The organism is Bradyrhizobium sp. CCGUVB14, assembly GCF_024199935.1.
GTDB lineage: Bacteria > Pseudomonadota > Alphaproteobacteria > Rhizobiales > Xanthobacteraceae > Bradyrhizobium.
Window position 1 is genome coordinate 4,827,722 of the sequence record NZ_JANADS010000001.1, and the last position, 55,034, is coordinate 4,882,755.

Here is a 55,034-nt window from a genome sequence, read left to right on the forward strand (position 1 = left end):
CGATCACGGCCGTGACGATCATGATGTCGCGCGACACCACCAGGATCACGATCCAGCGCGGAATGTCGCCCCAGATGCCGAGCGCGAGGTAGATCGACACCAGCAGCGCCTTGTCGGCCAGCGGGTCGAGCAGGGCGCCGAGTTCGCTGGTCATGTTGAAGCGCTTGGCCAGGAAGCCGTCCACGGCATCGCTGATGCCGGCGACCAGGAAGACGGCGAATGCCACCTCCATTTGGCTCGACACGATGGCCCAGACGATGATCGGGACCAGCATGATGCGGCCCAGGGTAATGATGTTCGGAATACTCACGCGGCGCTTCCCGGCACCCGGTCTGACCTCGAATCCGGCCTCCAAAGAGGCTGAACCGGTTGATATCTCTACATAGTATAGGGCGGGGCGCCACGCTTGCCATTGCGCGTCCCCGGAATTCGACGTAACCAGCCGCAAACCCACTGGAAATCGGGCATGACCGACCGCAAAAACGGCCTCACATACGCCGATTCAGGCGTCGATATCGACGCGGGCAACCGCCTGGTCGACCTGATCAAGCCGATGGTGCGCGCCACCGCACGGCCCGGCGCCGACGCCGAGATCGGCGGATTCGGCGGCCTGTTCGACCTCAAGGCGGCCGGTTTCAAGGATCCCGTCCTGGTCGCGGCCACCGATGGGGTCGGCACCAAGGTCAAGATCGCGATCGAAACCGGCCTGCATGGCGGGATCGGCATCGACCTCGTCGCCATGAGCGTCAACGACCTCGTGGTGCAGGGCGCCGAGCCGCTGTTCTTCCTGGACTATTTCGCCTGCGGCAAGCTCGACCCCGAGGCCACCGCCTCGATCGTCGCCGGCGTCGCCGAGGGCTGCCGCGAATCCGGCTGCGCCCTGATCGGCGGCGAGACCGCCGAAATGCCCGGCCTCTACAAGGACGGCGACTATGACCTCGGCGGCTTTGCCGTCGGCGCTGCCGAGCGGGGCACGCTGCTGCCGCGCAAGGACATTGCCGCGGGCGACGCCGTGATCGGCCTTGCTTCGTCGGGCGTGCATTCCAACGGCTTCTCGCTGGTGCGCAAGATCGTGGAACAGTCCGGCCTCGGCTTCGAGGCGCAGGCACCGTTCGCGCCGGTCATGACGCTCGGCGGCGCGCTGCTGACGCCGACGCGGCTCTACGTCAAATCCTGCCTGCGCGCGATCCGCGAAACCGCTGCGGTGAAGGGCCTCGCCCACATCACCGGTGGCGGCTTCACCGACAACATTCCGCGCGTGCTGCCTGCACATCTTGGCGTCGGCATCGATCTGGCGCGCCTGCCGGTGCTGCCGGTGTTCAAATGGCTGGCGGCGCAAGCCGGCATCGCCGAGCTCGAAATGCTCAGGACCTTCAACTGCGGCATCGGCATGATCGCGATCGTCGAGCCCGAGAAGGTCGACGAGGTCGTGCGGGTCTTCACCGACGCCGGCGAGACCGTGGCGCAGCTCGGCACCGTGATCCCGGCCGAGGGCGAGCACCGCGTCGTCTATAACGGCCATCTCGATCTGGCGCTGTGATGAAGCGCCGCGTCGCCATCCTGATTTCCGGCCGCGGTTCCAACATGTCCGCGCTGATCAAGGCAGCTTCTGCTGCGGATTTCCCGGCGGAGATCTCGCTGGTCATCTCGAACAAGGCCGGTGCGCTCGGGCTCGAACGGGCCAAGGCGGCCGGCGTGAAAACGCTGGTGATCGAGAGCAAGCCGTTCGGCAAGGACCGCGCCGGCTTCGAGGCGGTGCTGCAGGCCGCCCTCGACCAGCACGGCATCGAGCTGATTTGCCTCGGCGGCTTCATGCGCCTGTTCACCGCCGAATTCGCCAGGGCCTGGTACGGACGGATGCTCAACATCCATCCCTCGCTGTTGCCGTCCTTCCCCGGCCTCGACCCGCATGGCCAGGCCTTGCGCGCCGGCGTCAAACTGTCTGGGGCGACGGTGCACTTCGTCATCCCCGAGACCGATGCGGGGCCGATCGTGATGCAGGGCGCGGTGCCCGTGAGCGATCACGACACGGCGGAGACGCTGTCGGAGCGCATCCTCGAAATCGAGCATCGCATCTATCCGGCGGCGCTGAGCCTGCTCGCGACCGGCAAGGTCAAGATCGAGGGCGATGTCTGCAGGACCGCGGGCAGTTCGGCGTCGGAGAATTTTCTGGTTGCGCCGGTGGCGCACTGAATCGCGGTCGCGTTTCGACGTCCCCAAACAAAATCCCCCGGCAGAGCCGGGGGCATCGTCATGATCTCTCGCGCAGCGCTTTGAGAGAAATCAGGAGACCTTGAGGTTCTCCGCGGACGACTTGCCGCGGTTCTCCACGAGGTCGTATTCAACCACCTGGTTCTCATTCAGGGTCGAGAGTCCGGCGCGCTCGACGGCCGAGATGTGGACAAACACGTCCTTATCGCTGCCGTTCGGCTTGATGAACCCATAACCCTTGGTCGGGTTGAACCATTTGACGGTGCCCTTTTGTGGCATCGTTAGTCTCCTCCGCTAGATACTAAAAAGACGCGGCCGCTTTTCGCGTGCCACGTCACAAACGGGCTTCCGGAAGTCTGTTCGAGTCTCATTGTCGCGAAACGCACAGCCGAGCGGCCAATTCCGATTGTGTGCAGTATTCCAACACGAAATTCGCGCGCTAGCAAGCCGCGCGCGAATTTCAAGACCACACCGGAGATGTCCCGCTGCAATTTGCGACCTGTGGCGCCGGAACCACAATCGTGGGCAATCGCCCCTGCGATAGCGTGCCAACCGGTTGACCCCTCGTGGCAGTTCGGCACAAATCGCCGCACCCGCTCACGGTTCGTGTTGTATTTTTGCGGGCCGCCACTTTGCTTTGGGATTCTTCGTCATGCGCTGCGCCTCGCAGCTTACCGGGACACGGCAGATGATTGGGCTGGACCGCGTCCGCCGGATCGTGACGGCAATCGCCATGGCGTTCGCGCTCGTCGTGATGCTGTCGGCTGTGACGCCCGTGCTGGCGCAAAGTCCGACGCCCACGCCGACCCCCACGCCCACGGCATCACCGACCCCGGTGCCGGTCCCGACCGCGACCAATTACGACCAGTCGGCCGGCAACAGTGCGCTCAATCTCGGCTCGAACTTCCTGGAGCGCCTCGGCAACCAGGCCTCCGGCGGCGTCAATCGCGCCTTCCGCACCAACCCCGGCGGCGGCGGAGCCTCGGCGAGCACGGAGGATCCGCGTTACCGCACCTGGTACGAGGGCTACGGCATTTCAATCCGAACCGATCCGCAGGGCGATTTCGTCGGCGACAAGCGTAAGACGTTCGGTGGCGTCGCCGGTTTCGGTGCGCGGGTCGCACCGGGCGTCAATCTCGGCTTCTCCGTCGACCAGAGTCATACCGATATCGACGTGCCGCTGGCGCTGCAGTCGGCGACTCTCGACCTGACCCAGATCGGCTTCAACGGCTCTGTCGACAAGGGACCGTGGACCTGGGCCTTTGCGTTGGTGCATGGTTTCGGCAAGGTCCACTCCAGCCGGGACACCGGCTTCGGCTTCGCCACGGCGGGCTATCGCGCCGCGGTCGACGGGGCACTGACCGAGATCAGCTATTACTGGACCAAGGACCAGATGCGCGTCGTTCCCAAGGGTGCGCTCGAATATGTGCGGGCGACCGGCGCGGCGTTCCAGGAGGCGGGCGGACTCGATCCGCTCAACGTCGGCTCGAGCGCGCTGGCGCGTGCGCGCGTCATGTTCGGCGCCGAGATCGGGCGCTACTTCATCTTCGACCAGAAGATCCTGGACCTCTCGGCCTACGGCAAGTTCGTCGACAATTTCTACCAGGATCTGGGCTCGGTCCAGGTCAGCCTCGGTACCCAGAACATCGTCGTCCCCGGCATCGGCGAAAGCCGATACGGCATGGACGCCGGCGCCTCCGCGTCACTCAGCCTGACCAACACCGCGCGGCTCTACGTCAATTACGACGGCAAGTTCCGCAACGAGCTGACATCGCATCAGGGCACGATCGGCTTCGAATATCGGTGGTGACGCGCAAAACGACGATCTGCGCTTACTTCGGCGTCGCGGCAACGTATCCGGACAATCCAAAGCCTTCGCGCGCGGCCGTCATCATCGGCACCAGCGCGTTCGGATGGATGAATTCGTCGCGGAAGCAGGGGTGGGTCTTGGGATCGAAGATCTTCTTCAGCCAGTCGACCACGATCTTGTGCCGCTCGGAGGCGCGGAACTCCTTGTGATAGGTCAGCCAGAGGTCGGCATGGTGGCTGACGCCGAGGTCGACGGCGACGAGCGGCGCACCGAGCGCGATCGACACCGTCGGCAGGAAGCCGATGCCGGCGCCGCGCTCGACCGCGTAGAGCGCGCCGACCGACGAGTTGGTCTTGATCCCGACGATGCCTTCCAGCGATTTCAACCCGAGCACGCGGGCATAGGCGCCGTCGTCGACCTGCGGCGCGCTCTGCTTGATGATGCGGTGGCTCGACAATTCGGCGAGCGTCGCCGGCACGCCGTAGAGGTCGGCATAGTCCCGCGAGACGAAGGGATAGATGTGCAGCCGGCCGAGCTTGGCGACGATCAGGTCGGGATTGGTTGGCGGCTCGAGCTGGATCGCGATGTCCGACTCCAGCCGCGCGACGTCGGCTTGTTCCATCGCACAACGCAGGTCGACGGTGATCTTGCGGTAGGTCTTCTGGAAATCGATCAGTCGCGGCAGGATCCAGAAATTGCCGGGGCCTTCCGTCACTGCGACGCGCACCGTGCCGGAGGTGTCGTTCGAGGACCGCGAGGCGCGGCGGAAGACGTTGAAGGCGTGACGCTCCATATGCGCGACGTCGGCGATCATCGAGGTGCCTTCGTCGCTGAGCGTGAGCCCGCTCTGGTCGCGCAGGAAGAGCTTGCAGCCGATGCTCTCTTCGAGCCGGTCGATGCGGCGCATCAATGTGGTGGAGGTCAGCCCGAGCTCTTCGGCTGCATTCCGGAAACTTTTAAATTTCGCGCAAGCTAAAAAGAGTTTCAAATCGTCCCAGGACGCATTTAGCGCTTCTTCATGGTGCTGCATCAATGCAGCGCCCCGGTGCAATTGTTGCTGCATACTCCTGATCTCCAGCCGCTAAGCTTCCCCCCATAGCGGCGTACAAAACCCCTGAACGATAGAGGGACGACATGAGTATGGAAAGGGGCTCGTTTGCCGCAAGGCATGATTTCGATGCCTTGCCGCTGAGCCCCGAGGTGGATGTCCGGTGCGCGCAATTCGGAGAAATCGCAGCGCTTTCGGAAATGGCGCACCGCCTGGTGCCCGGCGTGCAGATCGGGACGATGGAGCTTGAGACATATTTCGCCTGGGACCCCGAGAGCATCCTGACCTTCAGTCGGAACGGCCATCTGCTCGGCGGCATGGCCTTCCTGTTCCTCAACGACCGCGGGCATGATGCCTTGCTGCTCGACGATATCTGTCTGACCGCGCCCGAGACGCACTACCTCGCTTCCGCGAAAGAGGATGTTTCGGCGATCTACATCTGGGCGATCGCGGCCACCGGCCGCGGCATCGCCGGTCTCGGCAAGGCCTCGGCGCATCTTCGGCAGATAAGGTTTCGCGGCGCGGACTGCTATGCGCAGCCGTCAACCGTGGCCGGACGTGAAATCATGAAGGCTACGGGCTTTACGCCCATTTCGAGCTTCCAGCGCGACCTCTGGTGTTACGAGCGGCCCTGGCATCGGCAGCCGATGCTCATGCCGGGCGCGGTCATCCAATCAAGGAGTTTTTCAGATGCACGGCACTAGGATTCCCCTCGCCAAGCCTGACTCCCGCGCGATCACAGTTCGTCTTGCGCGCGATCCGAGCGACCTCATGCTGGTCACGGCCATTCGCTCCGCGGTCTATCTCGCCGAGCAGGATTGTCCGTTCGATGAGGAGTTCGACGGCAACGACATGGTTGCCGCTCATTTCATCGGCTACATCGGCAACGAGCCGGCGGGTTGTTTGCGGGTGCGCTTCTTCGGCGACTTCGCCAAGGTCGAGCGGCTTGCGGTGCGTCACCAATATCGGCGCTCGCGCATCTCGTTCAAGCTGGTGCAGGCCAGCGTCGACTATGTGAAGCGCAAGGGGTTCCGCAAGATCTACGGTCAGGCACAGGACCGGCTGGTCGATTTCTGGGCTCATTTCGGCGCCAAGCCGCTCGGCCACAATCGCAAGATCACCTTCTCGGATTTCTCCTACACGGAAATGCTGCTGGAGATCGAGCCGGGGCCGGACGCCATCACGCTGGACAGCGATCCCTACGTCATCATCCGCCCGGAGGGCGACTGGGACCGGCCGGGCGTGCTCGACGCATCGGCGGGGCGAGCAGTGACGTCGCCGCTGCGGGACCTCGCGCTCGCCGACCGCTGAAACTGGTGCAGCTCTGCGCAAAACCATGCCGGTCTCCGTCCACGACGATCCGTTGATCCTGGTTTGCGCGGATCTCCAGGTCGAATATCTGACCCCCGGGCGCCGCCACGTCATTCTCGACGGCGACGCCACGACGTTGCGCTGCCTGGAACTGCTGACGCTGTGGCGCAGCAACCTCTGGCCGGTGATGCATTTGAAGCGCATCGCGCAGGCGGCCTGGTTCAATCCGTCATCCAGACTGACCGATTGGATCGCGGAAACGAGGCCGCGTCCGGGCGAGATGACGTTCGAGCACCCCTTGCCGTCGGCCTACAGCTCGTCGCGTTTCGCCGATTACATGTCGAGCATCCGCAATGTCGGCTGCGTGGTCACGGGCTTTTCCCTCGACGAAACCATCCTGGCCACCGCCGTCGAGGGATTTCACCGCAGCCATCGCTACCAGGTGGTCGTCGATGCCGTCGCCTGCCGGCAGCCGGGAACAATCGAGGCGGCCGCCTACAAGCAGTCGGTGGTGAATGTCATCGCCAACTTTGCTAAACTCCAGTCCAGCGCCGAACTGATCAGAACCAGCGGCGCCGTCGCAGTCTGAGAGAGACGCGATCGGCGGATGGATGGGTGGGACATTGTCTCGGGAGGACGAACTCAAGGAGCTGGCGAGCGATCTGTCGCGTGCCGTCGAGGCGGCGCGCCGGATCGGCCTGTCCACGACCGTTTATCTGCTCTCGATGGCGCTGGTCGAGGTGAAGGAAGCTGCAGCCGACCAAGAGGGACATGACGACGGCGCGACCTGAGCGCTGCCTCGAGTGCGGCTTTGTGCATCGCTGCTGAGCGCTTGCTGCCGACGAATTGGCGTTGCAAGTTTTGCCTCGCCGCAATAGCCAAGTAATCTCACAATCGAGCGATGGCGTTGGCCGCAGCGGCGACGTCATGACTTAAGGGATCCCTGCAAATGTCCATCCTGCCCAATTCGCAAGAAGCCCGCGATGTGGCCTACCAGCTCCACGCCTACACCAACGCGCGGGCCCATCAGCAGGCAGGCCCGCTGGTGATCGAGCGCGGCGAGGGGCCGTACGTGTTCGATGCGTCGGGCAAGCGCTATTTCGAGGCGATGGCGGGCCTCTGGAGCGTCGGGCTCGGCTTCAACGAGAAGCGGCTGGTCGAGGCCGCGCACAAGCAGATGCAGGCGCTGCCGTTCTATCACACCTTCTCGGCCAAATCGCACGGGCCCTCGATCGACCTCGCCGAGAAGCTGGTCGCGCTCGCGCCGGTGCCGATGAGCAAGGTGTTCTTCACCAATTCCGGCTCGGAGGCGAACGACACCGTTCTCAAGCTGATCGCCTATCGTTCGAACGCGCTCGGCCAGCCCCAGCGCAAGAAGATCATCAGCCGCATGCGCGCCTATCACGGCGTCACCATTGCGTCGGCGAGCCTCACGGGCCTGCCCAACAACCACCGTTCGTTCGACCTGCCGCTGCCGAACATCCTGCATACGGGCTCGCCGCATTTCTACAAGGACGGCGCGCCCGGCGAGAGCGAGGAAGCCTTCGCGACGCGCCGGGCCGAGGAGCTCGACGCGCTGATCCAGAAGGAGGGACCCGACACGATCGCGGCCTTCTTCGGCGAGCCGGTGATGGGGGCGGGCGGCGTCGTCGTGCCGCCGGCGACCTATTGGGACAAGATCCAGGCGGTGCTGAAGAAGTACGACATCCTGCTGATCGCCGACGAAGTGATCTGCGGCTTCGGCCGCACCGGCAAGATGTTCGGCTGCGAGACCTTTGGCATCAAGCCCGATGCGATCGTGGTGTCCAAGCAGATCACCTCCAGCTACTTCCCGCTGTCGGCGATCATCATGAACGACCGCATGTTCGAGCCGATCGCCGATGAGAGCAACAAGATCGGCGTGCTCGGCCACGGCTTCACCGCGGGCGGCCATCCGGTCGGCTCGGCGATCGCGCTGGAAAACCTCAAGATCATCGAGGAGCGTGGCCTGGTCGCGCACGCCGCCGAGCTCGGCGGCTACATGCAGGCCAAGCTGCGCGAGCTCACCAGCCATCCGCTGGTCGGCGAGGTCCGCGGCGTCGGCATGATCGCAGCGCTCGAGCTCGTGCTCGACAAGGGCCGCAAGACCGCAGCCGCGACGCCCGGCGCCGTCGGCGGTATGGCGAGCCGCATGCTCCAGGAGCGCGGCGTGATCTCGCGCAACATGCTCGACGCCATCGCCATCTGCCCGCCGCTGATCGTCACCAAGGCCCAGATCGACGAGCTGATCGCGGCGATCACTGGCGTGCTGGACGACATGAAGCCGGAAGTGGCCAAGCTGCCGCAGGCGTAGGGGCTCTCGCCCTCGTCCGGGCGTTCAATCCAACCCGTCACCCTGAGGTGCTCGCCTCTTCGGCGAGCCTCGAAGGGCGACGGCCCGACTGGCCGCAGCGGGGCCGTTCATCCTTCGAGGCTCGCCATGCTGCGCATGGCGCGCACCTCAGGATGACGGTTTAACCGCCTCCACCCGCTGAACCCCGATCACGCGACCCTTCTCGATCGCAAGCGCCAGCTCGCCGCGCTTCAGCTTCAGCGCGTTGTCGCCGAACAGCTCGCGGCGCCAGCCGCGGAGCGCCGGCACGTCGGCCTCGTCGTCGGCTGCGATCTCCTCGAGATCGTCGACGGTCGCGATCACCTTGCTGGCCACGGCATGGCGCTCGGCGGTCATGCGCAGCAGCACCTTCAGCAGCTCGACGGTCGCCGCGCCATTGTTGTTGTTGCGCGGCTTCTCCAGCTTCGGCAGCGTCGAGAAATCCCGCGCCAGCCCGCGCTCGACCGCGGCGACGATGTCCGCGCCCCATTTGGACTTCTCAAAGCCCTTCGGCACCGAGCGCAGATGGGCGAGCTTCTCCAGCGTGTTCGGCGCGTGGGTGGCGATGTCGCTGATAGCCTCGTCGCGCAGCACGCGGCCGCGCGGCACGTCGCGGCTCTGGGCTTCCTGCTCGCGCCAGGCGGCGACCTCCATCAGCACGGCCAGGTCCTTCGGCTTGCGCACCCGCGTTTTCAGCCGTTCCCAGGCGCGTTCGGGGTGGAAGTCGTAGGTCTTGGGCGAGGTCAGGATCTCCATCTCGATGGAGACCCATTCGCTGCGGCGGCGCTTCTTCAGATCGGCATCCAGTGCTGCGAACACATCGCGCAGATGCGTGACGTCGGAGACTGCGTAGTGCATCTGCTCCTTGGTCAGCGGCCGGCGCGACCAGTCGGTGAAGCGGTGTGTCTTGTCCGGGCGGTGGCCGGTGACCTTCTCGACCAGGGCGTCATAGGCGATGCTGTCGCCATAGCCGAGCACCATGGCCGCGACCTGGGTGTCGAACACCGGATGCGGGATGATGTTGGCCTGGTGCCAGATGATCTCGATGTCCTGGCGCGCGGCGTGGAACACCTTCAGCACGCTCTCGTTGGCCATCAGCTCGAAGAACGGCTTGAGGTCGATGCCCTCGGCCAGGGTGTCGATGACGATCGCTTCCTCGGCACTGGCCATCTGCACCACGCACAACAGCGGGTAGTAGGTGGTTTCGCGCAGGAACTCGGTATCGACGGTAATGACGGGGTGCTTGGCCAGCCGGCTGCAGGCAGCCGCGAGGTCAGCGGTGGTGGTAATCAAATCCATGAACGGCCCATGACACTTGCCATCAGCCGTTCTGCCGAAAGCGCTGTGATGTCAAGGGGGTTGGAGCGAATTCGAGCCTTGCATTGGGCCGGAATCGCCCCCGTCGGCCGAAATTCCTACTCGTAGCGGATCCGGTGCGAGGATTTGCGGGCGCAGGGCAGCGCCACCACGATCAGGCACATGCCAACCAGCGCCAATCCCAGGAACTCGAAAACCAGCAGATCCACGGCGGAAATCTCCAGAAACACCGTTAGATTTGTCGGCGGTGCGTTGACGCTCTGTTAATTCAAATGGTTACCGGCAGAGCGGGCGGCCGGATGGTGGACGCAGGGTTAACGGGGCGGGCCCGTGGGTCACGTCATGAGCTTCGGCAGGGCGACGGCCAGGATATCCACGGCGGCGCGGACCTTTGGCGACAAGCGCGGCGAGCGCGGCCACAGCGCGTGGCAATCGTAGAGGAATTCGTCCTGGCCGCCGAAGAGGCCGATCAGCGCGCCGGTGTCGAGGCGCTCGCGGACCAGCCAGGAGGGCAGCCAGGCCAGGCCCATGCCCTGCGCGGCGGCGTCGGCGATGGCCTCCAGATCATCGAGACGCAGCCGGCCGGCCGGCATGATCTCGCGTGGCGGCTGGCCTGCTTGCGGAAATAGCCACGGCCGGACGCGTCCGGAGCGGCGATAGATGATCGCCTGATGTGCCGCGAGATCGTCGATCTTCTTCGGCTTGCCGTTGGCGCGCAAATACGACCTCGCGCCGCACACCACCATGCGCTGGCTTGCGAGGCGCCGTGTGATCAGGCCGGACTGGTCGTCGAGATCGCCGGTCCGGATCGCGAGGTCATAACCGGCCTCGATGATGTCGGCGATCGGATCCCCGAACGAGAGGTCGAGCTCGAGCTGCGGATATTTTCGCGCGAGCTTCATCAGCAAGGGGGCGATGCAGTGCCGTCCCAGCAGGGCAGGCATGGTCACGCGCAGTTTTCCGCGCGGCTCCGATTGTTCGTCGGCGACGACCGCGTCGGCAGCTTCGGCCTCGATGAGGACGGCACGACAGCGCTCGTAATAGGCTTGCCCTGCGTCAGTCAGGCTCTGGCGGCGCGTGGTGCGGTTGAGGAGGCGGACGCCCAGGCGCTCTTCGAGGAAGCGCACGTGCTTGCCGACCATCGGCCCGGACATCTCGAAGGCGTCGGCCGCGGCCGCGAACGAGCCGAGATCGACGGCCTTGACGAACACGGCCATGCTGGTCAGGCGGTCCATGATTGAAAACTCTTGGTTTCGACTGTTCGCTTGGTTCTGCGATTTATCCGCTTCGGCGGGCGCGGCATAGCTCCATTCAGTTCAATTGTTTCGGAGTGAATCCAATGGTCCGCGTCGTTCGCTTTCACCGGCATGGCGGCCCCGAGGTGCTGCGCATCGAGACCGTCGACGTCGCGCCGCCGGCACGGGGCGAGGTGCAGATCCGGGTCAAGGCGCTTGGCCTCAACCGCGCGGAAGCCCTGTTGCGGCGGGGGACCTATATCGAGCCTGCGACGTTCCCGTCCGGCCTTGGGCTGGAGGCGGCGGGCCTCGTCGAGGCTGTCGGCGAGGATGTTGCCGGCTTCGCGCCGGGCGATGCCGTCAGCATCGTGCCGCCGCTGTCGATGGTGCGATGGCCGGCCTATGCCGAGCTCGCGACGTTTCCAGCTCAGCTCGTCGTGACGAATCCGCCAGGGCTGAGCTTTGAGACGGCGGCGGCGATGTGGATGCAATATCTCACGGCTTACGGCGCGCTGGTCGATATCGCGGGCCTCGGGCGAGGGGACGTCGTCGCCATCACGGCGGCATCGAGCAGCGTTGGGCTCGCGGCCGTCCAGATCGCCAACCGGGTCGGTGCCGTTCCGGTCGCCCTGACGCGGACCTCAACCAAGCGGCAGGCCTTGCGCGACGCCGGCGCTGCTCACGTCATTGCGTCGGATGAGGAGGACATCGGCGCTCGGCTGGAGGACATCGCCGGACCAAACGGCGTCCGCGTGGTGCTCGATGCGGTCGGGGGGCGCGCGTTCGAGCCGCTGACCGCGGCGATGTCGCCGGGCGGCATTTTGATCGAATACGGCGGGTTGAGCCCCGAGCCGACGCCGTTCCCGCTCTTCAACGTGCTGACCAAGAGCCTGGTCCTGCGCGGCTACCTCGTGCATGAGATCACCCGCGATCCCGCGCGCCTTGCGCGGGCCAAGGCTTTCATCCTCGATGGGCTGGCAGACGGTACGTTGAATCCGATCATCGCCCGAACGTTCCCGTTCGAGGACATCGTCGCGGCGCATCGTTTCCTGGAGTCGAATACGCAGTTCGGCAAGATCGTGGTCACGATCTGAGAGGCCGTAGGGTGGATTAGCCGAAGGCGTAATCCACCACTGTTGATATCCGAGGAGGCAGAAGAGGTGGATTACGCCCGCGACCGCGCTTCGCGCCGCCGCGGGCTAATCCACCCTACGTAGGTCCCTTACGGCAGCTTCAGCGACGTCTCGGCGTTGTACGGCTTCAGCGTCTCGTCCGCGGCCTTCTGGGCGGCGACGAGCGCCTCCTTCGGCTGCTTCTTGCCGTTGAGGACCAGCATCACCTCGTCCTCGAGGTTCTTGCGCACCGGCACGGTCTTGTAGGTCGCAAACCAGGGTTTTGCGACGTCGAGCTGCTCGACGGCGGTCTTGGCGTCCGGGTTTTTGTTCAGGAACTCGACCATGTCAGGCGTCTTGTAGGCGGCCATGTTGGGGGCGAAATAGCCCGTCGCACGGCTCCACCAGGCGCTCTTCTCGGGCGAGGTCATCCACTTGATCAGCGTCCAGGCGGCCTTCTGCTTGTCGGCTTCGACGCCGGCCGGAATGATCAGCGAAGCGCCGCCGATCGGCACGGCGTTGCGCACGTTGCGCGGGATGAAGGCGACCTTGTAGTTGAACTTGGCGTTCTCGCGCAGATAGGTCAGCGAGCCCGTCGACAGCATCATCATCGCGGCGTTGCCGGAGATGAAGGAGGTGCTGACGGCAGGGCCGGGCGTCGCGCCGGGCGGGTGGACCTTGTGCTTGCTCACGAGGTCGTTCCACCAGGTCAGCGCGCCGAGCATCGAGGGCGTGTCGTAATAGACCTCGCCGCCGAACTCCTCGTTGTAGTAGCGCCCGCCATTGGTCATGGTGAGCGTTTCCATCATCCAGCCGCAATAGTCGTAGGCGCAGGGGATCGCGATGCCCCATTGGGTCACCTTGTCGCCCTCGCGCTTGGTGAGCTTCTTGGCCCAGTCGGTGAGCTCGGCCCAGGTCTGCGGCGGCTTGCTCGGATCGAGGCCGGCTTCCTTCGCCTTGTCGGCATTGATGTAGAGCAGCGGCGTCGAATTGTGGAAGGGCACGCCGTAGACCGAGCGATCGATCACCGCGTTGCCCTGCAGGGCCGGGAAGAACTGGCCCAAAAACTTGTCCTTGGTGCTGCCGTCGGCGGCGATCAGGCTGTCGAGATTGGTGAGCTCGTTCTCGATCTGCATGTCGAGCAGGAAGTTGGCCGACATGATCACGGCGGCCGGCGGCTTGCCGGCCTTGATCGAGGCGCGGGTCTTGATCAGCGTGTCGTCATAGGAGCCGGTATAGACCGCGGTCGCCTTGACCTCGGGATGGGTCTCGTTGAACTCCTTGATCAGCGTGCCCATGTCGCGGGCGAGCTTGCCGTCGACGGGAACGGGGAAGAACAGATCGATCTCGGTCGGACCTTCACCGGCCAGCGCCGGGACGGCGAGGGCGCCAGCCATAGAGCCTGCCATGGCGAGGCCGAGCATGAGCCTGCGGGAGAACAGCATCGACAAATCTCCTATTTGATGCCTGAGGTGACGAAAGAGCTGATGAAACGCTTCTGGAAGATCAGGAAGGTGATGAGCAACGGCGCGATCACCATCAGCGTGCCCGCGGCGATGGTGCCCCAGGCCTGCGTGCCTTCCGCAGTCGCGGTGAAGACGGAGAGGCCAACCGTGAGCGGCCGCTTGTCCGGCGAATTGATCACCATCAGCGGCCACAGGAAGTCGTTCCAGTGGCTGGTCACCGAGATGATGGCGAAGGCCGAGAAGCTCGGGATCGACAGCGGCACGTAGATGTGCCGGATGCGCTGGATCAGGCTGGCGCCGTCGATCAGCGCGGCATCCTCGAGCTCGGTCGGAATCGCCTCGAACGCCTGGCGCATCAGGAAGGTGCCGAAGGCCGAGGCGAAGAACGGCATCATCACGCCGGCGAGCGTGTCGTAGAGGCCGAATTGCGCGATGATCCGCAAATTCGGCACGATCAGCAGCACCGGCACCAGCATCAGCTGCATCAGGAACAGATAGAAGATCAGCGACTTGCCAGCGAAGTCGAGCCGCGCAAAGGCAAAGCCCGCGAGCGTGATGGTGAAGAACTGCACCAGCAGGATGCCGGTGCAGATGATTGTGGTGTTGAGGAAGTAGCGCGGGAAATCGCCGATCTCCCAGGCGTCCCTGATGTTGTTGAGCGTCGGCTTCAGGCTCGGCATCAGCTCGGCCATCAAATTGATGCCGTCGGAGGCCGGGCGCAGCGTCGCCACGCCCATCCAGAGGAACGGGATCAGCCAGGCGAGCGCGAGCAGGATCGTCAGCAGGAATCCGAGTTTTGGCGTGATCTCGTTGCGGGTGGCGAGGGGCGCGTCCTTGTAGAGGGCATCGATGAGTTTCATGGCCCGCCCTCACGTTGCGCCATGGTGCGGAACGAGAGCGCGGTGAGGGCCATCAATGCAGCGAGCGTCAGCAGCGTTGCCGCCGAAGCCATGCCGATGTCGTAGTGCTCGACGGCCTGCTGGTAGATGTAGAACAGCACGAGGTTGGTGGCGTTCGACGGTCCGCCCTTGGTCATGACGAAGACATGGTCGACCTGCGTCACCGCGTTGAGTGTGGCGATCACGGTGACGAACAGGAAGGTCGGCTTGAGCTCCGGCAGGATGATGTGGCGCAGCCTATGATACGGACCTGCGCCGTCGAGATAAGCGGCTTCCATGACGTCTTCGGGCACGGCTTGGAGGCCGGCGAGGAAGAACAGCATGTAATAGCCGGCGTTCTTCCAGATCGTGATGATCATGATCGCATAAAGCGCGATGTCGGGATCGCCGAGCCAGTTCGGCAGCACCGGCAGCAGCCGTCCGATGTAGTAGTCGAGCAGGCCGACATTGGGCAGGAAGATGAAGAGAAACAGCGCCGAGGCCGCGACCATCGGGATCAGCACCGGCAGGAATAGCGCCGCCCGCAGCGCGCTGGTGACGGCGTTGGTGCGCGCCAGCGCCAGCGCGAACAGCAGCGCCAGCCCGATGCTCGGGACCGCGGTGCCGACGGCGTAGATGAGGTTGTTGACGACGGCGCCGGTGAAGGCGGGGTCCGCCAGCACCGCGGCGATGTTGTCGAGGCCGACGAAGCGCAGCGGCGCCTTCGGCGTGGCGCGCTGATAGAGTGCGTCGATCAGCACGCGCCCCATCGCGCCGTAGGTGAACAGCGCGAGGAAGATCAGCGAGGGCAGCAGCAGCAGATAGGCCGGCAGCGAGGCTTTGAGGCGTGCCGAAAACCGCGTCGCGATGTGCAGGCGCGGCGGCGCCGCAGCCGCGACCGGAAGAGCCGCGGGCTCAGCGAGGCTCATGTCACCGCGCCGGGAAATTGAGCGCATAGTCGCGGCCGTCCATTCCCGCAGGGGGCTCGAAGGGAAAGCGCAGACTGGTGTCGAGGAAGTCGTGGCTGTGCACGACGAGGTTTTGGTCGTCGATCAGCACGACGCCATAGGCCGGCGGCTCGTGGCTCGCCAGATGGTCGGTGACGTTGGCGTCGAGCTCGAACCAGACCTGATGGTTGGTGCCGCGCAGCGTCGAGAACGGGATCTTGCCGTAGCTGCCGAAGATCGGACGGTGCACATGGCCGAAGAAGAGGTGGCGGATCCGCGAACGGTAGGGCGCGATCACCTCTGCGAATTCAGCGCTCTGCTTCAGCGCGATCTCGTCCATCGCGTGCACGCCGACCGGGAAGGGCGGATGGTGCATGAACACGACGAACGGTGTCTCGGCGGGCGCGGCGGCCAGCGTCTTCGAAAGCCAGTCGAAGCGCCTGGCGCACATCTCGCCGGCGTGACTGGTCTCATCAAGCGTATCCAGGAACACGAACAGCCCGTGCTCGGTGGTGCGGGTGCCCTGCACGAAACCGTTGGGATCGCGCGGCGCGGCCTTCAGGGTGTCGAGGCAGGTGACACGCTTGTCGTGATTGCCGACCATGGCGATGTACGGGATTTTCAGCGCCGCCATCGCATCGGCGAAATTGGCGTAGGATTCAGCCTCGCCCCAATGGGTGAGGTCGCCGGTCACGACCGCGAAGGCGGCGTCCGACTGGTGCGCGTTGATGTCGGCAATCGCCGCATCCAGCCGCGCGCGCGGATCGAGGCCATGGAGCTTCAGCCCGGGGTTCGCGAGATGCGTGTCGGTGATGTGGATGAACTTGAAGGGCATGGCGCTTGTCAGGATCGTTGGAGGATGGGCGCCTCCGGCAAGACGGCCCTGACAGGCCGTTAGAGCGCGTGTGTTTCAGTTTGATGACAGCGGTTCCCGAGGTCGGGACGTGTCCACAGCATGAGCACGCGCGCGGTGGATCAGCTGAAAGCGCAATCCACCGTTGAGCCAATTAGAGGTAGCGGCGCGCCGGCGCCCGTCGTCACGTCCCGCAGAACGTCTGCAGCACCCGCTGGTCCGGTAGCGGCGGATCGGCGTAGGCGGCAAATTCCGGCTGATCCTGATACGGCTTCGCCAGCACCTTCACCAGCTCTTCGAACGGCGCGTAATCGTCGTCGTTCACCGCGGCCTGGATCACGGCCTCGACGCGATGGTTGCGCGGGATGAAGATTGGATTGACGGCGTGCATGGCGGCTTGCCGCTCGGCCGCGCTCTGCGGCTCCAGCGCGATGCGGGCGCGCCAGCGGCCGGCCCACTCGTCGAAGGCTGCCGCCTCCATGAACTGCGCGCGGACGTCGTTGCCGTCATCGCCGGCGGCGTCGCCGAGCTTGCGGAACGTCAGCGTGAAGTCGGCCTGGTTCTTGGCCATGGCGTCGAGCAGGTCCTGGATCAGCGCCTCGTCGCCGTCCCGCTCCGTGAACAGGCCGACCTTCTTGCGCAGGCCGGCCTGATAGGCGTTGCTGAACGTCTCCGAGAAGGCGCCGAGAATGTCCTGGGCTTCCGCGACCGCCTTCTCCTGATCGTCGGAGAACAGCGGCAGCAGGCATTCGGCGAGCCGCGTCAGATTCCACAAGCCGATGCGCGGCTGGTTGGCATAGGCGTAGCGGCCCATCTCGTCGATCGAGGAAAACACCTGCGCGGGATTGTAGGCATCCATGAAGGCGCACGGGCCATAATCGATGGTCTCGCCGGAGATGGAGGAGTTGTCCGTGTTCATCACGCCATGGATGAAGCCGACCAGCAGCCAGCGCGCGATGAGCTCGGCCTGGCGCGCCACGACGCCGGCGAGCAGCGCGTGATAGGGCCGCTCGGCATGAAGCAGGTCCGGATAGTGCCTGGTGATGACATGGTCGGCGAGCCGGCGGATCGCATCGGTGTCGCGGCGGACGGCGAAGAACTGGAAGGTGCCGACCCGGATGTGGCTGGAGGCAACCCGCGTCAGCACGGCGCCGGGCAGCACGGTCTCGCGGATCACGGGCTCGCCGGTGATGACGGCCGCCAGCGAACGCGTGGTCGGAATGCCGAGCGCGTAAATGGCCTCGCTGACGATGTATTCGCGCAGGACCGGACCGAGCGCCGCGCGGCCATCGCCGCGGCGGGAGAACGGGGTGGGGCCCGAGCCCTTGAGCTGGATGTCGCGGCGGATGCCGTCCTTGTCGATGACCTCGCCGAGCAGGATCGCGCGGCCGTCGCCGAGCTGGGGCACGAAATGCCCGAACTGATGGCCGGCATAGGCCATGGCGATAGGGTCGGCCCCGGGGGGAACCGTCTTTCCGGCCAGGATTTCGGCGCCCTCGGGCGTCTCCAGCAGATCAGGATCGAGCCCGAGCTGGACCGCCAGGGGCCGGTTCAGCTTGATCAGCCGGGGCGCAGCCACGGGGGTCGGCGCGACGCGGGCAAAGAAGCTGTCCGGCAGCGCCGAATAGGAGTTCTGGAAGGGGAAATGGACTGTCATGGCCTCAAGATAGGCCTCGAACGCTGATCGGCAAAGGCTCAGGCCTGGATTGGCCAAAAATGGCCGCCTCCAGCCCCAAAACAGCCCGTTCCTTTGGTTGCCGCCCCCGGCCTCGTCGGGTAAACCCTGCCGCAACCTCGGACCGGTCGTTTCAGGCCGTCCGATTCGTATCCTCCGACATTGATTTTGGGACGACCATGCATCGCTACCGGTCACATACATGCGGCGCGCTCCGCGAGAGCAACATCGGCGAAACCGTTCGCCTCTCGGGCTGGGTCCATCGCGTTCGCGACCATGGCGGCGTGCTGTTCATCGATTTGCGCGACCATTACGGCCTGACCCAGTGCGTGGTCGACCCGGACTCGCCGGCGTTTGCGCAGGCCGAAAAGCTGCGCTCGGAATTCGTGGTCAAGTTGGACGGCAAGGTGCGCCGCCGCCCGGCCGGCGCGGACAACAAGAGCACCGACAATGACGACCTGCCGACCGGCAAGATCGAAATCTACGTCACCGAGATCGAGGTGCTGGGTCCGGCCGGCGACCTGCCGCTGCCGGTGTTCGGCGACCAGGAATATCCCGAAGACATCCGCCTCAAGTACCGCTTCCTCGACCTGCGTCGCGAGAAGCTGCACCAGAACATCATGACGCGCGTCGAGATCATCAAGTCGATGCGCCGGCGCATGGAGGGGCAGGGCTTCTTCGAGTTCAACACGCCGATCCTGACCGCGTCCTCGCCGGAAGGCGCGCGCGACTTCCTGGTGCCGTCGCGCATCCATCCCGGCAAGTTCTACGCGCTGCCGCAGGCGCCGCAGCAGTACAAGCAGCTGCTGATGATGTCCGGCTTCGACCGCTACTTCCAGATCGCGCCCTGCTTCCGCGACGAGGACCCGCGCGCCGACCGTCTGCCGGGCGAATTCTACCAGCTCGATGTCGAGATGAGTTTTGTGACGCAGGAAGACGTCTTCGCGGCGATGGAGCCCGTCATCACCGGCGTGTTCGAGGAGTTTGCCAAGGGCAAGCCGGTCAGCAAGAACTGGCGCCGCATCCCGTTTGCCGAAGCGCTGCGGAAGTACGGCAGCGACAAGCCGGATCTGCGCAACCCCATCGAGATGCAGGACGTCTCCGAGCATTTCCGCGGCTCCGGCTTCAAGGTGTTCGCGCGCATGCTCGAAGACCCCAAGAACCAGGTCTGGGCGATCCCGGCGCCGGGCGGCGGCTCGCGCGCCTTCTGCGACCGCATGAACTCGTGGGCGCAGGGCGAAGGCCAGCCCGGGCTGGGCTACATCATGTGGCGCGAGGGCGGCGAGGGTGCCGGTCCCCTGGCGAACAACATCGGGCCGGAGCGTACCGCTGCGATCCGCGCGCAGATCGGCACCAAGGAGGGCGATGCGGCCTTCTTCGTCGCCGGCGATCCCGACAAGTTCTGGAAGTTTTCAGGTCTCGCCCGCAACAAGGTCGGCGAGGAATTGAACCTCACCGACAAGGAGCGGTTCGAGCTCGCCTGGATCGTCGACTTCCCGATGTACGAGTACAACGAGGACGACAAGAAGGTAGACTTCTCGCACAACCCGTTCTCGATGCCGCAGGGCGGTCTCGATGCGCTGACGGGCCAGGACCCGCTGACCATCAAGGCGTTCCAGTACGACATCACCTGCAACGGCTACGAGATCGCCTCGGGCGGCATCCGCAACCATGTGCCGGAAGCCATGGTGAAGGCGTTCGAGATCGCAGGTTACGGCGAACAGGAAGTGGTCGACCGCTTCGGCGGCATGTACCGCGCCTTCCAGTACGGCGCGCCGCCCCACGGCGGCATGGCCGCGGGCGTCGACCGCATCGTGATGCTGCTCTGTGGCACCAACAATCTGCGCGAGATCTCGCTGTTCCCGATGAACCAGCAGGCCATGGACTTGCTGATGGGCGCGCCGTCGGATGCGACGACCAAGCAGCTCCGCGAGCTGCATGTGAAGGTGAACCTGCCGCAGAAGTGAGGCTCGTGCCCCGGACGCAGCGCAGCACGCAGTGGTGCGCTGCTGAGCCGGGGCCCACGTCTCCGCTAGTATGAAGCTTTCTGGGTCCCGGCTCTGCGCAGCGTCACTGCGTGCCGCAGCGCGTCCGGGACACGAGACCGCTAACTCTACAATCCCGTCGACGCCTCGATCCTGAATTGCGCCAGCGCGCTCTGCGGGTCGGTCTGCAGAAGTTGCATCAATTGCATCAGCGGCGCTTTGGCGCGCGGGGTGAGCTTGATGGACAGCGTCTGGCCTGGCGTCTCGACGAAGCGGGCGATCGCGTCCACGGCTGCGTCCGCGTCCGGATTGGCGGAAACAACTTGCTCGCGGTTGGCCTTGATGCTCTCGACGAGCGCCTGACGCGCGGCGTCACGGCTGACGTTCTGCATGCGCGCAAACTGCGTCACGACGAGATCGACGCCGCCATTGTCGCGCAGCGAGAGCTCGAGCGCGCCTGCCTCGATCCGGGCCGCCTGACCCATCAGCTGGGCGGGATCGGTCGAAAACACGCCGCGCGGCACGTTGTCGAGCGCGACGCGTAGTTGCGCCTTTGCGATCCCTCCGATGTCAAGGGTTGCCGGCGTGACGGCGAAGCTGCTGGACGGCTCTGTCCAGGCTGCGCCGAGATCGAGGTCGATCGCGAGCTTGTCGATGCCGGCGGCAATCAACGGAAGCTGCTTCGGCTCGGATGGATCGGTGGGCGTGACGAATTTGGCCACCACATGCGCCTTGCTCGGAATCGCGCCAACCAGCTGACCCCAGTCAAGGCTCAGCGTGTCGATCGTGACCAGCTTCTTGGTGGTCTTGAACGGCGCAGTCACGCCCTTGATCTCAGCGCCGGCGAGCACACGGAACACGTCGAGAAACTGGTCGGGCGTGGGCTTCCGCGCAATATTGGAAAACTGCGCCGTCCACCGCATGAGGTTGGCCATGCTGAAGGACTTCAGCGCAAAGCGCTCCATCCTGACCTGGCCCTGCGGCGAGGGCGCATCGAGGCCCTCTAGTGCAATCTCATCGTTTGCGTATCTGATCGCGTTGAGGTTCGCCGTTCCTTGCGGCATGCCGACCGACACTTTGCCGACGTCGATACCGGCGACACGCACGCCCTCGAACATCACGGCGAACGCCTCCAGCGCCCGCCGTGTCTCTGTCGGGCTCGGAGGCGTCGAATGGTCCCTCATAAATGCCTGGAGTTCGACCCGCTGGATTTTAGAGGGTTGCAGGGCGATGTCATTGATGCTGATCCTGTCGATCTGCGCGCGTATCCCTTGCGCGGATGTGATCGTATAGGGCCCCGCCGAGATCTGCCTGTAGATCCGATAATAGCTGTCATCATCGACCCTCTTGGGGTCCAGGGCGGCGGCCAATGCCGTTACATCGAAATCGTCGGTGGTCGTGTTCAAGAGCTCGAGGGTAAGCTTATCGGGTTTGCCCGGCTGTTGCAGATCCACGACGTGAACGGTGCGGTCAACCTTGGCGGCATCGACTTTCCCGCGGTTGATATTCAGCATCGTCACGCCGGAATAGGTGACCTCGGTGCCGCCGCTGCCCGGCCTGCCTGTTTCGGGGTTGACAGTGACGGCGATGGTCGGTGCCGCGATCGAAGATGCGGTGACGTTGACGAGCTGATCCAGAACAAATCGGTACAGATCGATCAACGAGTCCGACGCCGGCGAACCCTGAATACGAACCGCACTGGAAAAGTCGCGTGCCGTAAGCTGCGGGACCTTGTAGATGGCGTTCAGCTTCCTCTCGCCCATGACGCTGCTGTATCTGATCTCAGTGTCCGACAGCTCGATGCTGTCGGCCGCGGCCTTGCTGTCGTCGATCTGCCTGATGCCAACCGCCTTGATGCCCGCGATCTTGACGGTGGCCGGCGGTTGCGCGGTGCGCTCGACCGCGATGTCCTCGACGGTCAGCGTACGGGTCACGAGATCGAAGGCGACCTTGCCATGGCTCGCCTTGTTGCCGCCGGCCCGGATCAACTCGAAGGCAGTCTCGACCTCGGCGGTGACGCGATGTTTGGCGTAGAGGTTGAAGCCGAACCATCCGCCGGCGGCGAGCACCGCGATTGCGACCAGGCCGATCAGGATCCGCTTCATTCCCAGCTCCAGTTGCTCGTTGTGCGCTGCGCAACCTGCCATATTCGGGAAACGTCGCGAGGTCTAGGGAAAGCTAGCGCTGTCAAATATTTGAGCGTGTGATCTGCTAATGGGATTGCAATCGGATGTTGCCACCGAGGCGTCGGCCGTGCTTCATCGCGGTTTCCACGAGCCGGAAATTCCGTGTGCACTGCGGCGAACCGGCCGAGGTTGATGAATGATTGAGACCGGATAACGCGAGGCAGAGACCGCATGTCGTCCTATTCTGATGATCTCCACCAGGCGGCGCTGGCCTATCACCGTCTGCCGCGCCCCGGAAAGCTCGAGATCCAGGCGAGCAAGCCGCTCGCCAACCAGCGCGACCTGGCGCTTGCCTATTCTCCGGGCGTTGCGGCGGCCTGCACCGAGATCGCCAAGAACCCGGCGGAAGCCGCGACCCTGACGACCCGCGCCAATCTGGTCGCCGTGGTCTCCAACGGCACCGCCGTGCTCGGCCTCGGCAATATCGGCCCGCTGGCGTCCAAGCCGGTGATGGAAGGTAAGGCCGTCCTGTTCAAGAAATTCGCCGGCATCGACGTGTTCGACATCGAGATCGCCGCCGACACCATCGAGCGCGTGGTCGAGACCGTGGCGGCGCTCGAGCCGACCTTCGGCGGCATCAATCTGGAAGACATCCGCGGGCCGGAATGTTTCGAGATCGAGGCGCAGCTGAAGGAGCGCATGAAGATCCCGGTCTTCCATGACGATCAGCACGGCACCGCGATCATCGTCGCCGCCGCCATCACCAACGGCCTGCGCCTGAACGGCAAGAAGCTCTCGGAGGTCAAGATCGTGGCGTCGGGGGCAGGGGCTGCCGCCATCGCGACGCTCAACCTGCTGGTCTCGATGGGCGCGCAGCGCAAGAACATCTGGGTCTGCGATATCGACGGCCTCGTGCATGAGGGCCGCAACACCACGATGGATCGCTGGAAGGCGGTCTATGCACAGAAGACCGACAAGCGCACGCTGGGCGATGTCATCGGCGGCGCCGACATCTTCATCGGGCTATCAGCTCCGGGCGTGCTCAAGCCCGAGATGGCCAAGGCGATGGGCGAGAAGCCCCTGATCATGGCGCTCGCCAACCCGACGCCGGAGATCATGCCGGAGGAGGCGCGCAAGGTGCGCCCCGACGCGATGATCTGCACCGGCCGCTCTGACTATCCGAACCAGGTCAACAACGTCCTCTGCTTCCCCTTCATCTTCCGCGGCGCGCTCGATGTCGGTGCCAGCGCCATCAACGAGGAGATGAAGCACGCCGCCGTGGAGGCCATCGCGCAGCTCGCGCGCGAGGCGCCGTCGGATGCGGTGGCGCAGGGCTTTGACACCGGCGAGACGCAGGGCTTCGGTCCGGGCTCGCTGATCCCGAGCCCGTTTGATCCCAGGTTGATCCTGCGCATCGCGCCGGCCGTGGCCAAGGCCGCGATGGAATCGGGCGTCGCGACGCGGCCGATCACCAATTTCGACGAATACACCGCACTGCTCGAGCGCTTCGCCTTCCGCTCCGGCCTCGTCATGAAGCCGATGTTTGCCAAGGCCAAGACCCAGCCGGTGCGCTTGATCTACGCCGAAGGCGAGGACGAGCGCGTGCTGCGTGCCACCCAGGTGGTGCTGGAAGAGAAGCTGGCGCGGCCGATCCTGGTCGGCCGTCCCTCGGTGGTGGAAGCCCGCATCAAGCGTTTCGGCCTCCAGATCCGCGCCGGCAAGGATTTTGACCTCGTCAATCCCGAGGACGATCCGCGCTACCGCTCCTACGTGCAGTCGTATGTCGAGGTCGCCGGCCGTCGCGGCGTGACGCCGGATGCCGCGCGCACGGTGGTGCGCACCAACAACACCGTGATCGCGGCGTTGGCGGTGACGCGCGGGGAGGCGGATGCCATGCTCTGCGGCGTCGAGGGCCGCTACATGAGTCATCTGCGGCATGTCCGCGAAATCATCGGTTTCGTGCCGGGGGTCAGCGACTATGCCGCGCTGGCGCTGCTGATCACCAGTAAGGGGGCCTTCTTCATCGCCGACACGCAGGTGCGGCCCAATCCGAGCGCCGAAGAGCTCGCCGAGATCGCCTCGCTCGCTGCCGTCCACGTCCAGCGCTTCAACATCAAGCCGAAGATCGCGTTCGTCTCGCACTCGGATTTCGGCAGCTACGACACCGACTCGTCGCGCAAGATGCGCCGCGCCACGCAGTTGCTGAAGGAAAAGCATCCGGAGATCGAGGCCGACGGCGAGATGCAGGGCGACACCGCGCTGTCGGCTGCAGCGCGAAAAATGGTGCTGCCGCACTCCAAGCTGGAGGGCGAGGCCAATATCCTGATCATGCCGACGCTGGACACGGCCAACGTGGCCTATCAGATGATCAAGTCGCTGGCGGATGCGTTGCCCGTCGGCCCGATCCTGATCGGCCCGGCGCGTCCCGCCCACATCCTCACGCCCTCGGTGACCGCGCGCGGCATCCTCAACATGACGGCGGTCGCCGTGGTCGAAGCGCAGGAGCGCGCGGCCCGGCAGCAGCCGACGTTGTTCACGTAAGGGGCGCGATCTTTCCTTCTCCCCTTGCGGGAGAGGGTGGCTCGCCGCGCAGCGGCGAGACGGGTGAGGGGTATCTATCCGCGTGTCATCTCTCACGATTGAACTCGGGGATGGATACCCCTCATCCGGCGCTTCGCGCCACCTTCTCCCGCAAGGGGAGAAGGGGCACCGGTCGTGCGGCCAGATTTGAATTGCTCGCAGTTTTCCATTTCCCCGTTTGTAAACCGGCCCACGACTCTCCATAATCGCGCGGTCCTTGCGTCCAAGTTCCGATTTCAAAAAGCCTGAGCCAAGAGGCCGACCATGCCAGCGTTCGTGACTTTCGGGCGAATCCTGTTCGCCGTGCTCTTCATCTACACGGGCGCGACCAAGCTCTTTGCCATCCAGGCCACTGCCGATTTCATCGCCACCAAGGTCGTGGTGCCTGACGTGATCGCGCCCTATGCCAAGCAGGTCGAGACCGCGACCGCGATGACCACCCCGCAGCTTCTGGCGATCGCGCTCGGCGGGCTCGAGATCATCGCAGGCCTGATGATCGCGCTGAACTTCGGCGCGCGCTTCTTCGCGATGCTGATGATCATCTACATGGTGGTGTCGACCGTCCTGTTCTACGATTTCTGGAATCAGGCGGCGCCGGACAACGCCAAGATGCTGGTCGACGCGCTGAAGAATCTCTCGATCATCGGCGCGCTCTTCATGATCATGGGCTATGGCCGCGCCACGCGCTCGGTCGAGACGGCCTACGGCGACGTGTAGCCGGGTAGAAATCTCCGCCCGCATAAGCGCGCGACGTGAACCTTCATTCACACGTTATGGCTTTGAGAACACAGCGGTTCTACAAAATCGCGGCCGCTGTGGAGCGCGTGCATTTCTAGCCTTGTCGGACTCTGCTGGAACCGAATAGGACCCGTCGACCGGTTGAATGGACTCAACCGGCTCGGGGAATTCGGGGGCGGCACGTGGTTTATTCGAAGCGACGGTTGACGCGTGCGGTGATTGTTGTCGGAGCCGCGCATGCCGCAGCCTTGGCCGCGACGGCGGCTGATGCTGCCGACTTGCCCGTGAAGGTGCCGCCGCAGATGGCGCCCGTGGCGAACTGGACCCAGTTCTATGTCGGTGCAGGCCTTGGCTTCGACTTCGCGTCGGGGCGGTCGAATCTCGCGCCCGTTGGCGGCGGGCCTTCGCTGTTCAGCTTCGATGGCCTGCAGGGCGCCGATCTCGGATTGTCGGCATTCGCCGGGTTTGATTTCCAGGTTGCACCGCGCTTCGTGGTCGGCGGCTTCGTCGATTACGACTGGTCGCGGCAGCGGACGACTTTGAGCGTGGGCGGGAATGCCTTCGGGCAGATCGCCACGGCAACCATGCCGTCGCTTGACCAGGGCTGGACCATCGGCGGCCGTGCCGGATTTCTGGCGACGCCGGATATCCTGCTCTACGGCCTCGCCGGCTACAGCCAGATGCGCATCAACAACTGGAGCGGAACTTACACGATCATCGGCGGTCCCTCGTTCACAGTGCAGGAATCCGCCCAGACCTCGCACGGCTACACGGTGGGGGCGGGCGTGGAATATCGCCTTGCCAACAATTGGTCGCTGCGCGGTGAGTATCGCTATGTCGATCTTGGCCACAACACGACCGTCGATCCGCTCGGCCCGATCTGGACCAACGATCTGACGGAGCATGTGATCCGGATCGGTGCGGCCTACCGCTTTGGCCAGTTTGGCGGTCCTGCGACGACCGCAGCGGCCGCGCCGGCGATCAATCCGGCGTGGACCGGCGTCTATGTCGGCGCGGGCATCGGCGGCGATGCCGTCACACCCCATGTGGCGGCTTCGGTCCCCGGCGCTCTGGATTTCAACGCGGCGGGCCTTGGTGGTGTTGATGTCGGCGGCACCTTCACCATCGGCTACGATCGTCAGATCGCGCCGAAATGGGTGGTCGGCGCCTTCGGCCTGATCGATGTGGCGACGAATGGCGGGGCCAGCGTGACGGCAACGGGGGCAGGCGCGGGGGGGACAGTCACGTCGGATCTGGCGTCGGTGAAGTGGGCCTGGACCGTCGGCGGCCGCGTTGGCTATCTCGTCTCGCCGGAAACCATGGTCTATGTGCTCGGCGGCTATACCGGCTCGACCGCGCGGTCGATCACGTACAGCTTCTTTGGATTCCAGAGCACCAGTCCGGAGCGCGAATATCATGGCGCCACCTTTGGCGGCGGCTTCGAGCGCTTCTTCAGTGACAGGATCTCGGCCCGGGCCGAATATCGCATGACGCATGTCGAGACGCGCGATGATCTCACGGACACCCTCTTCACCAACATCAGCGCCGGTGGCACGATCCATACGCTGCGCGGTTCGCTGGTCTATCACTTGCCGACGCCCTAGGTTGTAGGCGCGATCCAAAGCGATCGCGCAAGGCGCCCGCGGGAGCTAACGCGCGGACGCCGGCGGGTGTGTCCAGCCCCGCACAAGGACGTTGCTGCAGAATGATCGGCAGGGTGGGGCCGATCGTCATGTTTGCTCAGCAGTCATCAGATTCGGTATCGCTCGAGGCCGGTCTCGCGCACCATCGCGCAGGGCGCTTGCCGCAGGCAGAGGCGATCTACCGGCAGATCCTGGCATCCGCGCCTGATCATGCGGACAGTATTTTCCTTCTAGGCATTGCCTCACTCCAGACGGGGCACCCCGACAGGGCGCTCGATCTCTTCAGTCGTGCCGTCAAGCTGCAGCCCCGCAACAGCGCCTATCACAGCAACATGGCTGTCGCTCTGCGCGCGCTCGGACGCAAGGGCGAGGCCGTCGCGAGCTACCGGGAAGCGCTGCTTCATCAGCCCGGCAATCTGGATACGCACATTCAGCTTGGCATCCTGCTGGGTGAATGCGGGGATCTCGCAAGCGAGGAGGCGCAGTACCGGCTCGTGTTGCGACATCCCGTTGGCCTCGACCTCGCCGCGGTTCGCGCGCAGGTCGATTCCCGTTTTCATCTCGCCAATCTGCTGGTGAGACGGAAGCAATTCGATGATGCGATCAGCGAGTTTCGGCAGGTGCTGCGGCAAAGGCCGGATTTTGCGGAGGCGCATTGCAATCTCGGGGCTGTGCTGTTCGATCTTGCCGCCTTCGAGGAATGCGAGCGTTGCTATCGCGAGGCGCTGCGCCTCAAGCCGGCATTCGCGGAGGCCCATAATAATCTTGGAGGTCTTCTCCTCAAATTGAGGCGCCTCGACGAGGCCGAGCTCAATCTTCGCGAAGCTTGCAAACTCCGGCCGAATTTCGCCGAGGCCTTGAACAATCTCGGTGACTTGCTGCGTCTTCGGGGGCGGCTGGAAGAGGCGGAAGCATCCTGCAGGGAAGCTTTGCGTCTGAAGCCGGACTATGTTCCAGCGCAATTGACCCTGGGCAACGCGCTTCGTGAGGCCGGTCGCTTCCACGAAGCGGAGCCTTGCTATCGGACCGCGCTCGATCGCAATCCGAGTTGGCCGGAGGCGCTCAACAATCTCGGCACGCTCCTTTACGATCTCGGGCGGACCGATGATGCCATTCAGAGCTTGCGTGCGGCGGTGGCGCAAAGGCCGGATTATGCCGACGCGCATTTCAACCTCGGGATCACGCTGTTGCTGGCCGGCCAGTTCGACGAAGGCTGGCGGGAATATGAGTGGCGATGGAAGCAGGAGACGAAGAAGCCGCATCTGCGCGGTTTCAGCCAGCCGCTCTGGGATGGAGGCGATATCGGTGATCGGGTCCTGCTGCTGCATGCGGAGCAGGGCCTGGGCGACACGCTCCAGTTCTGTCGCTTCGTGCCGGCCATTGCTGCGGGGCGGCGGGTCGTTCTCGAGGTTCAGCGGCCGCTGATGCCGCTCCTGACAGGGCTGCCGGGAATCGAGCGCGTCGTCGCGAATGGCGATCCGCTGCCGCCATTCGATCTGCATTGTCCGCTGTTGAGCCTGCCGCGGGTTCTCGGCACCACGCTCGACACCATCCCGCGCGAGGCACCCTATCTCCGTGCCGAGCCGCAGCGCGTGGCGGCCTGGCGCGAGCGGGTCGGGCAGCTCGATGGGCTGCGGGTCGGCCTCGTCTGGGCCGGCAATCAGACGATGAGCGGCGACGGCCGACGCTCCGTTCCGCTCGAACGATTTTCGGAGCTTGCGGATCTGCCGGGGGTGAGTTTCGTCTCTCTGCAGAAGGGGCCAGGGGCCAGCCAGTCGCCGCCGCCGGGTCTGTCCATGCACGACTGGACGGACGATCTGCACGACTTCGGCGAGACCGCGGCGCTGATCGAGGCACTGGATCTGGTCATCGCTGTCGATACGGGCGTGGCGCATCTGGCCGGCGCGCTTGGTCGCCCGGTCTGGCTGCTCAATCGCTTCGATCGGTGCTGGCGGTGGCAGCTCGACCGCGACGACAGCCCCTGGTATCCGAGCCTGCGGCAATTCCGGCAAAGTCAGCCCGGCGATTGGACCAGCGTCCTCCGGAACGTGCGCGCTGAGCTCGAGGCTTGCAGCCTGGCCAGGCCCGTTCGGCCGTGAGGGTTATGCGCGGCTAGCCCGTCCATTGCATGAAGGTATCAAAATACCGGATACCGGTACTGTGCATGGGGTTGTTTCGCGCGTTTTAGACGGAGCTTCGCGCCGGCCGCCATGGCGTGACCGTCACATCATGGGCGGCGTCGAGCAGATAAGGCGTGCCCGGCTTCATCCCATGCGACGACAGCACCTCATGCGGCGTCCGCTTTGGGACGTCGACGAAGCAGCCTTCGCCGCCGGGCAACCGCACATGCGGGGCTTCCGACAGCCAGAACGTGTCGTAGCGCTCCATGAACATCTCGAACACGTCGGGGCCGCCGATGACCGCGATCCGTCCCGAGGCGACATCGGCGAACGCGATCGCGTCCTCGAAGCTCGCATGATCCGGATTCCACAGCGTCGCGTTCGGCATCTCCGGATCGACGGTGAGGGCCTTGATCTTGCGGGTGGTGATCAGCCGCTTGCGCTGGGGCGAGTTCGGCTGCCCCTCATGCGAGTTGCGGCCGTGCACGATCAGCGCCGCGCCATCGAGGGCCTGCTCGAAGAACAGCTTGTCGCCTGCGAACTTCAGGCTGTCGGGCATGACGCCGCTGGCGTCGGCAAGCATGCCGTCCGCCGAGACGATGACGTAGCCTTCGAAATGGAAAGACAAGCGACGTCTATTCGGAAACGGTCGTCACCACGGAATTGACCGGGCGCGTGCTCACCGTCGGCAGCTTGACGTCCTTCATCAGGTCCTGGTCGTATTCGGGAAGCGAGGCGACCGGCGCCTTGGCGCGCATCGCCACCACCTTGTAGCCGCCGGCCTTGAGACGGTTCAGCAGCTCGGGCAGGGCTTCCGCCGTGTGCTTCTGGAAGTCGTGCATCAGGATGATGCCCTTGCCCTTCTTCTCGAGCCCCTTCATCACGGTCTCGATCACCTTCTCCGGCTTGGAGGCCTTGAAGTCGAAGGAGTCGATGTCGCAGGAGAAGATCGCGACGTTGCGGTTGCCGAGATAGGTGACCATCTCCGGCGGGTGTTGCAGCGCCGGGAAGCGGAAGAACGCCGCGGGCGAGATGCCGCCGAGCGCCCATTTCACGGCGCTGATGCCCTTCTCGATCTCTTCCTTGCGCTGCGCCTCGGTCAGCTTCTTGTTGTTGAGGTTGGCGTGCGACCAGGTGTGGGTGCCGACGGTGTGGCCGGCCGCATAGACCTGCTTCAGGATCTCCGGCTCGTAGGTGGCGTGCTTGCCGATCGAGAAGAAGATGCCGGTGGTGCACTGCTCGGCGAGCGCCTTCAGCACGGCGGGCGTGTTGTGCGGCCAGGGACCGTCGTCGAAGGTCAGGACGACCTCCTTGTCGCGCAGGAAGTCGAGCTCCTTGAAGTGCTCGAAGCCGAAGCCGGGACCGCCGGTGGTGTCGATCTCCACGGTGCGGGCGACGCCCAGCGCATTCGGATTGTTGCATGCCGCACGTGCCGGCTGCGGCGCCTGTTGCGGCGGGGGCGGGAAGGCGGCGGCTTGCGGCGCGGCCGCTGCGGCAGGGGCTGCAGCGGGCGCCGGAGCAGCGGCCGGTGCTGCCGCGGGGGCGGCCTGAGTCGCGGCTGCGGGTTTCGCGGCCGGGGTCTGCGACCATGCCGCGCCTGTCAGCGCAACAGACATCGCGCTTGCCAAAATCAGTCCTGCCGCCACACGCATGGTGTTGTCCTCGAGATTGATCCCGTTGTTCCGCCGTGGCTTTTCGCCTCCGGCAAAACCCATCCTGCCCCTGATCATCCTAGCCTAGATGGTGCCCCGTCGCCATGGCAACGGCTGTTTGGCGCTTCGCCCCAATTGTGCCCAGACCAGTTCGAGAGGCCTGTTTGAGCGGGGATGACTCAGCTGTCAGCTAGGGTTCTGGCGATCGCCGTCTTGATGCGCGTGTCGGCGGGCTCGACAGCCGACGGAAACACCTCGGCGATGTAGCCGTCGCGGCCGATCAGGTACTTGTGGAAGTTCCACTTCGGGACCTCCTTCGGCCGCGCCTCGGCCGCCCATCTGTAGAACGGATGCGCCTTCGCCCCGACCACGATGGCCTTGGCGGTGATGGGGAAGGTAACGCCGTATTGGTGGTGCGCGGTCTCCGAGATCTCGCTGGTGCCGCCGGGCTCCTGGCCGCCGAAATCGTTGGAGGGCACGCCGATCACGGTGAGCCCGCGCTTGCCAAACTCGCTCCAGAGCTCCTGCAGCCCGGCATATTGCGGGGTGTAGCCGCACAGCGAAGCGGTGTTCACGACCAGCACGGGCTTGCCGGTAAAGGCGGCCAGCCGGATGTCGTCGCCGGAGAGAGCTGGGAACGAGAACGCGTAAGCGGAAATGCGGCTCAAGCCGCCATCGGCCTGCACGCGCGTAGCCGATGTGGCTGCTGCGAGAAGCGCTGTGGTGAGAACGGCTCTGCGGTTCAACATGGCGGCGTCCCCCGGATGTGATCCGGCGCGCAGTCTACTCCGGCGAGACGGCCGGCCTGCTCAACACCGCGTTATCTGGTGCGGTGTCGGGCTCTTATTTTGACGCGTTTTCTTTACGCGAACCGGCATCCACTTCGCTTGAAAACGCTCTAGTAAAGGCGCACGATGAAGTCGGTGCCTTCGCCGGTCTCGCCCTGATTGATGCCCTGGTCGGAGACGATCACCGAGCCGCCGGTGGTGAGCATCTCGTTGATCTTCGCCATGGTGTCGGCGGGGATCGTGATGCGATCCAGTGCCTCGGCCGGGCTGTCCGGCGTGATCACCGTCTTTGCGGCGACGGGGATCACGGCGGCGCCACGCTGGCGGCGCGTAACGTGTCCATCGTCCTCGCGCGAAGCGGCGCGGACGGCGACGGGCAGGGACACCACCGACCAATGCAGCGCGTTGGAATCGGTCTTGTCGACCTCGGCGGTGAAGACATGCGTGCCGAGCGGGCGGTCGCTTGCCGCAATCGTCACGGGCACGTCGAACAGCGGCGCAAAGTTCTGCCGCACGTAGAGCTTGGAATCCTTGCGGCTGATGAACACCGCGATCTGGCCGGTCCGCTTCGGCAGGTCCGGCTTCACGGACGGCGCGGGATCGGCGACGCGGGTCTGATCTTTCTTTGCGTCGGGCGAAGCGGCTTGCGCCGGCGCCGTTGCGGTCACCGCCGCGTCGGGCTTCTTCTCGGTCGCTGCCGCTTCAGCCTTGACCGGCTCGGGCTTGGTCGGTTCGGATTTGGTCGGTTCGGACTTTGCCGTTTCGGCAGGCGCAGTTTCCGCCTTCGGCGCGTCGGACTTCGCGGCTTCGACCGCGTCAGCGGGCTTCTCGTCCGATGTCGTCTTGGGAGCTTCTGCAGCCTCTGCAGGCTTCGCGTCTGTGCTCGCCGCGTCGGGCTGCCTGGCCGGCTCGGAGGCCTCGGTGGACTTGGCGTCGGTCGTTGTCTCGGTCTTGGCGGCTTCCTCGCGGACCGGTGCATTGCCCGTGGTCACATCCGACATCACGGTATGGCCGACGCTGGAGCGCAGCTCGAGCACGCTGTCGGCGCTCGCGGTCTTTGTCTCAGGAGACTTCGTCTCGGCGGGCTTGGCGTCCGTGACCTTGGTCTCGGGCGCGCCCTTGTCCGCCTTGTCGCCGACGCTCGTTGCCGGCTCGAGGCTTGCGGCCGGCTGCGGCGGGACGCGCAGAGAGGCGAGCATCGGATGCGAGAAGTTCTGCGGCGTCATCTGGCCGGGCGCGACGATCACGCGCGCGCCCATCTTGGTCCAGTTCCACATCTTCACCGCGAACGCCATCGGCATGCGGATGCAGCCATGCGAGGCCGGATAGCCCGGCAGCACGCCGGCATGCATGGCAACACCGGACCAGGTGATCCGCTGCATGTACGGCATCGGCGCGCCGCTATAGATGTTGGAGTGGTGGAATTTGTGCTTCTGGATGACGCTGAACACGCCCATCGGCGTCGAGTGGCCCTTCATGCCGGTCGACACCGGCGACTCCGCAAACACGCCCTTGGAGTCGTAAATCGTCACCTTCTGCCGATCGATCGAGACAACGATCACGAGCGGACCCTGCGGCTTCGCGCCGGCCTCCTTCTCGGCGAGGGTTTCCTTCTTGCCCGCTCCCGCGCCGCGCTTCTGCGGCTTCTGTCGCGGTCCCTCGGGATGTCGCTCTGGCTGGGAGTAGTAGGACGTGCCCGAATAATCCGGTGTGTAATAGAACGCGGCTTCTGCCTGGCTGGTCGTACCGATCGCCCCCGCGGCCGTCAGAATGGCAAACTGCCACAGCCGCACCGGCGCGGCAGCAAAACGGGACCCGTTCACGCTAGTCATTCCTCGAATCCATAATCCAAATCAGACATTAGTCTCGCAGAGGGGATATGCGTTCACCAGCACAGCAGTTCTGCCCTCGGCTACTTTTGTTCTGGACGTAGCAAAAAAGCCTCACAGAGCGGTAAACGACGGCCGCGGCCGGCTGCCATCATCTTCCTGAACGATCACCCCATACCTACATTGCCGGGACTTGTTACCGGAGAACTTCATGTCATCTCGTTTCCTCGGTCTTTCAGGCATCCGCTTGAAAGGCCTCGCTTTATTGCTTCTGGCTATGGCCGTGCCGGCGGCGTCCGCGCAAGCTGCCGACGAGCCGGATCTGATCTTCCGCCGCTCCACCGTGTTCAAATGGATGAGCCCGAATGACAAGCTCGCGACCTATGGCCTCGACGACCCCGAGGTCGAGGGCGTGGCCTGCCATTTCACAGTACCGGAAAAGGGCGGTTTCAAGGGCTGGCTCGGTCTTGCCGAGGAAGTTTCCGACGTCTCGCTCGCTTGCCGCCAGATCGGCCCGATCAAGTTCAAGGACAAGATGGAGCAGGGCGACGACATGTTCCGCAAGCGACGCTCGCTCTTCTTCAAGAAGATGCAGATCGTCCGTGGCTGCGACGCCAAGCGCAACGTCCTGGTCTACATGGTCTATTCGGACAAGCTGATCGAGGGATCGCCGAAGAACTCGACTTCGACGGTGCCGATCATGCCGTGGGGGCCGGCCGACGCGAACGTCCAGAAGTGCGGCGACTTCTTCACTCAGTGACGCACTTGCGTTCACTCAGTGACGACTTGTTAACTCAAGTGACGCGTTAGCGTTCACTCAATGATGTGATCGCGGCTCGCGCGCGGTTTCGCAAGGTGCGAGCCGCTCAGCCGTACGAACGCCTGTGGCGCGGCCTCGTAGCCGCGGCCCGATTGCAGGGCCATCGCTCCCGGCGAAGCGTTGCGTTGATCAGCGCGGTCGGTCCGTTCGGCCGCGTCGCGCGCCGTTGCGCGATCTTGCGCCATCATGATGGCAATTCCTTACATGCGCCCGGTTGACGGGCTTTCAGTTTTCGAAGGCTTCGGTCGCGCCCGGCGAACTGCGGGTTCATCGGCGGGACCGGCCTTCGTTTCGGTTCCTTTCAGCAGAAAACCGTAAAATGCATGTGAAGCGCTGACGTCGCGGATGTGACCACGTCACTTCAACCGACGTGGATGGCGGCTCCCAAGCAGGTTCAAACCGTCGCGCGCTCCATCTGAAATGATTGATGTTTTTCGAGAATTGTTTCGTCCGTGCGCGGGCGACGAAACAATTCTCACCTGGAACGAAACCATTTTGGGCTTTGGGCGCATCACGGAAGAAACCGCGGATGGTTATCAGCGTCACAACGACGACGGCACACCGCCGGCCACGCGATTCGGGGACAGATCCATGCGCGCGCTCAGCTTCATCCTTGCTTTCGGCTTCGTGCTCGCCGGTTCCTCGTTTGCCGGTGCGCCGGACGGTAATCTGCCTGGTATCGGCACCTTCCAATACAGCGGCTCGCCGGTGACGACCACGGCGCCGCAGCCGATCGTTCTGGCCGCGCGTTTCTGATCAGCAACAAGAAAATAAACCGGCAAAAGCCATCATGCACCTTCGTCTCTGCGCTGCAGCGGTCCTCTCCCTTCTGACGGTCAGTTCCGTCCAGGCGCAGGTGCGCGCGCCGAACCGATTGCCGGATCCGCGCACCGAATTCGTGCGGCAATGTGCCCCGCGCATGCTCGGACGCTGGGAGCATCCGGAAGAGGTTTGCGGCTGCCTGCACGACCATGCCGCGGCTGTCGTCGAAGATCGCGACCTGCGCGAGGCGCTGCTGCGCGGCATCAGCGAGACCGGTGTTCCCACGATCGAGACCGATTGGGTGCCGGCAGCCAAGCAAAGCGAAATCGGCGCGACCTTCACCAAGATCGCCAAGCCGACCCTGCAGTGCATGTTCGACCCGGCGAAGTCGTAGGGCTACTTCGATTTCGGACCGTACCGCGCCACGCAGGAACTGGTTCGCACGACGCCCTTGTCGCTCATCTTCGAACCGCGCACTTCCTTGACCTGTCCAGCCGGGCAGGTTCCGTCATCCACCATCACGCGCTGACCAAGCTTGAGATCCACGATGTCCTGCTCGCGGCCGACCGTGGCTGCGTGCGCCGTCGTCGCGAGCGCGGCTGAGATCAGGAGCGAAAGGCAGGCTGCGTAGCGGAGTGACATGATCAGTGGTTCCGGCGTCGATGCCGCAATCTAGGGAGCGGCACACGATTCTCATAGTGAACCTTTGTCACGCGCGCCGGCCGACCTTGCCTTTGTTGCGCAAGGCGGCCCACGCTTCCCGCGCGAGCCGCTCGGCAGAGGCGACGAGGTGTGGAACCGCGTGTCCCGAAAATCCGAGCACGAAACCGGGTAGCGGACGCGCCCGCGCGTAGGTGTCGGCGAGCAGCCAGCCCTCGGCGCCGGCCGCCTGCTTCGCTTCGGCCGCAATTGCTGGTGGGACCGACGGATCGAACTGCGCCACGAGGTGCAGGCCCTGCGACGGCACCGGGACCGACAGCGCGCCGTCCGAGGTCGCCTCGAGCGTTTCGGCCAGCGCATCGCGGGCCTCGCGATAGAGTTTTCGCACGCGCTTCAAATTTGCGGCAAACGCGCCGGAATTGAGCATGTCGGCGACCGCGCCCTCCATTAGCGTTCCCGGAAAACGGTCGAGCGCGGCGCGTGCGGCGGTGACGTCGCCGATCAGGCGTTCGGGCAGCGCGCAATAGCCGATGCGCAGACCTGGAAACAGCGTCTTGGCGAACGTGCCCATGTAGATCACGCGCTGGAGGTGATCGATGCCGGCGAGCGACATCAATGGCGCGCCGTCATAGCGGAATTCGCTGTCGTAATCGTCCTCGAACACGAAGGCGCCGGCCTGCTTCGCCCAGTCGAGCAGCTCGAGCCGCCGCGGCATCGACATCTGCACGCCCAGCGGAAACTGATGCGACGGCGTCACATAGGCCGCGCGCGCGGCCGGGGCGGCGGCGCGGCCCCTGGCGACTTGCAGGCCGTGGGCGTCGACGGGAATGGGCACGGTGCGATAGCCGCATTGCGCGATGGTCCTGCGTGCGATGGGATAGCCGGGGTCCTCGCACCAGACCTGATCGTTTGTCTTCAGGATCGCGCCGAGAACGATGCGCAGCGTATGCAGCGTGCCCGATGTGAGCATGATCTGGTCGGGGTCGCAGCGTAGCCCCCGCGCCGAGAGCAGATGGTCCGCGATCGCGACGCGCAGCTCGCGGCTACCACGCGGATCGCCGTAATGCAGGTGTTCGCTACCAAAGGCGCGCATGCGCCGGCCGACGAAGGCGCGAAAGCGCTGTACTGCGCGCTCGTCGATATGGGTGCAGCCGAGCGAGAGCGCGCCTTGCTTCGGCGCCTCCACGATCACCTTCGGCTTCTTCGATATTGCGGCGCGCGCCGGGATGCGCGCAGCGACGAACGTGCCGGAGCCGATGGTGGCTTGCGCAAACCCGTCGGCGATCAGGCGCTCGTAAGCCGCGACGACCGCATTGCGCCGAAAGCCGGTCTGCGTGGCCAGCGTGCGCGACGGCGGCAGCGGCTCGCCGGGTTTGACGAGGCCCGAGACGATCATCTCGCACAGCGCCTGGTACAGCCGATGCGCCGAGGAGGCGCCGGCGGTGATGTGCGCCCCGGTGAGATCGAGCGGCAGCTCGGCTTTGGCCGGGGCGAGAGAATTGGTCGGAATTTTTTGCATGGAATTGGCACTATCGCAGACCAAATGCCCCGCTACAACTAGCCTGGAATTCTTCCAATTCCGATGAGGAGCGGCCGTGAGCCAGACCGAGAGTCAAAATTCCTATCCGACGTCAGCGCGCAACCAGGTGAAGCGCCGGCATGATCGCGGCTTCTACGATCACGAGACGGTTCACCGCATCCTGGATTCCTCGATGATGTGCCACGTCTCCTATGTCATCGACGGCCAGCCCTATTGCACGCCGACCTTCTTCTGGCGCGAGGGGACCAAGCTCTATTGGCACGGCTCGAGCGCGAGCCGCATGCTGCGCAACCAGACCAGGGGCGAGCGGGTGTGCCTGACGGTCGCCCATCTCGACAGCCTCGTGCTGGCGCGCTGCGGCTTCAATCACTCCGCCGATTACCGCGCGGTGATGGCGTTCGGCACAGCCTATCTTGTCACCGACGCGCAGGAGAAGGAGCGCGCCGTGGTCGCGATGGTCGATCGCTTCTTCCCGGATCGCACCGCGAGCCTGCGTGCCAGCAACACCCAGGAGATCAAGGCGACCTCCTTCATCGCGATGGAGATCGAGGAAGCCTCGGCAAAGGTCCGCGCCAAGGGTGTCGCGGACGACGACGAGGACTACGAATTGCCGATCTATGCCGAGCGCATTCCGGTTCACACCGTTCTCGGCGCGCCGGAACCATGCCCGCGGTTGCTCGACGGCGTGAGCCGGCCGGCGACGCTGAATGGCTATTCCGAAGGCCGGCTGCTCGAAGATGCATTGCGGGATGCTTATTTTGTGGAGTACCCGAACGGCTGAAATCGGCTAGCTTGCGCGCACCCTTGACCAACTGGATGCCCGGAGTTGCCTGATGAATGCCGAGACGCAGCAGAGGATTCTTGACGCCGTCGATGCCGGCTTCGAAGCCCAGCTTGCGACCACCCGAGATTTCGTCGCGATCCCCTCGACCCGCGGGGCGGAGGGGCCGTGCCAGGACATGATCGGCGACCTCCTGCGTGCGCGCGGTTACGAGGTCGACGATTGGCACATCAATGTCGACGACCTCAAGGATCTGCGTGGCTTCGGCCCGATCGAGCATGATTTCTCCAAGGCGCGCACGGTGGTCGGCACCTATCGCCCGACGACCGAGGCCGGCAAATCGCTGATCCTCCAGGGCCATTGCGACGTGGTGCCCGCGGGGCCGCTGGAATTGTGGGACACGCCGCCGTTCTCGCCCGTCATCAAGGACGGCAAAATGTTCGGCCGCGGCGCCTGCGACATGAAGTCGGGCACCATCGGCGCGCTCTATGCGCTGGATGCGATCAAGGCGGCCGGCCTCAAGCCGACCGCGCGGATTCACTTTCAGTCGGTGATCGAGGAGGAGAGCACCGGCGTCGGCGCACTGTCGACGCTTCAGCGCGGCTACCGGGCCGATGCCTGCTTCATCCCCGAGCCCACCGCCGGCAAGATGGTGCGTTCTCAGGTCGGCGTGATCTGGTTTCGCCTGCGGGTAAAGGGCCATCCGACCCATGTCGCCTTTGCCGGCTCCGGATCGAATGCGATCATGGCGGCGTATCACCTCGTCCACGCGCTGCAGAAGCTCGAGATCGAGTGGAACGAGCGCGCCAAGGCCGACCGCCACTTCAAGACGCTCAACCATCCCATCAACTTCAATCCCGGCATCATCAAGGGTGGCGATTGGGCCTCCAGCGTGCCGGCCTGGTGCGACGTCGATTGCCGCATCGCGATCCTGCCGGGCTGGTCGGTCGCTGACCACCAGAAGGAGATCATGGCCTGCGTTGCCGCCGCCTCGCGCAACCATCGCTTCCTCGCCAACAATCCGCCGGGGGTCGAATGGTCGGGCTTCCTGTCGGAAGGCTACGAGCTGACCGATTCCGCCGCGCCGGAAGCTGCATTCGGCAAGGCCTTCAACAAGGTCTATGGCGGCGCGGTCGAGGATCTCGTCTTCACCGCGCTCACCGACACGCGTTTCTATGGACTCAATTACGGCATCCCCAGCCTGTGCTTTGGCGCCAGCGGCGGCGAGATGCACGGCTTCAACGAATATGTCGATCTGGACTCGCTGAAGAAGACCACCAGGGCGATGGCGCTGTTCATCGCGGAATGGTGCGGAGTGGAGAAGGCCTAGCGAGAGCCTCAGTCACAGCTCTCGTAGGGTGGGCAAAGGCGCGTCAGCTCCGTGCCCACGCGTCGTCTCGGACATGACCAAGATCGTGGGCACGCTTCCCTTTGCCCACCCTACGGTGTCTCGGCCGGAGTAGCACCTGCCCGAAACAATGGCTCATCCAAATCCTTTAAGCTTAAAATAAAGACTAGGATGCCGCCCTCAGCGGTGGCAGACTGTCCGCTGGTTCGCTGGACGAGTCACCGGGAGTCACGATGCGCGATTGGGATGATGCTTACGCCAATTCGGCCCATATCCCGGGCTCGGACAAGATGCCGGCGCAATGGGCGGAGCGGGCGGCGGCCTACCGCACCGGGCTGAAGGCCTTTCGTCCCGACATCGCCTACGGCTCAGGTGAGCGCCAGCGCTTTGACCTGATCCTGCCCGAGGGCGACAGCAAGGGCCTCGTCGTGTTCGTGCACGGCGGCTACTGGATGCGGTTCGACAAGTCGACCTGGACGGATCTGGCCGAAGGCGCGCGGCACCACGGCTGGACGGTCGCGCTGCCGAGCTACACGCTGACGCCGGCGGCGCGCATCTCCGACATCACCGCGGAGATATCAGCCGCGATCGCGAAAGCGGCGTCGCTGGTCGCAGGGCCAATCCGGCTCGCCGGCCATTCCGCCGGCGGCCATCTCGTCACGCGCATGCTCTGCGACGACAGCCGGCTCGAGCCGGCCGTCTATAACCGTATTGCGGGCACGCTCTCGATCAGCGGCCTGCACGATCTGCGTCCGCTGCTCAAGACGAAGATGAACGAGACGCTGCGCATGACCATGGACGAGGCGACGCTCGATAGCGCGGCGCTGCACCTGCCGCGCGGGCATTCGCCTGTCACCGCCTGGGTCGGCGGCAGCGAGCGCCCGGAATTCATCCGCCAGTCCGATCTGCTGGCCAATGTCTGGACCGGCTTCGACGTACCGACCCACCTCGTCGTCGATCCCGGGCTCAACCATTTTACCGTGATCGATGCGCTCAAGGATCCATCGTCGCCGATCACTGCGCGCCTGATCGGCCTCGACTGACGGAGGCAGGGATGATCGATCGAAAGGGCCTGTCATGACCTCCAGCGATTACGATCCCGCAAAAGAAGGCGCCGAGACTGATTTCGCCCGGCGCATGTCCTATGGCGATTATCTGTCGCTGGACGCGATCCTCGGCGCGCAGCATCCGCTGTCGGAAGCGCATGACGAGATGCTGTTCATCATCCAGCATCAGACCACGGAGCTCTGGATGCGCCTTGCCATCCATGAACTCAGTGCAGCGCGTCGCGCCATTGCCAAGGACGAGGTCGCTCCCGCCATGAAGATGCTGGCGCGGATGTCGCGTATCTTCGAGCAGCTCAACAACGCCTGGGACGTGCTGCGCACGATGACGCCCAGCGAATATACGCGCTTTCGGTCCCAGCTCGGCCAGTCCTCGGGCTTCCAGTCGCGCCAGTACCGGCTGATCGAATTCTTGCTCGGCAACCGCAACCACGCCATGCTGAAGCCGCACGCGCACGATGCTGAAACGACCAGGCTCCTCGAAGCCGAGCTCGCGACGCCGAGCCTCTATGACGAGGTGCTGCGGCTGGCGGACCGCAACGGGCTCAAGATGCCTGCGACTGTCTTGGCGCGCGACGTCCGCGAAACCCACAGCTTCAGCGAGGGCGTGCTGCAGGCGTGGCGTATCGTCTACGAGGCGCCGGAGACGCATTGGATGCTGTACGAGCTCGCCGAGAAGCTTGTCGATTTCGAGGACTATTTCCGGCGCTGGCGCTTCAACCATGTCACGACGGTCGAGCGCGTCATCGGCTTCAAGCGCGGCACCGGCGGCACCGGTGGCGTCAGCTACCTCAAGCGCATGCTGGAGGTCGAGCTGTTTCCCGAGCTCTGGCGCGTCCGCACGATTCTGTAGAAATCCCCATGACCAAATATCGCGTCTATCACGACACCAAAGCGCTGTTCCATCTGCCCGACGGGGTGATCTATCTCGATGGCAATTCGCTCGGCGCATTGCCATTGGGCGTTGCCGAGCGCGTCAGCCGCGTGATCACGACCGAGTGGGGCAACGAGCTGATCCGCGCCTGGAACACGGCCGGCTGGTATGCCCAGCCGCGCCATGTCGGCGACCGCATCGCGCGGCTGATCGGCGCGGAGGCGGGGTCGGTGATGGTCGGTGATACGCTGTCGCTCAAGGTTTATCAGGCGCTCGCCGCCGCGCTCGACATGAACGCGTCGCGCAAGGTTGTCTTGTCGGACACCGGCAATTTCCCGACCGATCTCTACATGGCCGAGGGGCTGATCGCGACGCTCGGGCGCAGCCATCAATTGCGCCTGGTGGCGCCCGAGGAGGTCGAGGCTGCGCTGTCGGAAGAGATCGCGGTGCTTTACATCACCGAGGTCGACTACCGCACCGGTCGCCGCCACGACATGGCCGGGCTGACGGCAAAAGCGCAGGCGCTCGGCATTGTCACGGTCTGGGATCTCGCCCATTCGGCCGGCGCGCTCCCGGTCGATCTTGCCGGTTGCGGCGTCGATTTTGCGGCCGGCTGCACCTACAAATATATCAATGCCGGCCCGGGCGCGCCGGCGTTCCTTTACGTCGCGCCGCGCCATGCCGACGGCGCGCGCGCCGCGCTGTCGGGGTGGATGGGACACGCAAAGCCCTTCGCGTTCGAGCTCGGTTATGCGGCCGCCGGCGGCGTCGAGCGCATGCGCGTGGGTACACCGCCGGTGCTGGCGATGGCGGCGCTGGAGGCTTCGCTCGACATCTGGGATCGGGTTGATATCGCGGATGTCCGCGCGCGTTCGCTGGCGCTCGGCGATCTCCTGATTGCCGAAGTCGAACGCCGCTGTCCGTCTCTGCAGCTCGTGACCCCGCGCGCACACGAGCGCCGTGGCTCGCAAGTCTCGTTCGCCTTCGAGGGCGGCTACGCCGCGATGCAGGCCGTGATCGCCCGCGGCCTCATCGGCGATTTCCGCGCGCCTGACATCATGCGGTTCGGCATCACGCCGCTCTACATTGGTGAGAGCGAGATCATCCGCGCGGCCGAGATCATCGAGGAGGTGATTGCGGGCGAGGTGTGGCGGCGGCCGGAGTACCAGGTCGTCAATGCGGTGACGTGAGATCAGCCCCACAGCGCCGTCACGATCGCATCCAGCCCATCCGTCAACGCTGCCGGTCCTGGCTGCAGGATGATCGGCGACTTGATCTCGACAATCCGGTCATCACGCACCGCTGGAATTTCGTTCCACCGCTCGCGCTGCCTGATGCGGGCAGGCACGACCTTCTTGCCGCACCATGACGCGAGGATCACGTCCGGCGCGGCCTCGCGCACCGCATCCGCAGAGATAATGCGATCCTTCGCGGCTTGCCGATGGCGCAGGTCCGGAAACACGTCCTCACCGCCGGCGATATCGATCAGTTCGGAGACCCATCCGATTCCGGAAATCAGCGGATCGTCCCATTCCTCAAAATAGACTTTTGGCCGCGACGAGGGGCGGGGCGTTGCGGCGATCGCCGCGAGGCGGCGTTCAAAACCTTGGGCGAGTTCGTCGGCGCGCGCCGCGGCACCCACCAATGCGCCAAGCGTCCGGATCATCGCCAAGATTCCGGCGACGTCGCGCTGATTGAAGACATGGACGTCGATGCCGGCGCGGACGAGGTCGGCGACGATGTCGGCTTGGAGATCGGAGAAGGCCAGAACGAGGTCGGGTTCCAGCGCCAGCACCTTGGGGATGTCCGCAGAGACGAACGCGGAGACCCGCGGCTTCTCGCGTCGGACCTGCGGTGGGCGGACGGCATAGCCGGAGACGCCAACGATGCGGTCCTGCTCGCCGAGCAGATAGAGCGTTTCCACCGTCTCTTCGGTCAGGCAGACGATGCGGCGGGGCGGGAAGTGGCGCATGGGAGGAGCATATGCCCCGATGGCAGGTCCGATGTCACGGCAACCATGACCTCCGACGTCATTGCTTTGCCCCGCGAAGCCATTCACGCTGAGACAACAACGAATTGGGAGGAGATCTGATGACGCCGCTCGAGAAACTTAAAGCGATGAAGATGCCGTTCGCCGAGCTCAAGGGCGTCGAGTTCGTCGAGGCCGAGAAGGATCGCGTGGTGGCGCGAATGACAGTGCGGCCCGATCTCTGCACGCTGCATCACACCGTCCATGGCGGCGCGGTGATGGCGTTCGCCGATTCCGTCGGCGCGGCGGCGACCGTGATCAACCTGCCGGAGGACGCCAAGGGCACGACCACGCTGGAGAGCAAGACCAACTTCATCGGCGGCGCCAAGGAGGGAACCACCGTTATCGCCACCGCCACCCCGGTCCACCGGGGCCGACGGACCCAGGTCTGGACCACCCGGCTGGAGACCGAGGACGGCAAGCTGGTCGCCATCGTGACCCAGACACAGCTCGTCCTGTAAGACTACGGGGCTTTGATTTTGTTAACGAATTAGTCGCTTCCGCTGCCTCAAACTTGAGCAGGTTCCCGTCTTGAAAAATTTGTTGCGACGCACAATATTGGAGGCCTAGGGATTCGAACGCCTCCTCGAGGGACACCAAGAGGAGTTTTGACGTGGTACTTGAAGACACCGTCCGCACCGCCCCGGGCTATGTGCGGACCCTGATCCAGCAGGAAGAATTGCCGCTGTTGCGCGATCACCTGCTGAGGCTTGATGCCGCAAGCCGGCATGACCGTTTCAACGGGTTTCTCGACGACAGCTTCATCGAGCGTTACGCCGCCCGCTGCGCCGAAGATGGCACCGTGATCGCCGCCTATATCGTCGATGGCGTGGTCCGTGGTGCAGCCGAGCTGCATCCGCCGGAGGGCGATTCGTTGCCCGAAGTCGCCTTCAGCGTGGAAGCCTCCGCTCGCCGCCAGAACGTCGGCACCGTGTTGTTCAGCCGCCTGATCGCGGAAGCGCGCTGGAAGGGCTACAAGAGCCTGCGCATCACCACCGGCGCGGAGAATCACGCCATGCGGGCGCTCGCCAAGAAGTTCGGCGCGCATCTGCAGTTTCGCCACGGTGAATCCACCGGCACGATCGATCTTGGCAAGACGCCCGAGGCCGAGCTCGCTGATCTCGCAGCGGCGCCGTTCAAGGCCGGTCGCGCGATTCTCAACTTCAATTCGACCTGCTGGAAGCTGATCTCCAGCATGTACGGCAATCGCGCCGCCTGAGATCGAAAGACCTGAAATTATAGGTCTGAATCAAAAAGCGGACCGGCTAGGCCGGTCCGCTTTTCGATTGAAGCAAGGGAATGAGCGCTCAGGTGCCGGTGCGCTTGTCGTTGCCGAAGCGGCGGACGACGCGGCGTTCGACCACGACGGAGCGCTGCGCACCTTGTTCGCCGGCGATCACGCGGGTCGCGGTGATGCGGCTGTTGGTGCGGGCCTGCTTCTTCACCTCGGCCTGAACGACGTCCAGCGGCATCCCCATCAGCGAGGCAGCGATCTCTGCCTGCTGCTCCTGATCGTCGGTGATGCCGACGGCGGCGAAGATCGCCTCGTCCAGGGTGGGCGGATCGTGGCGCACGCGCCGCGTGCCATATTTGGTATTCCAGTCTGCGCTCATAACGGCCTCGTTTTGATGCCGGGATACCTAGTGCGACCCATGTTGCATTGCAATATGAATTTGGTGTGGCATCTCAGCTATGCACTCAAAGCTTTTCGAGCTTGCTGGCGTCGTAAAGTTCGAGCGTCGTCGCCCCGGTGGCGAGTGAGCGCAGGGCCCGTACGAAATCGCCGGACGCAGGTACCGCAAAATGGGCCGCAAGCGCGGCCCGGTCAGCCCATTGCTCGAAGAACACCAGCCTGAGCGGGTTCTCGCAGTCGACATGCACCGCATGTGAGATGCAGCCGGGCTCCAGGCGCGAACGATGGACGTGTTCGAGGCTGAGGCGGCGCGCCTCCTCGAACGCCTCGGGCCGGACCGTCACACTGCCAGTCACCACGATCATGCCGTTCTCCACAGTGATGGCCGCTAGGGCAGGGATGCTTCGCGCGCGATGGTCTTGACCGGTGTCTGCGGCCAGCGCTTCAGCGCGGCGTGGCCGGCCTCGGTCAGCCGATAGATTCCGCGCTCGGCGCGTTCGAACCAGCCATAGACGTTGTGCAGGAGAATTTTGCCGGCATCGGGACAGCGTTCGCGCAATTCGCGCACGGCCCGCGGGCCTGCGGCGAGCTGCGATGCGCAGGCCAGCGCCTGTTGCCGGTAGGCCGTCATGATTGGCGCGCGCGTGCTGCCGCCGAGCACGGGATCGCCTTGGCGGCGCTGATGTTCGGCTACGAGCCGGGAGCGCGTCTTTGGCTCGCGGCGCGGGGCGGCTGTCGGCGGCTTCACCAGCACCTCGACCTGGCCGTTGTCGGTCACCCCGAGCATACCGAAGCCGAGGCGCCGACACAGATTGCGATAGCGCGCGTCGCTCTCGCGGCCCTTGCCGCGGATCGACATCTTTGCGGCGATCCAGACCTCGTCACCCGCCGGCGCGCGATCGACCGCCTGCAGGATAAGCTCGAGATTGAAGGCGAGCTTGAGCTCGCCGATCACCACCACCGGCGGATCGCCGGCGCTCAGCCCCACGAGATCGCAACCGCCGATCTCGCCCTTCACGGAGAAGCCGAGCTCTTCGAGGAAGCGTTTCACGGGGAGATAGAGCTCGGTTTCCAAGGCGAGTTTCCGATCGGAGAATCAGTTGCGGCCAGTTTAGCCCGGATCGAACTCGGGCTGCCGGCCATTTGCCCGGACGCTGTCAAGCCAGCTATACCCCTGCGCGGGGAACAAGCGGGCGCGACGATGACGATCAGGAACGGGCTCTATCACATCCGGATCGAGATGCTGGATGGCGTCCAGGGCGGTAATCAGGGGGTCATGGTGCTGCGTGACGGCACCATGCGTGGCGGCGATTCCTTTTTCTTTGCCTATGGCAGCTACACGTCCGCCGATGGCAGATGGAAGGGCGAGCTGACCAACGAGGAGCATTCGCCCTCGTTCGACGAGCGCCCGGTGTGGGGCCGCAGGGTCGTGACCATCGGCTTCAGCGGCACCTACACGGACGAGACCGCCTATGGCGAAGGCATGGCGCTCGCCGGCAAGCAGAGCATCCGTTTCAAGGGCAATCTGCGCCTGCTCGTGCCGGATTGATCAGACCCGTCCGCTCACCGGAATGAGCGCGCCGGTGACGCCGCTTGCGGCGTCGCTCGCCAGGAACAGGATCACCTCGGCAAGCTCCTGCGGTGTCACCCATTTGGCGAAGTCGGCTTTCGGCATGTCGGCACGGTTGGCCTTGGTGTCGATGATCGACGGCAGCACCGCGTTCACGGTGACCTTGCCCTTCCATTCGTTGGCCAGCGCTTCGGTGAGGCGGTGCACGCCGGCCTTCGACGCCGCGTAGGGACCCATGCCCGAGCCCGCCTGCAGCGCGCCCATGGCGCCGATATTGACGATGCGGCCAGCCTTCGAGGTGGCCAAATGCGGCAACGCCGCGTGCGAGGCGTTGAGCGCTGTCAGCACGTTCAGCGCATGCATGCGGTGCCAGGTCTTGATGTCGCCGTCACCCACGGTCTCGAAGGCAAAGCCGCCGGCGATGTTGACCAGGGCGTCCAGTCCGCCGAAATGCTTCGCGGCAGCGTCCACCGCTGTCTTCGCCTGCGCAGCATCGGACAGGTCGACGCCGCCGATCTCGATGCGCTGGGTCGTCGCAGACATTTGAGAGGGCGCATGGTCGATGCCGGCGATCCGCGCGCCGCGTGATTGCGCGATGTCGGCGACCACCTTGCCAAGCGCGCCGAGCGCGCCGGTCACGACAATGATTTTTCCCTGCACGATACTCTCCGTCGTCTCGCTTCGCGCCGACTATTGCGTGAGGCGAATTGGACTTGCAATGGCGGCGGCATCAAGGCTGGGCTATAAATGCAACTTTAGGCGGCGACGGAGGGCGTTTCATGTCTGATGAATTGCCGACTCTCGATAATCCTCCAGAGATCGTTGAATTGAAGCGTCCGCTGGAGAATTTCCGGGCGGCATTGGGCAGACGAAGCCCCGTGCGCGTGGTGGCGATGGGGTCGTCCTCGACTGCGGGACTTCGCAATGTCGTTCCCTATCCCGCGCGGCTCGAGCTGTATTTGAGAAAACACTACAAGGATGACGATCCCCATCCGAACATCCGGATCGACGTGTTCAACCGCGGCCAGGGCGGTCAGGAAGCGCCATTGGAAGTGCCTCGGTTCGACGACGATATCTTTGCTGACAATCCTTCTCTGGTGCTCTGGCAGGTCGGGACCAACGCGGTCTTTCGCCAGAAGGAGTTCAACTTCGACGAAGTGGTCGCGAGCATCACCAGGGGATTGGCCCTTCTGCGTAATCACCCGACCATGGACGTCATCCTGATCGACCCGCAATATGTGACGGCCATGCTGTACGACGACAACGCCGATCTCGCGGAGAAGATGGTTTCGGCGATCCGAACCGCGGCGGAGGACGCCGAGGTCAACCTGTTCCAGCGTTGGGCGCTCATGCGCCACTGGCACGTCTACAACAAGGTCTCGTTCGAGCAGCTGCTCGATCCGGAGGATGACCTGAAGCTGCATCAGAGCAATTGGAGTACCATGCAGGTATCGCTCGCGCTGACCAATTCCATCATCAAGGCCGCAACTCCGACAGCGTGAGGCGCTTGTCGTCGGTCACGGCTGAAGGTAGCGCTCCTTCAGCGCGGTCCGCTCCGCTGCCCCGAGCTTGATGCCGTCGCGCAGGTAAGTTTCGACATCGCCGTACTCGCCGCTGACGGCATCGAAGGCTGCGTCGAGATAGGAAGCGTTGACCGAGCCGATCGCGTCGAGGACGTCGGCGGGCAGATCGGAGACGCTCGACACGTCGCGCTTGTAGTGGCGATTGGTCAGCAGGTAATCCTCTGCAATGATCGCCTCGGGCACGCCGAGCGCATGCAGGATCAGTGCGCTGGCAAAGCCGGTGCGGTCCTTGCCGGCGGTACAGTGGATCACGAGTGGGGCGCGGTCCTGCAGGAGATGGCCGAACAGCATGCGAAAGCTGTGCGTGTTGTGGCGGACATAGTTGCGATAGGACTCGCGCATCAGTTCGAGCGCGACGGGCGCAGTCAGCGTGCCCCTGGCGAGCTCGGTGCGCAGTGAGGCCACGACCGTCGGCTCGATCGGAAGCGAATGCACCGTGATCTCGTTGACGACGCAGACGCCGGCCGCGCGCTCCTCGACGCCGCGGAAGTCGAACGCGCTTCTGACGCCGAGTGCGCGGACGATCGCGATGTCTTCAGCGGTGAGCTGGCCGAGATGGTTGGAACGGAAAATGTGGCGCCAGCGCGTGGTACGGCCGTCGCTGGTGGCGTAGCCGCCGAGGTCGCGAAAATTGCTGGCGCCGTGCAAGGCGAGGTGACGGGCAGGGGAGTCTGACATCGGAGCTGCTTTTGTTATGTTGCCGACGGACCATTACAGGGGGCGATCATGGGCCGACACAAGGCCATTCTTTTGGGGATCAGCATGCTGACGGCTGCAATTTCCGGGGCGCGGCAGGCCGACGCGCAGACATTCCGGAACTACCGCTGCGCCGATGGTACGCAGTTCATTGTTGCGTTTTATGACGGCGACAAGCGCGCGTTCCTCCAGATCGACGGCGAACCGGCGACGCTTGCCAAGCGGTTGGCTCTTTCGGGGGTGCGCTATTCGGGAGCGGGCATCACGTTGAGGATCGGCAAGACCGGGGCGACCACGGTCAAGCATCTGAAGCGGCCGGCGACGGCCTGCGCGATGATCTGACGCTAATCAGGTCTGGAATCAAAAAGGGTCGAAACCTCGTTGTTTCGACCCTTTTCAAACTTCCGCTGAGCGCTTGGAGGAGCGCGTCGGTCTCAAACCAGATGCTGGCATTAGCGTTCCCATTTGGGCTTTGCTTCGTCGACCGCGTCCTGGTGGTACCAGCTGTCGCTGCAGATCGAGACGTTCGCGGGAAGCGAAGCGTGATCGGCGGGAAAGCGGGTCTCGCCATAGCGGCGTCCGGCGAGAGCCGCGCGGCCCCCGGCGGGGAATTGATAGATCTTCGCAGATCCCTGACTCAGTCCATTGTTCATCATTGCGATTGCTCCTGGGTCGAAGCGCCTTGGCCTCCATGGTGCGCCCGACTCGTTCGATTGTGGTTACTGGAATCCCCATATCGGCCCGGCACTCCGAAATGCAAAGTGCTGAAAAGGAAATCAGTTTCCGCTCAATTTGTAGGCAGGTGATGGTCTGCACCCCCTAAGGCACCGTGTCGATGACTAACGCCTAGGCCATTCCAAAGGTTGCTGGGCAGGGGGTGGGGACTTTACGAAAGTTGCCGGACGTTGATGCGCGTTTCATCGGCAACCTTCAGCTGGGGCCTGCCTGCTCCAGAATCAGGCGTTTTCCGCGGGATTTTTGCAGTGCAGCTTCACGCGAAGGTGCGCGCCTATGCCGCACGCTGCTGTGGACGGTTTGCCGCCCCCGGGCCGGTTCCGGTCGCGGTGGAAAACCTCCCGCGCTGCGGCCTTTTGGCACGCAAAATGCTTATAAGGCACCGGCCGATGATGGCCGGGTACAAACGTGCGGGGCTCTCAACCCCACCTTTCGCATCATCTACAGAGAGGCTCAATGACCAAGTATAAGCTCGAGTACATCTGGCTCGACGGATATACGCCGACTCCGAACTTGCGCGGCAAAACTCAGATCAAGGAATTCGCGTCGTTCCCGACGCTCGAGCAGCTTCCGCTCTGGGGCTTCGATGGCTCCTCCACCCAGCAGGCCGAAGGCCACAGCTCGGATTGCGTGCTGAAGCCGGTCGCGGTGTTCCCGGACGGCGCCCGCACCAACGGCGTGCTGGTGATGTGCGAAGTCATGATGCCCGATGGCAAGACCCCGCACGCTTCCAACAAGCGCGCCACCATCCTCGACGACGCCGGCGCCTGGTTCGGCTTCGAGCAGGAATACTTCTTCTACAAGGACGGCCGTCCGCTCGGCTTCCCGGCCTCCGGTTATCCGGCGCCGCAGGGCCCGTACTACACCGGCGTCGGCTTCTCCAACGTCGGCGACGTCGCCCGCAAGATCGTCGAAGAGCATCTCGACCTCTGCCTGGCTGCCGGCATCAACCATGAAGGCATCAACGCGGAAGTCGCGAAGGGCCAGTGGGAATTCCAGATCTTCGGTAAGGGCTCCAAGAAGGCCGCTGACGAAATGTGGATGGCCCGCTATCTGATGCTGCGCCTGACCGAGAAGTACGGCATCGACATCGAGTTCCACTGCAAGCCGCTCGGCGACACCGACTGGAACGGCTCCGGCATGCACGCCAACTTCTCGACCGAGTACATGCGTACGGTCGGCGGCAAGGAGTACTTCGAAGCGCTGATGGCGGCCTTCGACAAGAACCTGATGGACCACATCGCCGTCTACGGCCCGGACAACGACAAGCGTCTGACCGGCAAGCACGAGACCGCGCCGTGGAACAAGTTCAGCTACGGCGTGGCCGATCGTGGCGCGTCGATCCGCGTTCCGCACTCCTTCGTCAACAACGGTTACAAGGGCTATCTGGAAGACCGTCGTCCGAACTCGCAAGGCGACCCATACCAGATCGCTTCGCAGATCCTGAAGACGATCGCGTCCGTCCCGGCTGACAAGAAGGCCGCGGCTTAAACATCCTCCAGGCCCGGGCTGGGGGGCTGGCCCGGGTTGGCTTTCAAATCCGCCGGAGCTCATAAGGCTCCGGCGGATTTTTGCATTTCGATGACAGTGCTTGCCAATGACAGCGCTCGTTGTGGGTCTGGCGGCCATGCCGGCCTGGAGCCTGTCCATCGCAACCCAAACCGGGCTAGAGTGGGCGCAGGATGCGCGCGGGGCCGGGGACACGGCTGGTGTTTGAAGGCTTCTACAAGGTGCGATTTCAGCTCGGCGACAGCGTCGGCCGGAGCGTGATGCATGCCGGCAACGGCAAGATGCTCGGGGGCAATTCGGCGTTCGCCCATATCGGCACCTACGAGAAGACCGCAGGTGGCGTCGACATCGTCATCAAGACCGTCCGCCACAACCCCGATCCGAACTACCGCGCGATGGCCGGCACCGACGATGCGACGCTGATCGCGAAGGGTTTTGCCGACGGCGATCTCTACCGCTTCAAGGGCGAGCTGAAGGAGCTGCCCGGCGTGCCCTTTCAGTCGCTGATGACGCCGATCACGGAGGACGAGGTACCGATCGCCGGCGGCGTCGGCGAGGCCGGGATCGCCGATGGCCTCTACTCGATCCATCTGCGCATGCTCGACGGTGTCGACGGCGGGCTCACCGGCGTGATGCTGCTCAATCGGGGCCGCATCCTCGGCGGCGATGCCTCGTTCTATTACCTCGGCAGCTACACCGCCGCGAACGGCCGCTGGAAGGGGCAGATCCTCAACCAGGAGCACACGCCCGCCAAGGACGATCCGATCTTCGGCGGCCACGAGGTCGGCATCGGCTTCTCCGGCAGCTATGACGGCGACGAGGCGGTGCTGGAAGCAACCGCGCTGGCCGGCAAGCGCAGCTTGCGCCTGACTGCGGCGCTGAAGCTGATGCATCGCGCCTGATCGCACCAGGAAAGTCGCCCATGGAAAAAATTCGCATGCTCTCGACGCTCGGCCTGATGGGCGCGATGCGCAGCCTGTCCACCGCCTTCGAGGCGGCGAGCGGCATTCACGTCGATGCCGACTTCGCGCCGACGCTGGCGCTGCTCAAGCGCTTACGCGCCGGCGAGGCTGCCGACCTCGTGATCCTCACGCGCGAAGGGCTCGACGAGATGATCGGCGAGGGCCGGGTGATCGCGGACAGCGCAGCCGACCTCGCGCGCTCCTATGTCGGTCTCGCCGTGCGGACCGGCGCGCCGCATCCCGGCATCGCCAATGAAGCCGCGCTGCGCAAGACGCTGCTCGCGGCCCGGTCGGTCGCCTATTCACGGCTCGGCGCAAGCGGCGTCTACTTCGCCCAGCTGATCGTGCGCATGGGCATCGCCGCCGAGATCAACGCCAAGGCCACCATCGTCGAGCAGGGTTTTACTGCCGAGCGGCTCGTCAGCGGTGAAGCTGATCTGGCCGTGCAGCAGATCAGCGAGCTGAAGCAGGTCGAGGGCATCGAAGTGATCGGCCCGGTCCCGCATGATTTGCAGACGCCGGCGGTGTTTTCCGCCGGCCGCATGGTGGATGCGAAGCAGGCCGAAGGCGCCGAAGCGTTGCTGCGCTATCTGGCATCGCCGCAGGTCGTGCCCGTCTTGCGCCGATCGGGACTCGAGCCTTGAAATCGCCGGGGCGTCAACGCAACGTGATGGCCATGCGGATCCATCTCTTTGCCGTCCTCGTCGCGCTCGCCGTGCCTGTCGCTGCCCACGCGCAATCGGCCGACCTCGTCCTGTGCGATCGCGTCGCCGCCGATCCAAGCGATCCCGACAAGCCGGCTGACGTCAAGGGCGTGTCTGAGATCGCGGCCTCCGACGTCGCGACCGCGATCAAATTCTGCAAGCAGGCGGCGTCCTCGTCGCGCCGCGCGATGTTCGCGCTCGGCCGTGCCTATGCCGCCAACCGGCAGACGGCCGAGGCGATTGCTGCCTGGCGCAAGGCGGCCGACAAGGGCTCCAGCGCGGCGATGGTCGAGCTCGGCGTCGCCTACGGCACCGGCTCCGGCGTGGCCAGGGACGAGCCACAGGCGCGAAAGCTGTTCGAGAAGGCGGCGCAGGCCGGCAATCCCCGCGGCGTCTCCAATCTCGCGGCGCTCGGCAACGCCGGCGGTGGCATGCCCGCCGATCCGGCGCAGGCACGCACGCTGCTCGGCAAGGCCGCCGAGACCAATGCGGAGGCGCAGTACCAGCTCGGCCTGATGCTTGCCAACGGCAATGGCGGCGAGAAGGACGACGTTGCGGCACGCGCGCTGTTCGAGAAGGCGGCCGCGCAAAACCATCCTGGCGCGCTGGAGCGGATGGGGGCCTTCGCCGAGGGCGGCCGCGGCGGTCCGAAGGACAAGGATGCCGCAAAGGCCTATTACGAGCGCGCTGCTGCGCTCGGCGACGAGGACGCCAAGAAGGCGCTGGAGCGGCTGCGCTGCCCTTACGCGATCAAGGACAAGCAAGGCAAGCTCGTCACCACGCTGTGCTTCTGACTCATGTCGATGTGATGAGAGCCCGCAGGGCTCACTTCATGTAGTAGGCGAGATTGTTGCGGGCGTCGCGATAGGTTGTCTCGAGGAAGCCGGGATATTGCGCCGCCGCCTGTGCCACCGCGCGCACGACGCAAGCCCAGAAATCGCCGTCCCACTTGAAATGCGCTTCGGCCGCGCCCTCGAACTTGACGGCGGTGATGATGGCCTGCCGGACCGCATCGTCGCCGGCATGCGGATGGGCGCGCTTGAGATAACCGAACATCGGCCCCTCATGGGCGTGGTCGCGATCGTGGCGATATTTCGCACCGATCTGCTCCGGTGAAAGCGTGCGATTGATGCGCACCTCTTCGGCGGTCGGGCGCCCCTTGATCGAATTCAATCGGTAGCGCCAGCGCCAGAGTTCGAATGCGGCATCGAGCAGCGGCTGCTTCGCAGCGCTGGCGATGAAGGCTGCGATCTGCTCGTCGGCTGAGGGTTCAATCGGGTCCATGCCGCTTGGTCGCGCGCAGGCACTTGCGGGTTCGAAAGGCGAAAACAACCCCATGCACAGTAGCCAGGGGGCTGACGAAACACCCGAATAGCCGAACCAAACGGTCGGATGCGGATTTTACGAAATCTGCTTGCTCCGTCGGGCAAAACAGGCGCATGATGGCATCATGGCACGACCGGCTCCGCGCGCAGCCTGCGCGGAAAAGCCGGATGGCTTCGGTGCGGCGACGGTGCTAGGTAGCCCGCGATTCCTTTTATTTTTTGCGGGTTCATGACTTTGCTCGACGGGCTCTACAAGGTTGAATACGGCATCCACGAGGCCTTCGGGCGCAGCATCATGTGCCTGCACGACGGCAAGATGTTAGGGGGCAATTCCGCCTTCGCGCATCTCGGCACCTATTCCGAGCGGGACGGCGAGATCGTTGCCGAGGTGATCACCGAGCGCCACAACGAGGACCCCCATTACAAGCCGCTGATGGGCGCCGACGTCGCAACGATCGGCGCGCGCGGCAAGCTGGTCGGCAACCAGATCCGCCTGGAGGGCAGCGCGGACACCATGCCGGGCGGTCAATTCTGGGCCAACCTGACGCGCCTCGATGAGGACGAGGCGCTGCCGCCCCGCGGCACGATCGGGCATGGTGGCATCGCCAACGGCCTCTATGGAATGAGCCTGCGCGCGCTCGACGGCGTCGATGCCGGGCTCTCCGGCGTGATGCTGCTGATCGACGGCCGCATCCTCGGCGGCGATGCGTTCTTCTACTACCTCGGCGCCTATTCGTCGGCGGACGGCCGCTGGAAGGGCGAGAT

Annotated in this window: 58 protein-coding genes and 1 pseudogene (2 of these 59 running past the window's edge); 33 read left to right on the forward strand and 26 right to left on the reverse strand. The window is 64.6% G+C overall.

Annotated elements, in window-relative coordinates; genetic code table 11:
* Positions 1–310: the 5' portion of a CDP-alcohol phosphatidyltransferase family protein gene (locus tag NLM32_RS22255; protein ID WP_254131022.1), read on the reverse strand. It extends 233 nt beyond the left edge of the window; only the first 310 of its 543 coding nucleotides appear in the window; it begins with the start codon at positions 308–310; the stop codon falls past the left edge of the window.
* A 156-nt stretch (positions 311–466) separates the two neighbouring features.
* Between NLM32_RS22255 and purM the strand changes: the two genes are divergently transcribed.
* On the forward strand, positions 467–1,540 hold the full coding sequence (gene purM / locus NLM32_RS22260; RefSeq protein ID WP_254131023.1) for a phosphoribosylformylglycinamidine cyclo-ligase: 1,074 nt from the start codon (positions 467–469) through the stop codon (positions 1,538–1,540).
* Positions 1,540–2,193, forward strand: coding sequence for a phosphoribosylglycinamide formyltransferase (gene purN / locus NLM32_RS22265; protein ID WP_254131024.1), 654 nt, complete (start codon positions 1,540–1,542; stop codon positions 2,191–2,193). The genes purM and purN overlap by 1 nt, the downstream gene beginning before the upstream one ends.
* A gap of 90 nt (positions 2,194–2,283) precedes the next feature.
* Here the strand turns inward: purN and NLM32_RS22270 are convergent, their stop codons facing one another.
* Entirely contained in the window at positions 2,284–2,490 is a 207-nt protein-coding gene (locus NLM32_RS22270; RefSeq protein WP_008129967.1) for a cold-shock protein, read from the reverse strand.
* Between the two features lie 373 nt (positions 2,491–2,863).
* Here NLM32_RS22270 and NLM32_RS22275 point away from each other — a divergent pair, with 373 nt between their 5' ends.
* The gene (locus tag NLM32_RS22275) at positions 2,864–4,021 is read left to right on the forward strand and encodes an autotransporter outer membrane beta-barrel domain-containing protein (protein ID WP_254131025.1); all 1,158 of its coding nucleotides are present in this window, start codon (positions 2,864–2,866) and stop codon (positions 4,019–4,021) included.
* A gap of 22 nt (positions 4,022–4,043) precedes the next feature.
* Here NLM32_RS22275 and NLM32_RS22280 read toward each other — a convergent pair whose 3' ends face one another.
* Positions 4,044–5,084, reverse strand: coding sequence for a LysR family transcriptional regulator (locus tag NLM32_RS22280; RefSeq protein WP_254131026.1), 1,041 nt, complete (start codon positions 5,082–5,084; stop codon positions 4,044–4,046).
* A 71-nt stretch (positions 5,085–5,155) separates the two neighbouring features.
* On the opposite strand from NLM32_RS22280, the gene NLM32_RS22285 reads away from it, so the two are divergent.
* The 5 genes from NLM32_RS22285 (at position 5,156) to NLM32_RS22305 (ending at position 8,712) form a co-directional block, all read left to right on the forward strand.
* Positions 5,156–5,773: a hypothetical protein gene (locus NLM32_RS22285; protein ID WP_254131027.1), complete on the forward strand. Its 618-nt coding sequence runs from the start codon at positions 5,156–5,158 to the stop codon at positions 5,771–5,773.
* Entirely contained in the window at positions 5,760–6,380 is a 621-nt protein-coding gene (locus NLM32_RS22290; protein ID WP_254131028.1) for a GNAT family N-acetyltransferase, read from the forward strand. The genes NLM32_RS22285 and NLM32_RS22290 overlap by 14 nt, the downstream gene beginning before the upstream one ends.
* Before the next feature lie 25 nt (positions 6,381–6,405).
* Entirely contained in the window at positions 6,406–6,969 is a 564-nt protein-coding gene (locus NLM32_RS22295) for an isochorismatase family protein (RefSeq protein WP_254131029.1), read from the forward strand.
* Between the two features lie 34 nt (positions 6,970–7,003).
* A complete protein-coding gene (locus tag NLM32_RS22300) occupies positions 7,004–7,171 on the forward strand; it encodes a hypothetical protein (protein WP_254131030.1) in 168 nt (55 codons plus the stop codon).
* Between the two features lie 158 nt (positions 7,172–7,329).
* The gene (locus NLM32_RS22305) at positions 7,330–8,712 is read left to right on the forward strand and encodes an aspartate aminotransferase family protein (RefSeq protein ID WP_254131031.1); all 1,383 of its coding nucleotides are present in this window, start codon (positions 7,330–7,332) and stop codon (positions 8,710–8,712) included.
* A 147-nt stretch (positions 8,713–8,859) separates the two neighbouring features.
* On the opposite strand, the gene rnd is transcribed toward NLM32_RS22305, so the two are convergent.
* Positions 8,860–10,029, reverse strand: coding sequence for a ribonuclease D (rnd, locus tag NLM32_RS22310; RefSeq protein WP_254131032.1), 1,170 nt, complete (start codon positions 10,027–10,029; stop codon positions 8,860–8,862).
* 353 nt (positions 10,030–10,382) lie between these two features.
* Entirely contained in the window at positions 10,383–11,282 is a 900-nt protein-coding gene (locus NLM32_RS22315; RefSeq protein ID WP_254131033.1) for a LysR family transcriptional regulator, read from the reverse strand.
* Positions 11,283–11,386: 104 nt separating this feature from the next.
* Between NLM32_RS22315 and NLM32_RS22320 the strand changes: the two genes are divergently transcribed.
* A complete protein-coding gene (locus NLM32_RS22320) occupies positions 11,387–12,376 on the forward strand; it encodes a zinc-dependent alcohol dehydrogenase family protein (RefSeq protein WP_254131034.1) in 990 nt (329 codons plus the stop codon).
* 128 nt (positions 12,377–12,504) lie between these two features.
* Here the strand turns inward: NLM32_RS22320 and NLM32_RS22325 are convergent, their stop codons facing one another.
* The 5 genes from NLM32_RS22325 to NLM32_RS22345 form a co-directional block, all read right to left on the reverse strand.
* Positions 12,505–13,839 carry an ABC transporter substrate-binding protein gene (locus NLM32_RS22325; RefSeq protein ID WP_254131035.1) on the reverse strand — a complete coding sequence of 445 codons (1,335 nt, stop codon included), beginning with the start codon at positions 13,837–13,839 and terminating at the stop codon, positions 12,505–12,507.
* 11 nt (positions 13,840–13,850) lie between these two features.
* Positions 13,851–14,720 carry a carbohydrate ABC transporter permease gene (locus NLM32_RS22330; protein WP_254131036.1) on the reverse strand — a complete coding sequence of 290 codons (870 nt, stop codon included), beginning with the start codon at positions 14,718–14,720 and terminating at the stop codon, positions 13,851–13,853.
* Positions 14,717–15,667, reverse strand: coding sequence for a carbohydrate ABC transporter permease (locus NLM32_RS22335; protein ID WP_254131037.1), 951 nt, complete (start codon positions 15,665–15,667; stop codon positions 14,717–14,719). The genes NLM32_RS22330 and NLM32_RS22335 overlap by 4 nt, the downstream gene beginning before the upstream one ends.
* 1 nt (position 15,668) lies before the next feature.
* The gene (locus NLM32_RS22340) at positions 15,669–16,520 is read right to left on the reverse strand and encodes a phosphodiesterase (protein WP_254131038.1); all 852 of its coding nucleotides are present in this window, start codon (positions 16,518–16,520) and stop codon (positions 15,669–15,671) included.
* A 202-nt stretch (positions 16,521–16,722) separates the two neighbouring features.
* On the reverse strand, positions 16,723–18,195 hold the full coding sequence (locus NLM32_RS22345; RefSeq protein ID WP_254131039.1) for a YdiU family protein: 1,473 nt from the start codon (positions 18,193–18,195) through the stop codon (positions 16,723–16,725).
* Between the two features lie 197 nt (positions 18,196–18,392).
* Here NLM32_RS22345 and aspS point away from each other — a divergent pair, with 197 nt between their 5' ends.
* A complete protein-coding gene (gene aspS, locus NLM32_RS22350) occupies positions 18,393–20,180 on the forward strand; it encodes an aspartate--tRNA ligase (protein WP_254131040.1) in 1,788 nt (595 codons plus the stop codon).
* 146 nt (positions 20,181–20,326) lie between these two features.
* On the opposite strand, the gene NLM32_RS22355 is transcribed toward aspS, so the two are convergent.
* Positions 20,327–22,303 carry a hypothetical protein gene (locus NLM32_RS22355; RefSeq protein ID WP_254131041.1) on the reverse strand — a complete coding sequence of 659 codons (1,977 nt, stop codon included), beginning with the start codon at positions 22,301–22,303 and terminating at the stop codon, positions 20,327–20,329.
* 252 nt (positions 22,304–22,555) lie between these two features.
* On the opposite strand from NLM32_RS22355, the gene NLM32_RS22360 reads away from it, so the two are divergent.
* From NLM32_RS22360 to NLM32_RS22380, 5 genes and pseudogenes are all read left to right on the forward strand, one after another.
* Positions 22,556–24,865 (forward strand): NADP-dependent malic enzyme, encoded by a 2,310-nt coding sequence (locus tag NLM32_RS22360; protein WP_254131042.1) that lies wholly within the window; start codon positions 22,556–22,558, stop codon positions 24,863–24,865.
* 303 nt (positions 24,866–25,168) lie between these two features.
* Positions 25,169–25,621, forward strand: coding sequence for a DoxX family protein (locus NLM32_RS22365; RefSeq protein ID WP_254131043.1), 453 nt, complete (start codon positions 25,169–25,171; stop codon positions 25,619–25,621).
* A 203-nt stretch (positions 25,622–25,824) separates the two neighbouring features.
* A complete protein-coding gene (locus tag NLM32_RS22370; RefSeq protein WP_254131044.1) occupies positions 25,825–27,246 on the forward strand; it encodes an outer membrane protein in 1,422 nt (473 codons plus the stop codon).
* A gap of 128 nt (positions 27,247–27,374) precedes the next feature.
* A pseudogene (locus NLM32_RS46370) lies at positions 27,375–28,436 on the forward strand (tetratricopeptide repeat protein); the annotation flags it as partial.
* A 36-nt stretch (positions 28,437–28,472) separates the two neighbouring features.
* On the forward strand, positions 28,473–29,384 hold the full coding sequence (locus NLM32_RS22380; RefSeq protein ID WP_254131046.1) for a glycosyltransferase family 9 protein: 912 nt from the start codon (positions 28,473–28,475) through the stop codon (positions 29,382–29,384).
* Positions 29,385–29,469: 85 nt separating this feature from the next.
* Here the strand turns inward: NLM32_RS22380 and NLM32_RS22385 are convergent, their stop codons facing one another.
* The 4 genes from NLM32_RS22385 to NLM32_RS22400 form a co-directional block, all read right to left on the reverse strand.
* Positions 29,470–30,033 carry a dihydrofolate reductase gene (locus NLM32_RS22385; RefSeq protein ID WP_254131047.1) on the reverse strand — a complete coding sequence of 188 codons (564 nt, stop codon included), beginning with the start codon at positions 30,031–30,033 and terminating at the stop codon, positions 29,470–29,472.
* A 7-nt stretch (positions 30,034–30,040) separates the two neighbouring features.
* Positions 30,041–31,057, reverse strand: a complete 1,017-nt coding sequence (locus NLM32_RS22390; RefSeq protein WP_254131048.1) for a polysaccharide deacetylase family protein — start codon at positions 31,055–31,057, stop codon at positions 30,041–30,043.
* 179 nt (positions 31,058–31,236) lie between these two features.
* On the reverse strand, positions 31,237–31,806 hold the full coding sequence (locus NLM32_RS22395) for a glutathione peroxidase (protein ID WP_254131049.1): 570 nt from the start codon (positions 31,804–31,806) through the stop codon (positions 31,237–31,239).
* Positions 31,807–31,955: 149 nt separating this feature from the next.
* Positions 31,956–33,677, reverse strand: a complete 1,722-nt coding sequence (locus tag NLM32_RS22400; RefSeq protein WP_254131050.1) for a L,D-transpeptidase family protein — start codon at positions 33,675–33,677, stop codon at positions 31,956–31,958.
* Between the two features lie 208 nt (positions 33,678–33,885).
* Here NLM32_RS22400 and NLM32_RS22405 point away from each other — a divergent pair, with 208 nt between their 5' ends.
* A complete protein-coding gene (locus NLM32_RS22405) occupies positions 33,886–34,434 on the forward strand; it encodes a CreA family protein (protein ID WP_254131051.1) in 549 nt (182 codons plus the stop codon).
* Between the two features lie 53 nt (positions 34,435–34,487).
* On the opposite strand, the gene NLM32_RS22410 is transcribed toward NLM32_RS22405, so the two are convergent.
* Positions 34,488–34,682, reverse strand: a complete 195-nt coding sequence (locus tag NLM32_RS22410; protein ID WP_254131052.1) for a hypothetical protein — start codon at positions 34,680–34,682, stop codon at positions 34,488–34,490.
* A 232-nt stretch (positions 34,683–34,914) separates the two neighbouring features.
* Between NLM32_RS22410 and NLM32_RS22415 the strand changes: the two genes are divergently transcribed.
* Together NLM32_RS22415 and NLM32_RS22420 are read left to right on the forward strand one after the other, a co-directional pair.
* Entirely contained in the window at positions 34,915–35,250 is a 336-nt protein-coding gene (locus NLM32_RS22415; RefSeq protein WP_254131053.1) for a hypothetical protein, read from the forward strand.
* Between the two features lie 34 nt (positions 35,251–35,284).
* Positions 35,285–35,650 carry a hypothetical protein gene (locus NLM32_RS22420; RefSeq protein ID WP_254131054.1) on the forward strand — a complete coding sequence of 122 codons (366 nt, stop codon included), beginning with the start codon at positions 35,285–35,287 and terminating at the stop codon, positions 35,648–35,650.
* A gap of 2 nt (positions 35,651–35,652) precedes the next feature.
* Here NLM32_RS22420 and NLM32_RS22425 read toward each other — a convergent pair whose 3' ends face one another.
* Positions 35,653–35,898, reverse strand: coding sequence for a DUF6719 family protein (locus tag NLM32_RS22425; RefSeq protein WP_254131055.1), 246 nt, complete (start codon positions 35,896–35,898; stop codon positions 35,653–35,655).
* Between the two features lie 67 nt (positions 35,899–35,965).
* Positions 35,966–37,435 carry a PLP-dependent aminotransferase family protein gene (locus NLM32_RS22430; protein ID WP_254131056.1) on the reverse strand — a complete coding sequence of 490 codons (1,470 nt, stop codon included), beginning with the start codon at positions 37,433–37,435 and terminating at the stop codon, positions 35,966–35,968.
* A 76-nt stretch (positions 37,436–37,511) separates the two neighbouring features.
* Here NLM32_RS22430 and NLM32_RS22435 point away from each other — a divergent pair, with 76 nt between their 5' ends.
* The 5 genes from NLM32_RS22435 to kynU all read left to right on the forward strand — a co-directional run bounded on the left by NLM32_RS22435 (position 37,512) and on the right by kynU (position 42,713).
* Positions 37,512–38,237, forward strand: a complete 726-nt coding sequence (locus NLM32_RS22435; protein ID WP_254131057.1) for a pyridoxamine 5'-phosphate oxidase family protein — start codon at positions 37,512–37,514, stop codon at positions 38,235–38,237.
* Between the two features lie 52 nt (positions 38,238–38,289).
* A complete protein-coding gene (locus tag NLM32_RS22440) occupies positions 38,290–39,567 on the forward strand; it encodes an ArgE/DapE family deacylase (protein WP_254131058.1) in 1,278 nt (425 codons plus the stop codon).
* Positions 39,568–39,818: 251 nt separating this feature from the next.
* Positions 39,819–40,628, forward strand: coding sequence for an alpha/beta hydrolase (locus tag NLM32_RS22445; RefSeq protein WP_254131059.1), 810 nt, complete (start codon positions 39,819–39,821; stop codon positions 40,626–40,628).
* Positions 40,629–40,662: 34 nt separating this feature from the next.
* Complete coding sequence (gene kynA, locus NLM32_RS22450; RefSeq protein ID WP_254131060.1) at positions 40,663–41,502, forward strand: tryptophan 2,3-dioxygenase; 840 nt, start codon at positions 40,663–40,665, stop codon at positions 41,500–41,502.
* Between the two features lie 8 nt (positions 41,503–41,510).
* Positions 41,511–42,713, forward strand: coding sequence for a kynureninase (gene kynU / locus NLM32_RS22455; protein ID WP_254131061.1), 1,203 nt, complete (start codon positions 41,511–41,513; stop codon positions 42,711–42,713).
* A 2-nt stretch (positions 42,714–42,715) separates the two neighbouring features.
* On the opposite strand, the gene NLM32_RS22460 is transcribed toward kynU, so the two are convergent.
* On the reverse strand, positions 42,716–43,495 hold the full coding sequence (locus tag NLM32_RS22460) for a cobalamin-binding protein (RefSeq protein WP_254131062.1): 780 nt from the start codon (positions 43,493–43,495) through the stop codon (positions 42,716–42,718).
* Positions 43,496–43,614: 119 nt separating this feature from the next.
* Here NLM32_RS22460 and NLM32_RS22465 point away from each other — a divergent pair, with 119 nt between their 5' ends.
* Positions 43,615–44,013 (forward strand): PaaI family thioesterase, encoded by a 399-nt coding sequence (locus NLM32_RS22465; protein ID WP_254131063.1) that lies wholly within the window; start codon positions 43,615–43,617, stop codon positions 44,011–44,013.
* Between the two features lie 152 nt (positions 44,014–44,165).
* On the forward strand, positions 44,166–44,771 hold the full coding sequence (locus tag NLM32_RS22470; protein WP_254131064.1) for a GNAT family N-acetyltransferase: 606 nt from the start codon (positions 44,166–44,168) through the stop codon (positions 44,769–44,771).
* Between the two features lie 88 nt (positions 44,772–44,859).
* Here NLM32_RS22470 and NLM32_RS22475 read toward each other — a convergent pair whose 3' ends face one another.
* The 3 genes from NLM32_RS22475 to NLM32_RS22485 all read right to left on the reverse strand — a co-directional run bounded on the left by NLM32_RS22475 (position 44,860) and on the right by NLM32_RS22485 (position 46,260).
* Positions 44,860–45,165 (reverse strand): hypothetical protein, encoded by a 306-nt coding sequence (locus NLM32_RS22475; RefSeq protein WP_148779049.1) that lies wholly within the window; start codon positions 45,163–45,165, stop codon positions 44,860–44,862.
* Positions 45,166–45,250: 85 nt separating this feature from the next.
* A complete protein-coding gene (locus tag NLM32_RS22480; protein WP_254131065.1) occupies positions 45,251–45,550 on the reverse strand; it encodes a putative quinol monooxygenase in 300 nt (99 codons plus the stop codon).
* A gap of 23 nt (positions 45,551–45,573) precedes the next feature.
* A complete protein-coding gene (locus NLM32_RS22485) occupies positions 45,574–46,260 on the reverse strand; it encodes a DUF2161 domain-containing phosphodiesterase (RefSeq protein WP_254131066.1) in 687 nt (228 codons plus the stop codon).
* 126 nt (positions 46,261–46,386) lie between these two features.
* On the opposite strand from NLM32_RS22485, the gene NLM32_RS22490 reads away from it, so the two are divergent.
* Positions 46,387–46,734 (forward strand): GrlR family regulatory protein, encoded by a 348-nt coding sequence (locus NLM32_RS22490; protein ID WP_254131067.1) that lies wholly within the window; start codon positions 46,387–46,389, stop codon positions 46,732–46,734.
* Here the strand turns inward: NLM32_RS22490 and NLM32_RS22495 are convergent, their stop codons facing one another.
* Positions 46,735–47,415, reverse strand: coding sequence for an SDR family oxidoreductase (locus NLM32_RS22495; protein WP_254131068.1), 681 nt, complete (start codon positions 47,413–47,415; stop codon positions 46,735–46,737).
* Positions 47,416–47,462: 47 nt separating this feature from the next.
* Between NLM32_RS22495 and NLM32_RS22500 the strand changes: the two genes are divergently transcribed.
* A complete protein-coding gene (locus NLM32_RS22500; RefSeq protein ID WP_254131069.1) occupies positions 47,463–48,257 on the forward strand; it encodes an SGNH/GDSL hydrolase family protein in 795 nt (264 codons plus the stop codon).
* 15 nt (positions 48,258–48,272) lie between these two features.
* Here NLM32_RS22500 and NLM32_RS22505 read toward each other — a convergent pair whose 3' ends face one another.
* Positions 48,273–49,016, reverse strand: a complete 744-nt coding sequence (locus NLM32_RS22505; RefSeq protein ID WP_254131070.1) for a tyrosine-protein phosphatase — start codon at positions 49,014–49,016, stop codon at positions 48,273–48,275.
* Between the two features lie 48 nt (positions 49,017–49,064).
* Between NLM32_RS22505 and NLM32_RS22510 the strand changes: the two genes are divergently transcribed.
* Positions 49,065–49,376 (forward strand): MliC family protein, encoded by a 312-nt coding sequence (locus NLM32_RS22510; RefSeq protein WP_254131071.1) that lies wholly within the window; start codon positions 49,065–49,067, stop codon positions 49,374–49,376.
* Positions 49,377–49,486: 110 nt separating this feature from the next.
* Here NLM32_RS22510 and NLM32_RS22515 read toward each other — a convergent pair whose 3' ends face one another.
* The gene (locus tag NLM32_RS22515) at positions 49,487–49,690 is read right to left on the reverse strand and encodes a DUF2735 domain-containing protein (protein WP_254131072.1); all 204 of its coding nucleotides are present in this window, start codon (positions 49,688–49,690) and stop codon (positions 49,487–49,489) included.
* Between the two features lie 535 nt (positions 49,691–50,225).
* On the opposite strand from NLM32_RS22515, the gene NLM32_RS22520 reads away from it, so the two are divergent.
* The 4 genes from NLM32_RS22520 (at position 50,226) to NLM32_RS22535 (ending at position 53,738) form a co-directional block, all read left to right on the forward strand.
* Positions 50,226–51,260, forward strand: a complete 1,035-nt coding sequence (locus NLM32_RS22520; RefSeq protein WP_008129886.1) for a glutamine synthetase beta-grasp domain-containing protein — start codon at positions 50,226–50,228, stop codon at positions 51,258–51,260.
* 218 nt (positions 51,261–51,478) lie between these two features.
* Positions 51,479–52,180 (forward strand): GrlR family regulatory protein, encoded by a 702-nt coding sequence (locus NLM32_RS22525; protein WP_254131073.1) that lies wholly within the window; start codon positions 51,479–51,481, stop codon positions 52,178–52,180.
* 20 nt (positions 52,181–52,200) lie between these two features.
* Complete coding sequence (locus NLM32_RS22530) at positions 52,201–52,884, forward strand: substrate-binding domain-containing protein (RefSeq protein WP_254131074.1); 684 nt, start codon at positions 52,201–52,203, stop codon at positions 52,882–52,884.
* 32 nt (positions 52,885–52,916) lie between these two features.
* A complete protein-coding gene (locus tag NLM32_RS22535; RefSeq protein WP_254131075.1) occupies positions 52,917–53,738 on the forward strand; it encodes a tetratricopeptide repeat protein in 822 nt (273 codons plus the stop codon).
* A 31-nt stretch (positions 53,739–53,769) separates the two neighbouring features.
* On the opposite strand, the gene NLM32_RS22540 is transcribed toward NLM32_RS22535, so the two are convergent.
* Entirely contained in the window at positions 53,770–54,228 is a 459-nt protein-coding gene (locus tag NLM32_RS22540; protein ID WP_254131076.1) for a hypothetical protein, read from the reverse strand.
* Positions 54,229–54,504: 276 nt separating this feature from the next.
* On the opposite strand from NLM32_RS22540, the gene NLM32_RS22545 reads away from it, so the two are divergent.
* Positions 54,505–55,034, forward strand: partial view of a hypothetical protein gene (locus NLM32_RS22545; protein WP_254135392.1) — the 5' portion only. It continues 178 nt past the right edge of the window; only the first 530 of its 708 coding nucleotides appear in the window; its start codon is at positions 54,505–54,507; its stop codon lies off the right edge, out of view.

Excerpts from the sequence above, each read along its gene's own strand:
- purM (WP_254131023.1), top strand. The coding sequence starts at position 467 with ATGACCGACCGCAAAAACGGCCTCACATACGCCGATTCAGGCGTCGAT.
- purN (WP_254131024.1), top strand. The coding sequence starts at position 1,540 with ATGAAGCGCCGCGTCGCCATCCTGATTTCCGGCCGCGGTTCCAACATG.
- NLM32_RS22270 (WP_008129967.1), bottom strand. The coding sequence starts at position 2,490 with ATGCCACAAAAGGGCACCGTCAAATGGTTCAACCCGACCAAGGGTTAT.
- NLM32_RS22275 (WP_254131025.1), top strand. The coding sequence starts at position 2,864 with ATGCGCTGCGCCTCGCAGCTTACCGGGACACGGCAGATGATTGGGCTG.
- NLM32_RS22280 (WP_254131026.1), bottom strand. The coding sequence starts at position 5,084 with ATGCAGCAACAATTGCACCGGGGCGCTGCATTGATGCAGCACCATGAA.
- NLM32_RS22285 (WP_254131027.1), top strand. The coding sequence starts at position 5,156 with ATGAGTATGGAAAGGGGCTCGTTTGCCGCAAGGCATGATTTCGATGCC.
- NLM32_RS22290 (WP_254131028.1), top strand. The coding sequence starts at position 5,760 with ATGCACGGCACTAGGATTCCCCTCGCCAAGCCTGACTCCCGCGCGATC.
- NLM32_RS22295 (WP_254131029.1), top strand. The coding sequence starts at position 6,406 with ATGCCGGTCTCCGTCCACGACGATCCGTTGATCCTGGTTTGCGCGGAT.
- NLM32_RS22305 (WP_254131031.1), top strand. The coding sequence starts at position 7,330 with ATGTCCATCCTGCCCAATTCGCAAGAAGCCCGCGATGTGGCCTACCAG.
- rnd (WP_254131032.1), bottom strand. The coding sequence starts at position 10,029 with ATGGATTTGATTACCACCACCGCTGACCTCGCGGCTGCCTGCAGCCGG.
- NLM32_RS22315 (WP_254131033.1), bottom strand. The coding sequence starts at position 11,282 with ATGGACCGCCTGACCAGCATGGCCGTGTTCGTCAAGGCCGTCGATCTC.
- NLM32_RS22320 (WP_254131034.1), top strand. The coding sequence starts at position 11,387 with ATGGTCCGCGTCGTTCGCTTTCACCGGCATGGCGGCCCCGAGGTGCTG.
- NLM32_RS22325 (WP_254131035.1), bottom strand. The coding sequence starts at position 13,839 with ATGCTGTTCTCCCGCAGGCTCATGCTCGGCCTCGCCATGGCAGGCTCT.
- NLM32_RS22330 (WP_254131036.1), bottom strand. The coding sequence starts at position 14,720 with ATGAAACTCATCGATGCCCTCTACAAGGACGCGCCCCTCGCCACCCGC.
- NLM32_RS22335 (WP_254131037.1), bottom strand. The coding sequence starts at position 15,667 with ATGAGCCTCGCTGAGCCCGCGGCTCTTCCGGTCGCGGCTGCGGCGCCG.
- NLM32_RS22340 (WP_254131038.1), bottom strand. The coding sequence starts at position 16,520 with ATGCCCTTCAAGTTCATCCACATCACCGACACGCATCTCGCGAACCCC.
- NLM32_RS22345 (WP_254131039.1), bottom strand. The coding sequence starts at position 18,195 with ATGACAGTCCATTTCCCCTTCCAGAACTCCTATTCGGCGCTGCCGGAC.
- aspS (WP_254131040.1), top strand. The coding sequence starts at position 18,393 with ATGCATCGCTACCGGTCACATACATGCGGCGCGCTCCGCGAGAGCAAC.
- NLM32_RS22355 (WP_254131041.1), bottom strand. The coding sequence starts at position 22,303 with ATGAAGCGGATCCTGATCGGCCTGGTCGCAATCGCGGTGCTCGCCGCC.
- NLM32_RS22360 (WP_254131042.1), top strand. The coding sequence starts at position 22,556 with ATGTCGTCCTATTCTGATGATCTCCACCAGGCGGCGCTGGCCTATCAC.
- NLM32_RS22365 (WP_254131043.1), top strand. The coding sequence starts at position 25,169 with ATGCCAGCGTTCGTGACTTTCGGGCGAATCCTGTTCGCCGTGCTCTTC.
- NLM32_RS22390 (WP_254131048.1), bottom strand. The coding sequence starts at position 31,057 with ATGCGTGTGGCGGCAGGACTGATTTTGGCAAGCGCGATGTCTGTTGCG.
- NLM32_RS22395 (WP_254131049.1), bottom strand. The coding sequence starts at position 31,806 with ATGTTGAACCGCAGAGCCGTTCTCACCACAGCGCTTCTCGCAGCAGCC.
- NLM32_RS22400 (WP_254131050.1), bottom strand. The coding sequence starts at position 33,677 with ATGACTAGCGTGAACGGGTCCCGTTTTGCTGCCGCGCCGGTGCGGCTG.
- NLM32_RS22405 (WP_254131051.1), top strand. The coding sequence starts at position 33,886 with ATGTCATCTCGTTTCCTCGGTCTTTCAGGCATCCGCTTGAAAGGCCTC.
- NLM32_RS22410 (WP_254131052.1), bottom strand. The coding sequence starts at position 34,682 with ATGATGGCGCAAGATCGCGCAACGGCGCGCGACGCGGCCGAACGGACC.
- NLM32_RS22415 (WP_254131053.1), top strand. The coding sequence starts at position 34,915 with ATGATTGATGTTTTTCGAGAATTGTTTCGTCCGTGCGCGGGCGACGAA.
- NLM32_RS22420 (WP_254131054.1), top strand. The coding sequence starts at position 35,285 with ATGCACCTTCGTCTCTGCGCTGCAGCGGTCCTCTCCCTTCTGACGGTC.
- NLM32_RS22425 (WP_254131055.1), bottom strand. The coding sequence starts at position 35,898 with ATGTCACTCCGCTACGCAGCCTGCCTTTCGCTCCTGATCTCAGCCGCG.
- NLM32_RS22430 (WP_254131056.1), bottom strand. The coding sequence starts at position 37,435 with ATGCAAAAAATTCCGACCAATTCTCTCGCCCCGGCCAAAGCCGAGCTG.
- NLM32_RS22440 (WP_254131058.1), top strand. The coding sequence starts at position 38,290 with ATGAATGCCGAGACGCAGCAGAGGATTCTTGACGCCGTCGATGCCGGC.
- NLM32_RS22445 (WP_254131059.1), top strand. The coding sequence starts at position 39,819 with ATGCGCGATTGGGATGATGCTTACGCCAATTCGGCCCATATCCCGGGC.
- kynA (WP_254131060.1), top strand. The coding sequence starts at position 40,663 with ATGACCTCCAGCGATTACGATCCCGCAAAAGAAGGCGCCGAGACTGAT.
- kynU (WP_254131061.1), top strand. The coding sequence starts at position 41,511 with ATGACCAAATATCGCGTCTATCACGACACCAAAGCGCTGTTCCATCTG.
- NLM32_RS22460 (WP_254131062.1), bottom strand. The coding sequence starts at position 43,495 with ATGCGCCACTTCCCGCCCCGCCGCATCGTCTGCCTGACCGAAGAGACG.
- NLM32_RS22465 (WP_254131063.1), top strand. The coding sequence starts at position 43,615 with ATGACGCCGCTCGAGAAACTTAAAGCGATGAAGATGCCGTTCGCCGAG.
- NLM32_RS22475 (WP_148779049.1), bottom strand. The coding sequence starts at position 45,165 with ATGAGCGCAGACTGGAATACCAAATATGGCACGCGGCGCGTGCGCCAC.
- NLM32_RS22480 (WP_254131065.1), bottom strand. The coding sequence starts at position 45,550 with ATGATCGTGGTGACTGGCAGTGTGACGGTCCGGCCCGAGGCGTTCGAG.
- NLM32_RS22490 (WP_254131067.1), top strand. The coding sequence starts at position 46,387 with ATGACGATCAGGAACGGGCTCTATCACATCCGGATCGAGATGCTGGAT.
- NLM32_RS22505 (WP_254131070.1), bottom strand. The coding sequence starts at position 49,016 with ATGTCAGACTCCCCTGCCCGTCACCTCGCCTTGCACGGCGCCAGCAAT.
- NLM32_RS22510 (WP_254131071.1), top strand. The coding sequence starts at position 49,065 with ATGGGCCGACACAAGGCCATTCTTTTGGGGATCAGCATGCTGACGGCT.
- NLM32_RS22515 (WP_254131072.1), bottom strand. The coding sequence starts at position 49,690 with ATGATGAACAATGGACTGAGTCAGGGATCTGCGAAGATCTATCAATTC.
- NLM32_RS22520 (WP_008129886.1), top strand. The coding sequence starts at position 50,226 with ATGACCAAGTATAAGCTCGAGTACATCTGGCTCGACGGATATACGCCG.
- NLM32_RS22530 (WP_254131074.1), top strand. The coding sequence starts at position 52,201 with ATGGAAAAAATTCGCATGCTCTCGACGCTCGGCCTGATGGGCGCGATG.
- NLM32_RS22535 (WP_254131075.1), top strand. The coding sequence starts at position 52,917 with ATGCGGATCCATCTCTTTGCCGTCCTCGTCGCGCTCGCCGTGCCTGTC.
- NLM32_RS22540 (WP_254131076.1), bottom strand. The coding sequence starts at position 54,228 with ATGGACCCGATTGAACCCTCAGCCGACGAGCAGATCGCAGCCTTCATC.